The following is a 57,671-nucleotide window of genomic DNA, read 5'->3' on the forward strand; positions in this document are numbered from 1 at the left end:
TCGCTCGCGAGTCACCGTGCGGCCGCCTGCGGGCGGCCGTCTTCGTTGGGTCGCGCGCGGGCCCGAAAAATCGACGCCGTGGTGTGAACCTCGCCGGGGCTCGCGCGAATCATGACGCGCACGACCATGACGGACGACGAACCCCGGGCGCGGTTTTTGGCGCTGCTGCGCGAGCACCAGAAGATCGTGCTCAAGGTCGCCAGCGTGTACGCGCGCGGCGCCCAGGACCGCAACGACCTCGCGCAGGAGATCGCCGTCCAGCTGTGGCGCTCGTTCCCCCGCTACGACCCGGAGCGGCGCTTCTCGACGTGGATGTACCGCGTCGCCCTCAACGTCGGCATCTCGTTCGCGCGGCGCGAGCGGGCCCGCGACGGCCGCTTCGAGCCGCTCGCCGACCCGGGCGACGTCGCCGCCGACAGCGACGAGCCCGACGAGCGGCTCAAGCAGCTTCACGCGGTGATCGCCGGGCTCGCCGAGCTCGACCGGGCGCTCATCGTCCTCTACCTCGAGGAGCGCCCGCACAGCGAGATCGCGGCGATCCTCGGCATCAGCGAGACCAACGTGGCGACCAAGCTCGGCCGCCTCAAACAGCGCCTGCGCGGGCGGATGACGTGACCATGGAACTCGACGACCTCAAGCAAGCCTGGCGAGCCCTCGACCGCAAGCTCGAGCTGCAGGGCGCGCTGCAGCTGCAACTCCTCCACGAACGCGCGATCGGCCGCGCCCGCTCGCGCCTGCGCCCACTGGTGTTCGGGCTGTGGTGCCAGACGCTGATCGGCGGCGCGTTCATCTTCGTGTTCGCGTCGTTCTGGGTGAACCACCGCGACAACCTGCCCCTCATGCTGTGTGGCATCGCCCTGCAGGTCTACATGATCGGCATGGTCGTCCTCGGCGCGCGCGAGCTGGCGATGGTCCGCGCGATCGATCCGGGCGACCCGGTGGTGCTCAATCAACGCCGCCTGGCCGAGCTGAGCGCCTGGCGGGTGCGCACCTCGCCGTGGCTGGGGCTGCCGTGGGCGCTGTTGTGGATCCCGCTGGTCATCTGCCTGGCCGCGAGCAACGGCGACGATCTGATCGCGCGCGCCCCGGAGTTCGTGATCCTGCAGTTCGTGATCGGCGGGGTCACCCTGGCGGCGATCTTGCTGTTCCTCCGCTGGGCGCGGTCGCGCCCGCAGCTGCAGGCCGCGCTCGATCGCAGCGCCAGCGGCAGCAGCGTCGAACGGGCCCGCGCCGCCCTCGACGCGATCGAGCGCTTCGCGCAGGAGTGATGCATCACTCGCGCTACGCGAGCACGCGCAGGCGCCTGCGCTCGACCAGCTCGAGCTGGACGCGCAGGTTGGCCTGGCCGGCGACGTGCCAGCGGTCGCCGGGCGTCGATGGTTGCACCTGCAACAGCGGCGTGCCGGGCAGCTCGGTCAGCGGCTCGCCGTCGTCGTCGCGCACGTGGTAGAGCGCGGCGTAGGGCGCGTTGGCGATCGAGCCGTGGATGATGAGCTGCACGTCGAGCAGGCCGCGGCGCGAGGCGACCCGCAGGACCTCGCTGCAGCGGCTGCGCGGCACGCGGTACAGCCGCGGGGCCGGCTCGAGGTCGCGGCGGTAGGCGATCGTCGGCCCGAGCACCGCGTTGCGGTTGAGCTGCAGCTCGACGCGGATCCCCTGCGCGGGCGGCTCCTCCGGCGACGGCGGCCGCTCGAGCGACACCCAGCGCAGCCAGACCGCGAACGCGTCGCGGTCGAGATCGAAGGACAGGCGCGGGTAGACCACCTCCACGGCGCGGGGAACATACCTCAGCTCGCGCCTCGGCCCAACGCGGCGGGCGCAGCGACCGGTCCTCCGTGAGGCCCCGCACCCGCCCGCCGCTGCCCCGGCCCGCGGGGCCTGTGGGATTTTCGCCGCGACTCATGCACGCGCCGATCGTCGTCCCGGATCGCCTGAACATGGCCGAGTGGTTCCTCGACGCCCGCGTCGCCGAGGGCCTCGGCGACAAGACCGCGATCTACTGCGGCGAGGCGCAGGTGACCTACCGCGAGCTGGTGGCTGCCTCGTGCCGCGTGACCAATCTGCTGCGCTCGCTCGGCCTGCGCATCGAGGACCGCGTGCAGCTGCTCCTGCTCGACACGCCGGAGTTCGCGGCGGCCTACTTCGGCATCCTGCGCGCCGGCTGCGTGGCGGTGCCGACCAACACCTGGCTGCTGCCGGCCGACTACGCCTACTACCTCGAGTACGCGCGGCCGCGGGCGGTGATCGTCGACGCCGAGGTCTACCCGCAGCTCGAGCCGGTGTGGCGCGACGCGCCCTACCCGCCGATCGTCATCGTCGTCGACCGCGGCGGCGCGCCTGTCCCGAAGGGCACCCTCGACTGGCACGCCGAGCTGGCCCGCCAGCCCGACAGCGCGCGCACCGAGCCGACCTACCGCGACGACTTCGCCACCTGGCTGTCGTCGTCGGGCTCGACCGGCAAGCCGAAGTGCGTCGTGCACATGCACCACGACTTCGTGTGGAACACGATCGCCTACGCCCAGCGGACCCTCGGCATCAAGCGCGAGGACGTCACGATCTCGGCGCCGAAGCTGTTCTTCGGCTACGCGCTCGCCAGCAACATGCTGTTCCCGTTCAGCGTCGGCGGCAGCTGCGTGCTGGTGCCCGAGCGGGTCGCGCCGGAGCGGTGGTACGGCCTGATCGAGAGGTACCGCGCGACCCAGTTCGTGACCGTGCCGACGACCATCGCCAAGATGCTCGACCACCTCGACGAGGCCGGGCGGCGCGACCTGTCGTCGCTGCACTCGCTGGTCAGCGCCGGCGAGGCGCTGCCGTCGCGGCTGTACCGCCTGTGGAAGCAGTCGACCGGGGTCGAGATCTACGACGGCATCGGCTCGGCCGAGATGTTCCACGTCTACATCACCAACCGCCCCGGCGACGTCAAGGACGGCAGCCTCGGCAAGATCGTCGACGGCTACACCTACCGCCTGATCGACGACGACGGCCGCGACGTGCCGCCCGGCGAGATCGGCACGCTCGTGATCACCGGGCCCTCGGCCGGCCAGGGCTACTGGCGCATGCGCGACCAGAGCCGCGCGACCTTCTGGGGCGACTCGGTCAAGGGCGCCGACAAGTTCCTCGTCGACCAGGACGGCTACTTCTGGTTCTGCGGCCGCGGCGACGACATGCTCAAGTGCTCGGGCGTGTACGTCTCGCCGGTCGAGGTCGAGAACTGTCTCCTGGGCCATCCGGCCGTGCACGAGGCCGGCGTGGTCGGCTACCGCGACGCCGACGGGCTCGAGCGCGCGGTCGCCTACGTCGAGCTGGCCGCCGGGCACAGCCCCGGCGAGGCGCTGGCCGCCGAGATCCTGGCCCACGCGCGCGCCAACATCGCCGCGTTCAAGGCCCCGCGCCGGGTCGAGTTCGTGGCCGCGCTGCCGCGCACCGAGACCGGAAAGATCAAGCGCGGCGAGCTGCGCAAGCTGGCGGCGGCGCTCGGCTGAGTCACGACATGACCCGAAGGACATGGCCCATTCACCATGGCTGAACAGACACCCGGCATCTTCGTCCGCTTCGCCGAGCTGAGCTACCCCGAGGTCGAGCGGCTGCTGACCGGGTCGGAGCGGAAGGTCGCGCTGCTGGCGGTCGGCAGCACGGAGGCCCACGGCCCGCACCTGCCGCTCTCGACCGACAGCCTGATCGGCGAGGCGGTGGTCGAGCGGGCGGCGGCCGAGCTGGCGGCGCGCGGCCACCTCGCGGCCGCGCTGCCGCCGATCCACTACGCGGTGACCGAGTGGGCGCGCGACTTCGCCGGCTCGACCTCGATCGACGCCGAGGTCGCGATCGGCATGGTCCTCGGGACATGTCGCGCGGCGCGGGCGACGGGCTTCGACCGCGTCGTCGTGTTCACGGCCCACCTCGAGCCCGACCACATCGCCTCGCTGCGCGAGGTGGCGAGGCGCTACGCCGAGGCCACGGGCGAGGCCCTGCTGTTCGTCGACACCACCCGGCGCGCGCTCGCGGCTCGCCTGACGCCGGAGTTCCAGAGCGGCTCGTGTCACGCCGGCCGCTACGAGACCAGCCTCGTGCTGGCGATCCGCCCCGACCTCGTGCGCATGGAGCTGGCCGCGGCGCTGCCCGAGCACGTCGTGCCGCTCGCCGAGCACATCCGCGCCGGCAAGCGCGGCTTCCTCGAGTGCGACATGCCGCGCGCCTACTGCGGCGCGCCGGCGCTGGCGACCGCCGAGGAGGGCCGCGAGATCCTCGCCACCCTCGCCACCCTCGTCGTCGAGGCCGTGGTCGCCTCGTTCGCGTGAGCGAGCAACTTGCCCTGCCCTCGCCGGCTCGACAGGTCGAAGCATCCTTCGTCTGCCGCGGCCGTGACGCCGGGCCCTCCACGAGCCCGCACGCAGCCGTCGCGCCGGTGTATCCTCGCCGCGATGACGCGCGCTGCCCTGTCCTGTCTCGTCCTCGTGCTGACCGCCTGCGACGGCGCCGCGAATTCCGGCGATCCGCCGGCCGAGCCGGCCAAGAAGGTCGAGGCGGCGGCGCCGGCCAAGCCCGAGGCGCCTGAAACCCCGCCGGCCCCGAAGTACCCGCAAGGCGAGGCCGACGAGGCGTGCGCGAAGATCCTCGTCGTCGCCTGGCAGGGGGCCGAGGGGGCCGAGCCGACCGTCACGCGCGACAAGGCCGCCGCGCAGGCCCGCGCCGCCGAGCTGCAGAAGAAGCTGTCCTCGGGGACAGCCTTCGCCGAGCTCGCCGGCGAGTCCGACGAGCCCAGGACGAAGGCCAAGGGCGGGGCGATGGGCACCTACGCGCAGGACAAGTGGCCCGAGAAGTACGCCCCCCTGAAGGACGTGGTGTTCGCGCTCGGGATCGGCGAGACCGCGGCGCCGGTCGAGCACCCGCACGGGTTCGTGGTCGCGCAGCGCTGCAAGGTCGAGAAGGTGCACACGCGGCACATCCTCGTCCGCTACGCCGGGGCCAAGAACGCCGAGGCCGAGATCAAGCGCAGCAAGGACGCGGCGCTGAAGCTGGCGACGGAGCTCCACGCCGAGGCGAGCGCGGCCGGGGCCGACTTCGAGGCGCTGGCGAAGAAGCGCAGCGAGGACAGCTCGGCCGAGCGCGGCGGCGACCTCGGCTCGGTCGGTCGCGGCATGTTCGCGCCGGCGTTCGAGGCCGCCGCGTTCGCGCTGAAGCCGGGCGAGCTCAGCGCGGTGGTGGAGACCGACTTCGGCTTCCACGTGATCCAGCGGGTCGACTGACCGACCGGACGAGTCGTAAGAAAGACATGTCTGTGGCGACATGCCTGAGCGGGCATGTCACTGCAGACATGTACAATCGATCATCCCGATCTCGGTCGCCAGCGCGTGCACGCCGACGTCGTGCGGCTCCTCCGGCAGGCTGTCGACCAGCTCGTCGGAGAAGCACACGCCGATCCGCACCGGGCGGAGGCTCGCGCGCAGCGGGCTGGTGGCGCCGTCGTAGTGGCCCTTGCCGTAGCCGAGGCGGACGCCGGTGCGGGTGAACGCGAGGCCGGGCATCAGCACCAGGTCGACGTCGGTGTCGGCGAGCGCGACGCCCGGGCCCTCGCGCGGCTCGAGCAGGCCGAACGGCGCCGGCGCGAGCGCGACGAGGTCGCTGACGGCCACGAACTCGATGTTCTGGCGGCGCGGGCCGCCCATCCGCGGCAGCCACAATTGTTTCCCGGCCGCCAGCGCGGCGATGAGGAGCGGTCGGGTGTCGGGCTCGCCCTTCACCCCGACGAACGCGGCCAGCGAGTTGGCCGCGCGCCAGCGGGGGTCGGCCAGCACGTGGGCGCAGAGTTCGGCCGAGCGGGCCGCCACGCCCTCGGAGCCCCGCTCTCGCCGCCGCGCCGCGCCCTGCGCCCGAATGTCCGCCTTCGAAAGCATCATTCGCGCACTTACCGCGGCTGGCGCCGCGCCGCAAGGATCCGCAGCGCCCGCGCTCCGGCCGAGACAAGGCGCCGCCGCGAAGCGAGCCCAGCAGCGGCCATCCGCGACGTACTTGCGGTTCGGCGCGCACTCTGGTAGAGATACCGGCCCCGCGGGAGTAACTCAGTTGGTAGAGTGTCAGCTTCCCAAGCTGAATGTCGCGGGTTCGATCCCCGTCTCCCGCTCTCTCAGGCAAGGCCCCCCGGGGCCTTGTTTGCTTTCGGGCTGCGATAGCCCGGCGCGCCCTGCTCCGTTGACGCTCGTCGCTCGCGTGTGAAACGCTGCCGGCGATGTCGCTGGCGTGGCTGCTGCTGCTGACGCTGCCAAACGCTCCCCGGCTCGATTGCCGCGGCGCGGCGCTCGAACGCTGCCCCCCCGGCCTGGCGGGGCCGGCCTGCGATCTGCCGTGCGACGACGCGGCCTGCGAGGTCGCGGTGACCTGCCACGCGAACGGCGACACCTACGGCCTCTCGAGCTTCGGCGCTCACCTGTTCGCGCTCGACCCGGGCGACCCCGACTGGCTGGTGCGCCTGCGGGTGCTGCGATTCATCCTCGACCATCCGACCGACCTCGGCCTGAAGCCCGACCTGCGCGCGCACGACCTCGGCCTCGCGTCTGCGCCGGCGCGGCGCGTCGCGGCCGGCGCGCTGCAGCTGCTGCGATTCGAGCAGCGCTGGCGCGACGTCCCGCTGTTCGGCGCCGACGCCACGCTCACGCTGGTGGCCGACCGCGCGGGGGTGATCGCGATCCGCGGCAGCGTCGTCGACGGCCGCGAGGACTACGCGTTCGCCGCGGCGCCGGCCGGGCGCGACGTCGCCGAGGCGAGCATCCGCGCCCACGCGGCCGCGCGCGCGGCCGTCGATCCCGCGGCGCTGCGGCTCGTCGACCTGCGCCTGGTCGCGTTCTCGCGGGCGCGCACGCTCGGCTGGGCGGCGGCGGTGTTCCGCGGCCCGGCGCGGGTCGCCGACGTGGTCGTCGCCGCCGACCCGCGCGCGCCGGTGCTGCCGCTCCTGTATCACGTCGACCCGGCCGGGGCCGGCCTCGGCGACACGCTGGCGATCGAGGTGCGCGCCGAAGATCTGGCCACCGACATCTTCACCGCGCCGATCGAGACCAAGACGGTCTCGACCGTCCCGGGCGGCCCGCTCACGGGCTCCGCGTCCGACGGCCCGGTGCGCCTCGCCGACGAGCACGTGGTGCTCCTCGACGCCGCGGGCGCCGCCTCGCGCGGGGAGGCGCTGGCGAGCCCGATCGTCAGCCAGCTCGGCGCGCACTTCGACGCCTACCCCGACACCCGCGAATACGCGCTGCAGAACTCCTATTATTTGCTGCGCAGCTTCTATGCGCATACCGACGCGATCCTGCGCGGCCGCTGGGACAGCGCGCTGCCGACGATCGGCCTCGCCAGCGCGCTGCCGCCGGAGCAGTTCTCGCCGCGGCTGGTGGTCGCCGCCGACCCGGCCGCGGGCCTGTGCGGTTCGGCGAGCTGGTGCGTGTCGTCGGCCTGGGGCGGCGGGACCGAGGACCCGCCGGAGGCGCTGCAGCACCCGACGAGCGCGGCCCCGTACGAGGTCGTCGGCGCGATGTACCTCAAGGGCTCGAGCTACGCGCCGGCGGTGCTGCCGCACGAGTTCGGCCACTTCGCCGATCTGTTCGCCGCGCCCGGCCTCATGTACGAGCCGTTCGTGTGCATGCCGTGCGCGGCCGACTGCTACCCCGGCACCACCGACGAGTCGCTGCCGCTGAGCGAGACGTTCGCCAGCCTGATCGCGCTGTGGCTGTACCGCTCGCTCTACCCCGCGGCCGGCCAGGCCGCCTCGTGCAAGACGTTCAGCACCCTGAGCCTCGGCGAGAACCGCAACCCGCACAACGAGGCCTGTCGCCCGGCCGGCGACGAGTTCTCGCGCTTCCTCGACAACTACGACCCGGCCTGCCCGAGTGACGAGTTCGACTACCCCGACCTGTGCGACCGACCCTCGCAGATCGACATCGACTTCGACGAGGGCACCGGTCTGTGCGACCGCCAGATCGGCTACATGGTGGACAGCTGGTTCCAGGCGTTCTGGGAGCTGCTGCACGGCGAGCGCTGCGCGACCACGCCGCCGTACACCTGCACGCCGCTGCCGGCCCTGACCGCCGCGCCGGCCGCGGACGCGATCGGGCGCGCGCTGCTCTACGCGGCGCAGGTCAGCAGCGGCACCTACCGCGGATTCGCCGACGACGTCGCCACCTACGTCGCCTGCAACCACGGCGAGGCGGCCTACCTCGAGCTGAACGAGGTGCTGTGCCACCACGCCATCCGCCCGTGCGACGCGCCGGCGCCGACGCTGTGCGAGTTCTGCGGCGACGGGGTCCGCACCGGCCGCGAGGCGTGCGACGGCGGCGACCTCGGCGGCCAGACCTGCGCGGGCCTGGGCTTCGAGGGCGGGACGCTGGCCTGCGACGCGACCTGCCGGCTGGCGCAGGATGGCTGCATGTCCCCGGGGACAGGCAGCGAGGCGACCGGCGAGGAGGCGACGGCGACCGGCGAGCCGCCGACGACCGGCGACTCGGCGAGCGGCGAGCCGCCGGCGACCTCCGGGGCGGGGAGCCACTTCATCGACCCGGGCGCGACCGGCGGCGATCAGGCCGAAGACGGCTGCGCCTGCGCGGCCGCGCCGGGCGGCTCGTGGTGGCTCGCCGCGCTCGCGCTGGCCCGCCGCCGCCGCCGCCGCGACCGGCGCTGAGGCGGCACCCCGATCGCGGCTGTCCTGCCGAGCATGCCGAAAAGGACATGGCACATTGGACATGCATGGAACGACATGTCTGAAAGCTCTTGTTCAATCGTGCTCGAAGCGGGGCCCGCCGCCTGAGACAAGCGAGCGACGGCGGGCACGGAGCGGCGGAGCGGTCCCTGCATGTTCCCCGCGGTCGGCGAAGCGGGCTCACCAGGCGTGGCCCTCCGGCCGCGCGCCACTGCGTCGCCAAGGTCTTCCAGGGCGGCGGCTTCGGTGAACTGCTGAAGCGCTTCCGCGCCACCACGCTCCACGAGCACCGAGCAGTACCTCGTCGCGGCCGGGACGCCCCCCGCACGGCATGCCCGCCGCGCACGGCGGTCGCGACTTCGACGCGGCTGCCGGGCGCCGCCGCATGTCCTGAGAGACCTGTCCCGACGACCAGGTCTCGCACCGCACCACGAACTCCGCTGCGTGCGACACTGTCGCTGGTCGACCTCGAACCAGCCGCGGATGGGTCCGACCGACGACTGCGCGAGCCTGTTCGCCCCGCCAACCGCGAGCGTCGAAATGCCGCGCTCGAACCTCTAGCCTGCGGCCATGCACGTCGCACTTCGTCCCCTCGTCCGTGGCCTCCCGCTCGTCGCGCTCGCGCTCGTCGCCTGCGGAGGCGGCGATCCCGCCGACACCGACGCCCCCACGACCGCCGCCGAGACCACCGCAGGCACGACCGCGGGCGCCCTCACCGACGCCCCGACGACCAGCCCGCCCGGCACCACCACCGCCGTCGATCCGGCCACGACCACGACCACCGGCACCGCGACCACGACCGCGACCACGACCACCGGTGACGACCCCGACACCACCACCGGCACGACCGGCGGTGAGGCCGGCTTTGACGAGGACCTGCCCTACGGCGGCCGCTTCTACGGCGTCGCCGCCAGCGGCCGCGGCCCCGGCAACACCCGCTTCGCCACCATGGCCGCGCACCGCCTGCGCGCCGAGAAGTCCGGCTACGTCACCGCCGTGCGCTGGAACAACCGCTTCGATCACCAGGGCGGCAACGTCGGCTACTCGATCGGCGACGGCGGCAACGTGCGCGTCGAGCTGCGCGCCGATGACGGCACCGACAAGCACTTCCCCGCCGACACGGTGCTGGCGCAGACGGCCGTGCTCGAGCACATGATCGACCAGCCGGAGTTCCCGCTGGTCGAGTTCGCCGAGCCCGCGTGGCTCGACGTCGACCAGCTCTACCACATCGTCTACGTCCAGCTCGGCGAGCCCGGCAACGAGGTCTCGATCAACGACCTGCACAACTTGACCTACGGCAGCCCCAAGAGCCCGTTCTTCGACGACGACTTCGCCACCCTGATCCACCGCGAGAACACCGGCTGGTCGCGACGCGCCCGCTACATCCCGCTGTTCGAGCTCCACTACGACGACGGCGTCGTCAAGGGCCAGGGCAACCTCGGCGGGCGCCCCGAGGTCGACTCGATCAAGGGCACCGTGAAGTCGATCTCCGGCGACCTCGGCGCGCGTGAGCGGATCGTCGTCGACGGCCCCAGCCGCGTCGCCCGGGCCCTGTGGGTGCGGCCCTGGCGGGTCGAGGGCGACGACCCGCTGCACGTGTGCCTGCGGAACGGCCGCGGCGAGGACCTCGAGTGCTTCGCCCTCGACCCCGCTCAGGTCTCGGCTCCGTACAACGACCAGAACTTCGACTGCAACGACTGCGGCGACTGCGACAGCTGCAACAACTGCGGCGGCAAGAACATCTGCAGCGCCTGCGACGCCTGCGACGCCGGCACCAACGTGGTCGAGTGGATCCGCCTCGAGTTCGCCGGGAGCCAGACCCTGGAGTCGGGCGCGACCTACTCGGTCGAGTTCGCCGGCGATGCCTCGAGCACCTACCGCGTCACCGCGATGTACGGGGCAGGCCACGCCAAGGACGAGAGCGAACGCTTCGGCGAGGACAAGCAGGTCCTCTCGTGGCGCGCCGAGTACACCGTCGACGGCGGCAACAAGTGGACCGGCTGGACCAACTGGGACGTCGACAACCGCTCCGACCACCACCTCGGCGTCCTCTTCGAGCTCGAGTGAGCTCCAACCACGCGGCCTCCGGGACAGGCGCCTAGCGGGACCGGCGGCGGCGCAGCGCGAGCAGGGCGAGCATGCCCCACGCGGCCCCGGCCGGCGCGCCGTCGCTCTTGCAGGCGCACGAGTCCTCGGCGTCGGTCTCGGACGGGCCGTCGCCGTCGCCGTCGCTGCTGCTGCTCGACGGGTCGGCGTCGTCGGTGTCGCCGTCGCTGGTGCCGTCGCCGGTGCCCTCGCTGTCGCTCTCGCCGGCGCTGGTGGTCGGCGCGGACGAGCCCTCGACGGTGACCGTGATCGTGTGCTCGCCGGTCTGTTCGGCCTGGTCCATCACCAGGGCGGTGAGCTCGTAGGTCCCCGCGGGCAGGTTGGCGAGGGTGAACTCGAGCGTGGCGTTGTAGTCGACCACGTCGGCGACCAGCTCGCCGTCGTGCTTGACCATCAGCTTCCAGCCGTAGCCGCCGAAGTCGTCCCACGGCTCGAACGCCACCACCATCTTGTCGCCCTCCTGGAACACCGCGCCGTCCTCGGGCGCGGTGATGGCGATCTCCGGCGGCACGACGTCGGGCCCGGGCGGGGCGTAGATCGCCGACAGCGTCAGCTTGTCGTGCTGCAGCTCGCCGTCGTTGCAATGGCACTTGTTGACCCCGATGCACGCGCCCGACTGGCCCTGGACGCTGATGATCGGCGTGCACTCGCCGCCGAAGCCCATGTCGATCGGCGCGTAGGTGTCGTAGCCGAACGCCATCACGCGGTCGTTGCCCTCCGTGTGGCCGAGCCCCATCGTGTGCCCGAGCTCCTGGCTGGCGATGTTGGCCTGGTTGCTCGTCGACTCGTCGTTGACGAACGCGAAGCACACGTTGCGCATGCCGAGGTCCTCGCAGTCGGCGCCCGGCGCCACGCCGCCCGAGGGCCCGGCGAGGGTGTCGCTGTAGTGGCCGCCCATCATGATCATCGCGAACGGCAGCACCTTCGGCGGGCGCTCGAGGTAGACCACGCGCAGCGCCCAGTCGGCGAAGTCGGCCTGCACCGCCTGCGCGACCGCGATCGCCCGCTCCTCGCCGCCCGTGTACACCGGGTAGGTCGAGCCGGTCTTGGCCAGCGACGACCAATTCTCGGCCGAGTTGTCGCCCATGCCGTTGACCAGCTTGCCGCCGGTGTAGTTCATGTAGATCGTGCCGCGGCGCGGGTACTCGGTGCCGCGGCGGAACGTGCCGGGGTAGACGCCGCCGGGCACCGCGTCGGGGTACGCACACAGCTCCTCGCTGCCGGGCCCGTCGACCTTGTCGGCCGCGACCGCGGGGCGCGCCGTCAGCGGCGAGATCACGGGCGCGCCCTGGGCGACGGCCTCGGGCACGACCATGCCGCCGATCTGCACCCACCCGGACGGCAGCGTGCCGGGCTCCTTCTCGATCACCGGCGAGCCCTCGTACGCGGCCAGATCGGCGAACGTCGGCCCGTGCTCGGGCGCCGGCAACAAGGGCACCTCGTTGTACGCCCCGGGCTTGAAGTCGAGCACCACCGGCCGCGCATCGGGGGCGTACGGATTCACCACCGCGGCGGCGGCGAACGTGAGGACCAGCGTCATGCTCGACATCCCGCGATCGTAGTCGCGGATTGACCCCGCTCTCCGGACCGCTACGATCGGACGCCGTGCGCGACCTCTCCCCGGCTGTCGGCCACGACGCGGCGCGTCACCCCGCTCGCGTCGCGGAGCCGCGCGGCGTCGCCGAGCCGCGAGCGTTCCGGCGCCGCGGTTCCGGTGTCCGCGGTCGCCTCGTCGTCCTCGCCGGTCTGCTCGCGGGGGCGTCGCTCGAAGCCCACGCCGCCGAACCGCCGCCGACCACCGCCGCGCCGTTCCGCCGCCGCGGCGGCGAGCTGGGGCTCTTCGCCGACAGCAGCATCGCCAGTCAGCTGACCCTGGTCGGCTTCGGCGTGCGCGGCGGATGGTTCCTGCGCGAGAGCGTGGAGATCGGCGGCGAGCTGCAGGCGACGATGCTGCTGGCGTCGCCGACCGACCCGTCCCAGCGCCCGCGCGCCGGAGATCCAGCAGCGGCCTTCCGCGTGGCGCCGATGGTGCGGTGGATCCCGCTGCGCACCGAGACCTTCGCGGCGTACCTGCTCGCCGCCGTCGGCCCGCAGGTGCTCGGGGCCCGCGGCGGAGTGCTCGGCCACGCGGTCGCGGCCCCCGGCGCCACGGTCCACCTCGGCGGCCGCGTCTGGCTCGACCTGGCGATCCGCTTCTCGCTCAGCTTCCCCGCCGGCCGCTGCCGCGCCGCGTTCTCCGCCCCGGCCGCGCCCGGCTTCTGCGAGCTCCAGTTCGGCCCGCAGATCGGCCTGCTGGCAGCATTTTAATAAGGCGCGAAAGAGCATGTCCTGGAGGTCATGCTCTTTTCAGCATGCCCTCGAGGACATGTCCTTGAGGTCGTGGCTCGTGCGCTCCGCTCACAGCGGCATGTCCTTTGAGACATGCTCATCGCATCTCGCTCACGGCGGGGGCTGCTGATTCTGCGCCTTCTGCAGCTCCGCCTCGATCTTCTGCCGCTCGTCAGCCAGGGCGGCCTCCTCGTCCTTGCCCTTGATCCGCTGCCCCGCCGGCATCTTGAAATTCACGATGTCGCCGCGCTTCAACGCCTCCGCCATCTCATGGGGCGGGATGGTGGGTTCGGTATAGCCCTTCGACTGACACCTGCGCGTCGCCGCGCTGACGTCCTCGGCGACGAAGTTGCCACCCTTGCCGCACGTGCCCTCGGTGATGTTGACCGAGCAGAACATCTCCCCTTCGCGCCAGCAGCTGCCGGTGGGCGTGCTGCACCCCGAAAGAACGAATGTGAGGAGCACGGCGAAACGCGTCATGGCTTGGTGGCCGACAACTTATCCGGGCCCACCGCCGGCGTCCACCGCGGGCGGACGCCCGGCCCGGATCACGACCGATGACGCTGACCCCCGGCTCGCGCCTACCGAACCCGCGGCGCGAACCCCTCGAGGGCTTCGGAACGGCTGTGCTAGGCCCAGGCGGGGCTGGAGAGCAGGGCCAGGCTGGCGATGTAGCCGACGCCCCACACCAGCGAGCGGCCGACGTGGATGTCCTTCAGATAAAGCACCGGGTAGATCAGGCGCGCGGCGATGTAGGCCAGCGCGAGGGTGTCGATCGCCGCGACCTTCGGGGCGGCGACGGTGGCGACCAGCACGCCGGCGGCGAACAGCGGGAAGCTCTCGATCTGGTTGGCGTGGACGGCCCGGGCGCGCGCGCCCCAGCCGGTCAGGCGGTCCTGCTGCTCGCGCGGGTTGCGGTTGTCGTAGCCCTTGCCCTCGCGCGCCTGGGCAGCGGCGAGCGGGAACTTGCTGAGCGGGTGGAAGATCGCGGCGGCGAACAGACACCAGAGGGCGACGGTCATGGGCCGCGACGCTAGCACGAAGCGCCGCGGAAGCCGCCTGCGCACGCGCGATCGCGGCGGAGCACGAGGCCCCGCCGCCCGCTACATCCGCCGCGGCACCGCGATCCCGAGCACGTTCAGCGCCTCGCGCAGCGCGTGCACGAACGCGTGCACGAGCAGCAGGCGGGCCTGCAGCAGCGGGCCCTCGGCCGGCTTCACCCGGCAGTTGTCGGCGTTGTAGAAGCGGTTGAAGGCGCGGCACAGCTCGAACGCGTAGGTGCAGACGATCGAGGGGCGCAGCTGCTCGGCGGCGGCCTGCAGGGCCTGCGGCAGGCGGTCGAGGGCGAGCACGACCTCGCGCTCCTGCGGCTCCTGCAAGCTCGCGGCGACGGCCCGCGCGGCCGCCTCGCTGGCGAGGACGTCGGGGTCGAGGGTCTTGCCGACCTCGCCGCACTCGCGGAGGATCGAGCCGGCCCGAGTGCCGGTGTACTGCAGGTAAGGTCCGGTGTTGCCCTCGAGGTTGAGCCAGGCCGCGAGGTCGAACACGATCTTCTGGTTCACGTCGCGGTTGAGCATCCCGTACTTGATCGCCCCGAGCGCGACGATGTGCTCGGTGGCGTCGATCTCCTCGGCCGGCCACGCGCCCTCGTAGACGTGGAACCGCGTCTTGCGCAGGTGCGAGGTCATCTGCTGGCGCAGGCTGCGGAACAGCACGACGTTGCCCTTGCGCCCGGCCATCGGCCCGTCGGGCAGCTCGACCATCTCGTAGGGCACGTGCTGGCAGCGCTCGGCCTGATAGAAGCCCATCTTCTTGAGGGTGAGGAAGACGTGGCGGAAGTGGTCGCTCTGGCGCACGTCGACGACGTAGATCGAGCGGTCGATGCGGTACTCCTCGAACTTGAGGCGGGCGAGCGCGAGGTCCTTGGTCGAGTAGAGGCTGGTGCCGTCCTGCTTGCGCAGCATGAAGAACGGCATGTGCTTGACCTCGTCGTTGACGACGCCGACGGCCCCGTTCGAGACGACGAACACGCCCTTCTCGAGGAACTCCTCGACCAGCTTGAGCCCCGGCTCGTCGACCTCGCTCTCGAAGAACACGCGGTCGAAGCCGACGTCGCACCACTTGTAGATCTCGGCGAACTCCTCGAGCGACCACTCGCGGGTCTCTCGCCACACCGCCATGATCTCCGGCTCGCGCGCCTCGAGGCGGTGGAGGATCTCCGACGTGCGCGCCTTGGCCTGCTGCAGCGCCGCCGCGGCCGCGACGTCGCCGCCCTGGGCCTGGTCCTCCCACGCCTCGAGCTGGTTGCTGGCCGCGGCGTAGAGCTCGCCCAGCCACTCGCCGCGGCGGTCCGGCGGCGGCGTGCGGTCGTGCAGGCGATCGAGGTACCACCACAGGCACTTGGCGATGTGCGCGCCGACGTCGCCGAGGTAGTTGGCCGCGACGACGTCGTCGCCGGCGCCGCGCAGCAGGCGGACCAGCGAGTCGCCGAGGCACAGGTTGCGCATGTGGCCGACGTGGAACGCCTTGTGGGTGTTGGGCTGCGAGAACTCGACCATCACGCGCACGCCGGTGCTGGCGCGGCGGAGCGGCTCGCCGCGGCCGAGGCGGGGCAGCACGAGCGCGGCGGCGTCGCCGAGGCGGAGCGTGAGGTTGACGTAAGGACCTGTCGCAACGGCCCTGGCGAACAGGCCAGCCGGCTCGGCGAGCCCGGCGGCGATCTCGGCGGCGATCTGCGGCGGGCCCTTGCGCAGGGCCTTGGCCAGCTTGAAACACGGGAACGCGAAGTCGCCGAGCGCGGGGTCGGGCGGGGCGGTGAGGCTGGCGGCGACCTCGTCCTCGGTGAGGCCGGCGGCGGCGGGGAGGACCGGGTGCAAGGCGCGGGCGACCGCGGCGGCGAGCGAGCCTGGGTGCATGGCCGGCGAGGGTAATCGCGCGCCCTGGGCCCTGCAACCGGGGCGCGCGCCGCGGCCGCACGGACGTGGTAGAAGCGGCCCGTGGGCAACATCTACGCGCTCGTCGCTTTCGGGCTCCTGTGGCTGGTGCTGGCCACGTTCTTCGTGCTGCTGATCCGCACCCTCGTGATCCAGGCCCGCCGCCGCCGCAGCGGCGACCCGCGCGTGTGGGAACACGGCCTGTGAGCGGCGACGCGGCCGATCTCGCCGCGCTCACGCGCCGGCGCGAGCCCCGGTGCGCTGCTCACGGCTCGCCGCTCACTCCCAGTGGATCTCGACCAGCTGCCGGACGCCCGGCTCGAGCGGAGAGTCCCGCGGCCCCGCGAAGAACGTGAGGTAGTCGACCGCGCCGGCTTCGCGCGCGAGCTCGGGGTGCAGCATGGCGTCGCGCACCCGCAGCGGGGCCGCCGGCGCGTCCGGCCGGTAGAGCTCCGCCGCGTCCGACCACGGGCCCTGCAGGCGCGGCGCGGTGCGCAGCACCACCGCCGACTGCTCGCTGTCGGCGTAGACCGCGACGTAGGCGTCGGCGTGCGGGCTGTGGTGCACGCTCATCGCCGCGGCGCCCGCGAACAGCTCGGCGGCGCCGCGCGACGAGGTCATCCACTCGCCCTCGGCCCCGAGGAAGCGCCAGCTGTCGCGCGCGAGCGCCGTCGCCAGCGGGGACCGCAGCAGCATGCAGGCGCCGCGCTGGCCGTCGCAGGCGAAGGCGTAGACGAACTCGTCCTCGGTGAGCGCGGCCGCGGCGAGGCGCGGTCCGTCGGCGCCGAACAACAGCGTCGGCTCGGCGCCCTCCCCCAGCTCGGGCCGCACCGGCCGGCCGGCGAGGTCGTCGCGCCACACGGCGATCGAGCTGCCGACGTGCTGGTTGGCGGCGCTGTCCTCGAACTGGACGACCTTGCGGTAGAAGATCAGGACCCGCTCGCGCCGCGGGTCGTGGACCATCGGACCTGGCCAGAGGGACAGCCGCGGGCAGTCGTCGACGGCGACGCAGCCGGCGTACCCGTGCTCGTCGCCGCGTTCGCGGTCGTCGAGCGGCAGCAGCTCGTCGGCGTCGTGCTTTTCCGGGCTCTCCCAGGCGGCGAACGGGGACAGGCCGTCGCGCGCGTCGAGGTCGGCGGTCACCGCAGCGGCCGAAGCCGGCATCCCGGAGCGGAGGTCGGTGTCGGCGCGGAACGCCCACAGCGCGCGCTCGCCGACGCGGACGCTGTGGCCGCCCTGGACGACCTCGAGCTCGAGCGGCAGCGCCCCGAGCGGGACCGCCTCGGCCGCGGCCATGGCCGGCGGATCCTCCGTGCAGCCGGCGAGAGGCGCCACGAGACATGCCCCGACGAGCATGCTCCTGAAGACAGGTCCATTTCGCCATGCCCTATCGAACATGCCCTCGAGGGCATGTTGCTCGGACGGGTGGCCGGCGATGAGCATCACCGCGCCCTGGGCCCTGGGCCGGACCGGAGGCATGTCGGCAGGATAGTCGCCCTCGCGGGGGCTGTCGAAGTCGCGGCCGATCTTTCGCGGCGTGCCGGCTGCGCGCGTCGCTCCCTGCGGCACGGCGCGCGATCGGGCGCTCGGTGCTCACCCGGCGCGTCGGCGATACAGCCGCTCGCGGGCGTCGATCGCCTCGTAGTCGCGCTCGTGCGGGCTGCCGATCAGCGACTCCTTGCGACCGAGCGCGAGCAGGCCGTGGTCCTCGAGGCTGGCGTGGAGCAGCCGGTGCACGCGGCCCTGCAGCTCGGCGTTGAAATAGATGAGCACGTTGCGACACACGATCAGGTCGAAGCGGCCGAGGCCGACCCCGGCGACCAGGTCGTGGCGCTCGAACGCGATGTTGCGGCGCAGCGCCTGCTTGACGATCGCGCGGTCGTAGCGGGCGGTGTAGTAGTCGGAGAACTGGCCGTGCGCGCCCGACTGCAGGTAATTGGCGGTGTACTCCTGCATCACCTCGATCGGGAAGATGCCGGCCCGGGCGGCGCGCACCAGCTCCTCGTTGATGTCGGTCGCGTACAGCCGCGTGCGCTCGTACAGGCCCTCCTCCTCGAGCAGGATCGCCATGCTGTAGGCCTCCTCGCCCGTCGAGCAGCCGGCGTGCCAGATCCGCAGCCGAGGCCGCTCGCGCAGCAGCGGCACCACCTGCTCGCGCAGGGCGCGGTAGAAGCTGGGGTCGCGGAACATCGCCGTGACCCGCACCGACAGCGCGAGTCGCAGCCGCTCCATGGCGGCGACGTCGTGCAAGATGCGCTCCTGCAGGGCGGTGACGGTGGGGAGCCGCTCGGCGCGGATCTGGTTCCAGATCCGCCGGCGCAGCGAGGCGCGGGCGTAGTCGCGGAAGTCGAGGCCGTAGCGGCGGTGGATGGCGAGGAGCAGGAGGTCGAGCTCGAGCTGCTCGAGCTCGGACGGGGGGCGCAGCGCGGCGACCGAGAGCACGTGGATCGGCTCTTCAGCCATACAGCCACACGCGCAGCAGCGACAGCAGCCGGTCGGGCTCGACGGGCTTGGTGATGTAGTCGGAGGCGCCGGCGCCGAGGCACTTCTCGCGATCGCCGCGCATGGCCTTGGCGGTGAGGGCGATGATCGGCAGCGCGGCGAACCGCGGGTCCTTGCGGATCTCCTTCATCGCCTCGTAACCGTCCATCTCCGGCATCATGACGTCGAGCAGGACGGCGTGGATGTCGGGGTTGTCGCGCAAGATCTCCAGGCCGCGGCGGCCGTCCTCGGCGTAGAGGACGCGCATCTTGTGCCGCTCGAGCACGCTGGTGATGGCGAAGATGTTGCGCACGTCGTCGTCGACGACGAGCACGCGCTTGCCGTGGAACACGGGGTCGACGTCGACGTGCAGCGCGAGCTGGCGGCGCGACGACGGCAGGTCGGACTCGACGCGGTGGAGGAACAGCGCGGTCTCGTCGAGCAGGTGCTCCTGCGACTGCGGGCTCTTGACGATGATCGCCTCGGTCATGCGCCCGAGCTCGGCCTCCTCGTCGGCGCTCAGGGTCTGGCCGGTGTGGACGACGATCGGCAGCTCGCGCAGGCGGTCGTCGCTGCGGATCGCGCGGATCATCTCGAGGCCGGTCATGGCCGGCAGGCCGAGGTCGAGCACGGCGCAGTCGAAGTGGCGCTCGCGCAGCAGCGCGAGGCCCTCCTCGGCGGTGGCGACCGCGGTGGCCTCGACGTCGTCGTCTCCGATGAGGTCGACGAGTGCCTCGCGCTGCTCGGCGTCGTCCTCGACGATGAGGAGGCTGCGGACGCGGCGCTCGACGAAGCCCTTGACGTCGGCGAGCGCGGCGGCCAGCGCCTCGCGCGAGACCGGCTTGGGCAGGAAGGCCAGCGCGCCCCGCTTGAGCGCGCGCGGGCGGGCGTCGACCTCGGCGCCGGAGATCAGGTGGACGGGGATGTGGCGGGTGCGGGGGTCGTGCTTGAGGCGGTCGAGGACGGTCCAGCCGTCGAGGCCCGGGAGGTTGAGGTCGAGGGTGATCGCGTCGGGCCGGACGTCGCGGGCGAGCGCGAGGCCGTCGTCGCCGCGGAGGGCGACGAGGCCCTTGAAGCCCTTCTCGCGCGCGAGGTCGAGGATCAGGCGGGCGAAGGTGGTGTCGTCCTCGATGATGAGGAGGGTGCGGTCGCCGGGGACGATGCGCTCGCGGTCGTCGCGGAGGGGCATCGGCGCGGCGCCGTCGGTCCCGCCCTCCTGCTCGTGCAGGTTGACGCTGGTCGCGGTGCCGAGCACGGCCTCGGGCGTCTGCGGGATCAGCAGGGTGAAGGTGCTGCCGGCCCCGGGGGCCGAGCGGACCACGATCTCGCCGCCGAGCAGGCGGGCGATCTCGCGGCTGATCGAGAGGCCGAGGCCGGTCCCGCCGTAGCGCCGGCTGGTGGTGCCGTCGGCCTGCTGGAACGCCTCGAAGATGATGCGCTGCTTGTGCGGCGGGATGCCGATGCCGGTGTCGGTGACCGAGAACGAGATGACCTCGCCGGCGCGGCCCTGCCGGTCCGGCACGGCCTCGATGCGCAGGTCGACCTTGCCCTTGTCGGTGAACTTGAAGGCGTTCGACAGCAGGTTCTTCAGCACCTGCAGCAGCCGGCGCGGGTCGGTGTAGATGACCGGCGGGACGTCGGCGCCGACCTCGATCTCGAAGGCGAGCCGGCGGGTCTCGGCGACCGGGCGGAAGCTGCGCTCGACCTGGTCGCGCAGGCTCTCGATCATCAGCTCGTCGATGTCGATGCCCATCGTGCCGGACTCGATCTTCGACAGGTCGAGGATGTCGTTGATGAGCGCGAGCAGCTCGGAGCCGGCGCTGTGGATCGTGCGCGCGAACTCGACCTGCTTGGCCTCGAGGTTGCCCTCGGGGTTGTCGGCGAGCAGCTGGGCCAGGATCAGCAGGCTGTTCAGCGGCGTGCGCAGCTCGTGCGACATGTTGGCGAGGAACTCGGACTTGTACTTCGAGCTCAGGATGAGCTGCTGCGCCCGCTCCTCGAGGTCGAGCTTGGCCCGCTCGATCTCCCGGTTGTTGCGCTCGACCTCGAGGTTCTGCTGCTGGAGCAGCTCGGAGCGCTCCTCGAGCTCGCGGTTGGTCTGCTGCAGCTCCTCCTGCTGCAGGCGCAGCCGCTCCTCGCTGGCCTGCAGCGCGAGCGCCTGCTGCTCGAGCCGGCGGTTGGTGGCGGTGAGCTCGCGCTGCTGCTCGCGCAGCTCCTCGGCGAGCGACTGCGACTGGGCGAGCAGCTCCTCGGTGCGGATGCTGGCGGCGAGGGTGTGGAGGACGATGCCGATCGACTCGGTGAGCTGGTCGAGGAACGCGAGGTGGATGTCGCCGAAGGCGTGGAAGGAGGCGAGCTCGACGACCGCCTTGAGCTCGCCCTCGAACACGACCGGCAGGACGACGACGCTGCGCGGGCTGGCCTCGCCGAGGCCGGAGCCGATCTTGAGGTAGCCGTCGGGGACGTCGGTCAGCAAGATCCGCCGCCGCTCGAGCGCGCACTGGCCGACCAATCCCTCGCCGAACCGCACGACCTGGCGCGCCTGCTCGGACGCGACGGCCCAGCTCGAGAGCAGGCGCAGGCGCGGCGGCTCGGGGTCGCCGGGCTCGCCGCCCTCGACCAGGTAGAAGAGGCCGAGCTGGGCCCGCACCAGCGGGGTCAGCTCGCGCAGCACGAGCGCGGCCAGCTGCGCGCGGTCGCGGTGGCCCTGCAGCAGCCGGGTGATGCGCGCGAGGTTGGTCTTGAGCCAGTCCTGCTCGTTGTTCTTGCGCGTGGTGTCGCGCAAGTTGGCGATCATGAGGCCGATGCTGTGGGCGAGCGCGCCGAACTGACCGCGGGCGTCGCTCGGGATGGCGCGGGTGAGGTCGCCCTCGGTGACGGCGACGACGACGTCGGCGAGCGCGCGCAGCTGGGCGCCGAGGGCGATGACCATGCTGTCGACGCGGTCGGCCGGGGTGATGCCGCCGACGCGGGCGACCTCGGCGCGGACGCGGTCGAGGTCGCGGACGAGCCGGCGGTTCTGGTCGAGCAGGTCGTTGCAGGCGGCGTACAGCTCGCCGATGAGGCCCGGCTCGCCGGCCGGCAGGCGGCGCGAGGGATCGAGCGAGCGCAGGGTGTCGAGCAGGGGTCGGAGCAGTTCGGGGGCTTCGACGACGCTGCGCGGCAGGCTGACTCGCGGCATGGCGGCGGATCCTACGTGGCGAGCAGGCGGAACAGATCGTCGAGATCGATCGGCTTGACGAGGTGGGCCATGAAGCCGGCCTCGAGCGAGCGCCGGCGGTCCTCGGGCTGCCCGTAGCCGGTCATGGCCACGAGGCGCGTGCGCAGGTCGGGCTCGGACTGGAGGATCTGCGCGACGCGGTAGCCGTCGAGGCCGGGCAGGCTGATGTCGATGAGCGCGAGCTCGGGGTGGGCGGCGCGGATCCGCTCGAGGCCCTCGTGACCGCTCTCGGCGACCTCGACGCGGTGCCCGAGCAGCTCGAGCTGGTCGGCGAGCGTGGCCCGGATGTCGGGGTTGTCGTCGACGATGAGGATGTGACGCGAGAGGTCGGTGGCCACCGCGGCGGCGCGCGGGGCCGGAGCCTCGACCGGGGCGCCGGCGAGCAGCGGCAGGCGGACGATGAACTCGGCCCCCTGCCCCTCGCCGCGGCTGTGCGCCGTGACGCTGCCGCCGTGGAGCTCGGCGAGCCGCTTGACCATGGCCAGGCCGACGGCGAAGCCGCCCTCGGCGCGGTCGCGGGCGCGGTCGGAGTGGACGAAGAGCTCGAAGATCCGCGGCAGCAGCTCGGGGCGGATCCCGCGGCCGTGGTCGCGCACCCGCAGCTCGAGGGTGTCGCCGTCCCGGGCGGCGATCAGGTGGATCGTGCCGCCGGCGTCGGTGCAGCGCGCGGCGTTGTTGAGCAGGTTGACGAGCATCTGCGCGACGCGGTCGGGGTCGGCGACCAGCTCGACGCGGTGGTCGGGCAGCTGGATCTCGAGGCGGTGCCGGCGATCGCTGAGCAGCGGCTGGCTCATCTGCGCCGCCTGCTGCACGACGCCGGCGAGATCGACGTTCTGGTGGTGCAGCTCGATGGTGCCGGCGGTGTAGCGCGAGGCCTCGAGCAGGCCGTCGACGAGGCGCACGAGGTGCTGGACCTGCCGCTCCATGGCCTGGCGCGCCCGCTCGAGCTGCAAGGTGCCGGGCTGGGCGCGGCGCAGGGTCTCGAGGGCGGTGGCGATCGGCGTCAGCGGGTTGCGCAGCTCGTGCGCCATGACGGCCATGAATTCGTCCTTGCGCCGGTCGGCCTCGGCGAGCACCTGCGCGCGCGCCTCGAGCTCGGCGACGGCGAGTCTCCGCTCGTGGGCCTGTCGCTCGGCGATCCGCAGCTGCTCGGCCTGGCGCCGGACCTCCTCGGTCTTGCGGTACAGGTCGGCGAACACGGCGACCTTGGAGCGCAGGATCTCGGGGACGATCGGCTTGAACAGGAAGTCGACCGCGCCGAGGGCGTAACCGCGGTGGACCTGGGTGTCGCTGCGGTTGAACGCGGTGAGGAAGATGATCGGGATCCGCCGCGAGCGCTCGCGGCCGCGGATCATGGCGGCCGTCTCGAAGCCGTCCATGTCGGGCATCTGGATGTCGAGGATGATGAGCGCGAAGTCCTGCTCCAGCAGGCACTTGAGGGCGTCGACGCCGGACCGGGCCTTGACGAAGCGCGCGCCGATGTCCGACAGCAGCGCCTCGAGGGCGAGGAGGTTGTTCGGGTTGTCGTCGACCAGCAGGATGTCTACGGGCGCTTCCACCAGGTGTGCTCCCCTCCTGAGACGAGCGTATCGATGATCGTTCCAACTTGGCGGGCACGCCGAGGCTGATGAAAGATCATGTCCTCACGCTGGCCGCTCGGTCAGCTCGCGCGACAGGGCTCGAGTGCGGGGTCAGCGCACATCGCGCACCCGCCTGTTTGCCCGCCGAACGCGGCGATGACGGTGTTCGGAAGACCGGTGGGCGCAACCCGAGGGGTCCGGCGGCGCGGCCGCTCGGGGTTCGCCCCGGGGTCGACCGCACGCGCTGAAACGGATCGGCCTGACCCCCAACCTCGACTCAGGCGGCCCTGGTTGTGCCGCGATTGACGAGGTAACCGAACGCGGCCGCGGTGAAGAACATGATGAGGCTGTAGACGGCCGGCGGCACCGCCATGGCGCTGTTGTTGAGCAAGGTCGGGGCGCTGGCGATCGCGATCGCCAGGGTGCCGTTGTGGATCCCGATCTCCATGCCGATGGCGACGGCCTGGCGCCTGGGCAGGCGCACGACCAGCGGCACGAGGTAGCCGACGGCCATGCTGACGAGGTTGAAGGCCAGGGCGGCGAGGCCGACCTGCTGGAAGTACTCGACGACGTGGGCGCGCTCCTTGGCGACCGTGGCGGCGATGACGAGCAGGAGGAACACGGCCGAGAGGATCTTGACCGGCTTCTCCAGGCGGGCGGCGCCGGCCGGCTTCTTGCTGCGCACGAACATGCCGATGGCCACCGGCACGAGCACGATGGCGAACACCTGGATGACCTTGTCGAACTGCAGCGGGATGACCTTGCCCTCGCCCATGAAGTGCACGAGCGAGTAGTTGACGATGAACGGCAAGGTCAGCAGCGAGAGCACGCTGTTGACGGCGGTCAGGGTGACGTTCAGCGCCACGTCGCCCTTGGCGAGGTGGCTGAACAGGTTGGCCGTGGCGCCGCCCGGCGAGGCCGACAACAACATCAAGCCGACGGCCAGCGCGGGCGGGAGGTCGAAGCCGGTGGCGATCGCGAAGCAGACGACCGGCAAGACGAGCATCTGACAGAAGAGCCCGACGAACACCGGCTTCGGCATCAAGACGACGCGCTTGAAGTCCTCGAGCGTGAGGCTGAGGCCGAGGCCCAACATGATGACGCCGAGCGCGATGGGCATCAGGACCGCAGTAAGAACGTTCGACTCCACGCGAGACCTCCGACGTTCGCACGATACCCCGACGCCCCGGCTCGTCGCCATTGGCGGTGAGCATGCGGGCGCGCGAGTCCGCGCCGAATGGGAGGTGGGTCAGTCGAGACCCAGGCGCTGCATGTCGTCCTCGTCGAGGCCGAAGTAGTGGCCGATCTCGTGGAGGATGGTGACCTCCACCTGCTCGCGCAGCTCGTCCTCGTCGGCGAACATGGCCAGCAGGTTGGCGTAATAGAGGACGATCCGGCTGGGGGCCGCAGCCGCCTCGATGCCGCGCTGATGGAAGTGGTCGGGGCCCTCGAACAGGCCGAGGGCCCGCGGGTCGAAGCCGTCCTGCACGAGGTACTTGGCCGGCCGGGCCTCGAGCACCACGGGGACGTTGCCGAGGCGCTGCTTGAACTCTTCGGGCAGGTCCTCGAGGACAGACTCGGCGACGCCGGCGATGAAGCGCTGGTCCGCTTTGGTGCCGATGCCGGCGCCGATGTCGTCGTGGGCGTCGAGCCGCAGGACCTCGAGGTAATGGCGGATCATCGCCGGGCGCTGGTCCATGGCCTCGTAGACCTGGGCGAGCGCGTGGTGGGCGTCGGCGAACCGGGCGTCGCGCTCGAGCGCGCGGCGGAAGTGGGGCCCGGCGGCCTCGGGGCCCTCGACGGCCCACACGAGGTCGCCGCGGAAGTAGTGGATCTCGGGGTGATCCTGCCAGTCGGGGCTGGCCTCGTCGAGCAGCTCCAGCGCCTCGGCAGGGTCGTCGTTGGCGACGTCGGCGACGTCGTCGAGGAAGGCGTGGAGGGCGGGGTCTTCCGGGGGCCGGTTCTTCACGGGCGGGGCTCCGTTGCAGCGGGCGGGGCGAGGACGGTGATCCTGGAGATCCGCTGGATGAAGGCGGTGCGCGAGGTGCCGCGCCCGAGCTCGAGGTCGCTGACGTGGACGCCGTCGACCCGCAGCAGGGTCTCGCGCTCGCCCGCGGGGGCGCCGTCGGTCCGCCCGGGGCACGGGACCAGGTACTCGGCGAACGAGTGGATCGCCATCGGCGCGCCGGCGTCGTCGCGGCCGAGGTAGAGCATGATGTGACCGGGGAAGTGCAGCAGGACGACGCCCCGCCGGTGCGCGGCGTCGATCCGGCGCAGCCGCTCGGGCTCGGGCAGGTCGGGCGGGAGCTCCTCGACCTGCCCGGCCAGCGCCTGGTCGCTGGTGTGGCGCGGCAGGACCAGACCGAGCCCGCCGAACATGTCCATGAGGTAGCGCGAGCAGTCGCGGCCGCCGGCGTAGTCGCCCCAGCCATAGGGGCGGTGGAGGTACGAGAAGGCGTCGGTGAGCACGGCGCGGCGGGTCAGCGGCCGCTCGGGCGCCGAGACCCGCGCGGGGTCGACGAAGCGCACGGCGACGCCGCCGGGGCCGGCCACCAGCGCCTCGCGCCGGCCCGAGGCGGTCGGCATGAGGCTGGCGAATGGGACATGAATGTCGGTACCTTGCCCATCGGACAGGTCGAAGTCCTGGCCGGCGCGGACGAACGGACCGTCGATGAAGCGGCGGGCGATCTTGGGCTCGAGCGGCGGCGAGAGGCGGGCGTCGGCGAGGTCGATCCAGCCCATGACGTAGGTGGTGCGGGCGAGCGCGAGGCCGCCGTCCCAGGGGCGGAGGATCTGCAGCGGCTCCTGGGCGCGGGCCATGCTGCACAGGTTGCGGTCGAAGGCGGGGTCGCGGCTCGGGGTGTAGTACGGCTCGCGCTGCGGGGCGCAGTGGATCGGGACCAGGTCGAGGGCGACGCGGACCTCGGTGGGCAGGTCGGTGAAGGCGCGCGCGTCGAGGGTCGGCGTGAGCGCGGCGATCTGCTCCGGCGGCAGCGGGGTGCCGTCGCCGCGCACGTAGGCGGCCGACTCGAACTTGCCGCGCAGGTAGCCGAGGCGGGTGTTGAGGTCGTCGGCGAGGCGCGCCGGATCGACGGGCGCGAGCAGGTCGGCGCGGGCGCTGGCGCCGAAGACGTCGCGGCGACCGATCCGCGCGTTGAAGGCGGCCAGCTCGGCAGGGGTGAAGAGCGGACGGTCGAGGTCGGCGACCGCGGCGGTGCGCGTGAGCCAGTAGTCGAGCTGCTCGTGCTCGGGCCGGGTGCGCGGGAGCGGGTCGACGGCCACGCCGGTGGCCGGACAGTCGGTCGCCGACTCGCCGGCCGCTGCCGCCCGCGCCACGGGGGCCGGCGGCGGGGCCTGCGGGGCCGGCTCGGGCGGTGGGGTGCCGCAGGCGAACACGAACAGGCCGCCGAGCAGGACACCGTGGGTGCGAGAGGAATTCACGGGCCGCTCGCAGTGTACGCGAGTCGGCTGGACGAGGAGAAATTCGCGGCCGAGCGGGCACAGACGCGCGGGGAGTGGGCGGCCGCGAAGGCGCGGCGCTGGCGGAGAGCACGGCCGGCGCGAAAGCTGGTATGAGGTCGCTCGTGCGCTCTCCCGGGCGATCCGGCGCGAGACCGAACCGGCGCCTCGGCGTGACGGCGTGGGCGGCGTTGACGCTGGCGTGCGCGGGGCGGCCGCCGGAGGAGGGCGGGCGCGCGGCGGAAGCTGGCGCGAGGGACAGGTCGGACGACGACGCGGGCCCGCCGGCGCAGGCGACCGCGGGGCTGACCGACGCGGGGCCGGCTGCGAGCGCGAAACCAGGCGACGCGGGGGCGATCGCGACGACGGGCGCCGGGGGGGCGCGTCCGGAGAGTGTCTCTTCGGACATGCTCGCTTCGACAGGTGCTTCGGGGCATGTCGTAAAGGACCTACCCGCGACCGCCGGCGCTCCCCTGCCCGCTCCGCGGCCGATGCCGGCCGGGTACCTCGGCTTCGCGCGGGCGTGCGAGCCGGGCGAGCGGATCGTGGTGGCGGCGGTGGGCGACCTGCTGCTGCACCACGAGCTGCAGATCCAGGCGACGGCGGCGAAGCAGCGGTTCCGCGTGCTGTGGGCCGGGGTCGAGGACCTGCTGGGCGCGGCCGACCTGACCTACGCGAACCTCGAGGTGCCGCTGGCGGCCGGGGTGCTGCGCTCGGGCGAGGAGGTCGCGGACCCGGGGCTGGTGTTCGACCGCAAGGTCTACACCGCCTACCCGCGCTTCAACGTCCACCCGTCGCTGGCGCTCGACCTGGTGGCCAGCGGCGTCGACGTGGTGTCGACCGCGAACAACCACGCGCTCGACCGCGGGCCGCTCGGGGTCGACAAGACGCTGGCGGCGCTGGCCGCGGCCAAGCTGCCGCACACCGGGACGCGCGCGCGCACCAAGCCGGGGCCGTGGCACGCGGTGACGAGGGCGGGGAATTTCACGGTGGCGTGGCTGGCGTGCACCCTGCACACCAACCGGATCGCCGACGAGGCGGGTCAGGTGCTGCGCTGCTTCGACTCGCCCACGGCGGTGGCCGACCGCGTGCGCGAGCTGGCGCGGACGCCGGGGATCGACGCGGTGATCGTGACGCCGCACTGGGGCAAGGAGTACGCGCCGACGGCGACGCCGCAGCAGACCGAGTTCGCCCGCCGCTGGGCCGAGGCCGGAGCGACGGCGATCGTCGGCAGCCACCCGCACGTGCTGCAGCCGTGGGAGTTGCTGACGACCAGCGACGGGCGCGAGGTGCTGGTCGCCTACTCGCTCGGCAACTTCGTCAGCCACCAGCCGGAGCTGCCCAAGCGCTCGACGGCGATCGTGTACTTCGGGCTCGGCAAGGCCGAGGCGGGCCCGGCGTTCGTCACCGGGGCCGGCTACGTGCCGGTCCACGTGCGCCAGACCGGCGACGAGTTCTTCGCCGAGGCGATCGACCGCGTCGGCGGTCCAGCCGACAGCCGCGCGCACGTCGTCGCCAACTTCGGCGCGGCCAACCTGCTGGCCGCCGACGCGCCGATCGAGGTGACGCCGCAGTGCCGGCCGCCGCGCCAGTGAGGGCGCATCGGATGGATATGTCCTTCGGGACATGTTTATGTCCGCAAAGGACATGTTAGACATGTCTCGGAGGGGCGGCGGTCGTCAGACGATCTTCACGCCCTCGAGGCCGGGCGGGCTCGCGGGGTACTGCAGGTCCATGCGCTCGAGGGCGCGGATGATGATGCGGGCGACCAGCCAGTTGCGGAACCACTTGCGGTCGGCGGGGATGATGTACCAGGGCGCGTCCTCGGTCGCGGTGCGGGCGAAGATCTGCTGGTAGCAGGCGGTGAACTCGTCCCAGGCGGCGCGGGCCTCGAGGTCGTGCGGGTCGAACTTCCACCGCTTCTCGGGGCTGTCGAGCCGCTCCTGCAGGCGCTCGCGCTGCTCGTCCTTGCTGATGTGGAGGAAGAACTTGAGGACGCAGGTGCCCGAGTCGTGCAGCAGCTCCTCGAAGCGGCGGATGTGGTCGTAGCGCGGCTCGATGACGTGCTTCGGTTGCAGCTTCTCGACCGTCGGGACCAGGATGTCCTCGTAGTGCGAGCGGTTGAAGATGGCGACGTGGCCGGCGGGCGGGACGTGGTGGTGGATCCGCCACAGGAAGTCGTGCGCCCGCTCGAGCTCGTTCGGCGCCTTGAACGCGATCACGTGGGTGCCGAGCGGGTTGAAGCCGCCCGCCACGTGCTTGATCGTGCCGTCCTTGCCGCTGGCGTCGCGGCCCTGGAGGACCAGCAGCAGCGAGCGCTTGTTCTCGGCGTAGAGGCACTGCTGCAGGTCCTGCATGCGCCGCAGCAGGGCGGGCAGCTCGGCCTCGGCCTCGGCCCGCTCGAGCCCGCCGTTGTCGCCGGGCTCGCACTCGCTGAGCTTGACCCTCCCGGCCCCGCGCACCCGGTAGTCGTCGAGATCCATGCGCTGTTCTTGCGCGATCGCCGGCGAAAGTCCAACGGCCGCTCGCCGACGCGCCGGGCGCTGGCGAGCGCGCGAGGACAGGCTGTCCCTTCGGGCATGGCCGATCGGACATGCCCGAAAGTTTCAGCGACGACCGCCGCGGGTCGGGCGGGGCGGCGCCGAGGGGCGCGGGTTGGAGGGCCGCGGGGCCGGCCGGGCGCCGCCGCCGGGGCGCGAGCCGCCGCTGGGGCGCGACTCCGGCTGCGGCCGCGGGCGCGGCTGCGGCTGCGGCCGCGACTCCGGCTGCGGACGCGGCCGCGACTCCGGCTGCGGACGCGGGCGCGACTCCGGCTGCGGCCGCGGGCGCGACTCCGGCTGCGGACGCGGGCGCGACTCCGGCTGCGGCCGCGGGCGCGACTCCGGCTGCGGACGCGGGCGCGACTCCGGCTGCGGCCGCGGGCGCGACTCCGGCTGCGGACGCGGGCGCGACTCCGGCTGCGGCCGCGCGCCCGGCTGGGCGGGGTCGGGCCGCGGGCGCGACTCGGGCTGCGGGCGCGGCTCGGGGCGCGGCGTGGGCCGTGGGCCCGGATCGGGCCGGGTGGACGGATCGGGCCGCTCGGGGCGCGGGCGCGGGATCGGCACCGGACGGTCGCCGGGATCGGGCCGCGTGCCGGGGTTCGGCCGCGGGATCGGGACCGGTCGGTCCGGGTCGGGTCGCGTGCCGGGATCGGGGCGCGGGATCGGGACCGGCCGGTCGGGACGCGCGGGGTCGGGGCGGTCGGGGTCGGGGCGCGGGATCGGGGTCGGCCGCTCGCCGGGCTGCGCCGGGTCGGGCCTGTCCGGACGGTCAGGTAGCGGCTGGCCGCCGGGGCCGGGCACCGGCCGCGTGCCCGGAGGAGGCACCGGGATCGGCCGGCCGCCGGGGCCGGGCACGGGGCGCGTGCCCGGAGGGACAGGTTGGGGCAGCGGCTGACCGCCGGGACCGGGCACCGGCCGCGTGCCCGGAGGGACAGGCTCGGGCAGCGGCTGGCCGCCGGGGCCGGGCGTCGGCCGCGTGCCCGGACGCTCGGGCTCGTAGCCGGGGTACGGGCGGCTGCCCGGCGGGATCGGGACCGGTCGACCGCCGGGCTGCGGGTACGGGCGCATGCCGGGTCGACCGTGGCCGGTCGGAACGACGGGGCGGTAGCTGGTGTCGGCGTAGCTGTGGAAGCCGTCGGTGCGGGCGCCGCCCCAGTACCAGCCGGCGCCGTAGCAGCCGTCGGCCCAGCTGTACTGGCGCGCCGGATAGGCGCCGTTCCACACGTAGATCAGGGCGGTGGGCGGGGTCCAGTAGTAGACCCAGGTGTGCATCTCGGGGCTGAAGAAGACGAGGTGCCCCTCGATGTTGTAGTAGGGCCGCCCGGCCCAGGTGACGCGCGGATAGGAGTCGATCGGCATCGACGACAGGTGCGTGTACTCGACCAGCTCGAGCTGCTGGTTGTCGTACAACTCGTAGCCGACGACCGCCGTCGTGCGGGTGCCGCATACCGACTCGCATGTGCCAGTGGTGCTGTGGTACCCGCCTATGCCGGTGACCCGGGTCTCCCGCGCTGCCGGATAGACGCTGTAATAGGTGCAGCCGGAGCTGCCGAGGAGCGCCGCAACGGCAATTGCGGCGAGCGAGAGGAACCGAAACCGAGAACCACTCATGCGATCACCGACTCCTGAAGATGAAAAACTGTTCATGATCGCATTCACTTCCCGGTCGGAACTCATTCTTCGGACGCAGACCAGCCTCGCTGGTCGCTCGCGCGCGGTCCCCAGGCCCTCGCGGCGATCGGGACACCGAGTTCGCCGGCGATGAATTCGAGGAATTCCTCGCTCTCGCGGGTCTGCGGGCCGTTCCAGCCGGCCAGCCGGCGCCAGGCGGGACGGGCCTCGGCGAGCCGGCGAGTGGCCTCGGTGCGGTCGGCCAGACTGCCCGTGACGGGCGCGGCATCGCGCATGAGGGCGCCGTCGGGGGCCAGCCACCCCTCACAGACGGAGATCTGCTCGCGGCCGGCGAGGCGGTCGAGGTGCGTGACGACGAGGCCGTCGACGCGACCGGCGATCGTGAGCCCGAGGCGCGCGGCGACGAGGTCGAACCAGCCGACGCGCATCGGGCCCTGCCAGGGACCGGGGCGGTTGTGCGGCTCGGGGAGGTCGAGGTCGGGGTCCTCGGCGACGAAGGGGCCGGGGCCGTGGCGGGTGGCATAGGCCCGCAGGACGCCGAGACGGCGCAGCGGCGCGGCGGTGGGGACCTCGGCGCACAGCGCCTCGGCCTGGGCGAACGAGACCGGCGACGGGGTGACGAAGGGGAAGAAGCCGCGGTCGGCGTCGAGCAGCGCGCCGTGGGCGCCCTCGAAGATCACGGCGTCGGGCGAGTCGGCCAGCGCGGCGCGCAGCTGCTCGCCCTCGTCGACGCCGAGGCGCGCGGCGATCGCGAGGTAGGCGTCGGCGACGTCTTCGGCGAGCTCGGGGTGCGCGAGCTCGGCGAGCAGCGGGGCGATCGCGGGCGCGGGCGCGGCCTCGGCGAGCTGCTCGGCGCGGTCGAGCTTGAGCAGCTGGAGCTGCCGCAGCAGGCGGACCAGGCCGGGGCGGTCGCCGGTCAGCGCGCCGACGCGGAGGCAGGGGGCGTGCGGGTTGTGAGCGTCGCGCCAGGCCGGGCCGACGCCGAGGCCGCAGCTGCCGTGACGAGCTGTCCCCCGGGACAGCTCCTCGATGCGCCCGAGCAGGCGGTGGAACGGGGTGACGACGGCGCAGCGGCGGTCGACGACGAGGTCGGCCCAGGGGTCGGCGAGGCCGGCCGCGCGCAGGACGGCGGCCTCGCGGGCCAGCGCGAGCGGCTCGACGAGCATGAAGCGCGACAGGCAGGTGCGCCCGCCCGCGAGCGCGCCGGCGCCGAACTGGGCGAAGCAGTGCACCCGCCCGTCGGCAGTGACGACGTGGTGGGCCGCCTGCGGGCCGCCGTTGAAGCGCACCACCAGCGGCCGGCCGCCGCGGCCGCGCCGGCGCGCGAGGGCGTCGACGGCGGCGCCCTTGCCCTCGTCGCCGAAGCCGCAGCCGAGGACTGCGACAGGTCCTTCGGGACAGGTTCGAAGTGCCAGGTCGCCGGACACGGACGCGCCCGGCAGGCTGGCACGAGGCGCGCGCCGCGGTCAAGCGCGCCGGCGGGGCGGTCGAGCCGGGCGTCCGCGCGCGGGGCCGGGGCGACGGCGGGTCATCCGCGCCGGATGCGAGGCGCGAGCGATGGGCGAGCGGAGACGGGCCGCGGCGGCGTCGGGGATGAAGCCGGGTTCACGAAGCGCTCCGCCCACGCGGGGTGCATGTCTCTTGAGACAGGTCGTCACGGCGTCGGCTCAGGCGCCGTACTTGAGCGCGCCGCCGGCCACCAGAGCCGCATGTCTCTTCAGCCAGGTGGTGATCGTGTCGCGGTGGCGCAGCTCGTGGGCCAGCGGCTCGCGCAGCTTGTGGGCCAGGGACGACTCGCCGAAGTCGTCGGCGAGGTCGACGAGCAGCTCCCACGAGGCGCTGTCGACCAGCTCGGCGACGAGGTGGGCGTGGAGCGCCTGCGGCAAGGTCGTGCGCGGGTCGGACACGACCTGGACGATGCCGGCCAGCTCGACGCCGGCGAGGTCGGCCGAGGGGGTGACGGCGGTGGGGTCGGCGCCGAGGTTGATCAGGACGTCCTGCAGGAGCGCGAAGTGATGCGCCTCCTCGGCGCGGAACTGGGCCAGGGTGGCGAGCGAGGGCCCGCGGTCCCAGCTGCCCTGGGCCTCGAGCTTGGCGATGAGCGCGTCGAACAGGCGCACGCCGGTGCGCTCGAACGCGAGGCGCTCGCCGAGCTTGTCGAGCAGGAGGTGGACCCGGTGGCGCCGCAGCACCGCGGCGCCGGCGTTCTCGACGACCTGCAGGCTGGCCGGCGCGGGCATGTGGCCGATCACGCCGACCTCGCCGGCGTACTGCCGCCGCACCTCGGCGAGCGCGCGGGTGCAGCCGGGCGAGCTCGGGGCCTCGCGGGCCCCCTCGACCATCGCGGGGCCGTCGGTCGGCGAGAGGTAGATGCCGGTGCGGTTGAGGGCGAGGTCGGTGGGTCGTGGCGCGCGGTTCATGTTCCGGTCGCTTTCAGCGGAGGGGGCAGGATCGAGGCGTCGCGGATCCGCGGATCGGCGAGCTCGGTGCCGGGCGACCAGCGATAGTCGGCGGCGACGGTCTCGGACGGCGAGCCGTCGCGCGCCAGCTGGGCGCGGTAGCTCTGGGTGGCGCGCGACTCGGCGTCGCGCGGGACGAACTCGGTGCCGGCGGCCCCGAGCTCGACCTCGCTGGCCAGCACCTCGCGGATGAACGCGCGCTCGCCGGCGAACGCGAGCGGCTCGCTCAGCACCGCGGGCACGACCTCGGAGGCGTCGCGCATCTCTGTCTTCTCGAACAGCTCACGCACGATCCGCAGGTGCTCGAGCTCGTAGGCGAGGAAGCGGTCCCACACCGCCCGCACGCGCGGGTTGGACTCGGAGCACAGGCAGCCCCAGTAGACGTGGACCTCGGCGGCCTCGTGCAGCAACCACTTCTCGAGCCAGGTCTCGTTGGGATCGACGAGCGACTCGCACTGGGTGACGTGCTGCTCCTTGACCGAGGCGAGCTCGGCGTAGAGCTGGCGCGCGACCGGGTCGGCGAAGGTCGGGCCGACGTCGAGGTAGTGGTCGCGGGCCTGGTAGGCGAGCGCGCCGGCGATCCGCGCGTGCAGCTTGGTGGCCGGGGCGGTGGCGCTGCGGTCGTACCAGCGCCGCAGGTCGTCCTCGGGCGCGCGGTGCTGGGCCGCCGTCGGGCGCCCCGGGCGGATGTCGGTGTAGGACTGGAGGATCGCGTTGGCGTCGCGACCCTCGAGGCGGTCCATCAGCGCGGCGAGGCGGTAGAGGTGGTCGAAGTCCTCGAGCAGGCCGAGGCGCAGCGCCTGGGCGACGTACGGGTCGGGCTCGCAGCGGGCGACCTGGGCCCCGACCTCGACCGCGGCCTGGGCCACGGCGATCGAGCTCTCGAGCGGCGACTGGTCGGCGGGCTGAAGCCAGCGCAGGAGCGTGGCCTGGTGGTGTTCGACGCGGCGGAGGTCGGCGAGGAGGATCCGGTGCTCGGCGCCGAAGCTGACGGCGGCGTGCTGGAAGCGGACCGCCGCCTGCTCGACGGCGCCGGCGACGATCAGGCGCACGCGCGTGAAGGCCTCGTCGTCGAGCTTGCTGATCGGCTCGCGCACCAGGTCCTTCCATGTGAACACCTGACGCTCGAGCGGGGTGCCGTGCTCTCGCAGCAGATCGAGGGTCATGCGAGAGGTGTGACCGGGTCGGTCGCCCAGGCAAGCTCAGGCGCGGCGCCGACCGCGAGGTCCGGCGCGGACGCCGGAGCGACGCCTCGCGGCTGAGTCGGCCGGTCGCGGCGAGGCCGACGCCGCGGTCACTGCGCCCGGCGGTCGAGCAGCTCGCCGTTATAGCCCGCGGCCGCGTCGCTGGCGAGGAACACGAGGTCGCCGGCCGTGAGGTCGTGGTCGTCGCCGGGCGCGACGGCGTTGACGCGGATCTTCACGCGCACGAGGTTTTGGGCCAGTGAGCGCGTGCAGGTGCCGATCGCGGCCCGGATCGCCTCGGCGTCGCGCACCGGGTCGTCGGGGGCCCGCGGCGAGGCGGTGTTGATGATGTTCGCACCTGGCCGATCGCGCAGGTGCGGCAAGAGCCGGCGCGTCAGGAAGAACAGCGAGAAGAAGCTCGGCGGGGTCCGGCGCGCGACCAGGTTGTTGACCAGCACGTCGACGCCGCCGAACCGCTCGATCACCGCGGCGACCAGAGCCTCGCAGAAGCCCGGATCGTCGACGTCGCCGCACACCGCCAGGCAGCCGCGGCCCTCGCGCTCGACGGCGCGCACCAGCGCGTGGGCGTCGCCATGCCCGGCCAGGTGGGTGAACGCGACATCGGCGCCCTCGCGGGCGAAGCGGATCGCGGTCGCGCGGCCGATGTCCGTGTCCCCGCTCGTGATCAGCGCTACCTTGCCCGCCAGCGCCCCGGCCCTCCGGGGCGCCGGCGACGAGGGCTCGCGCGCGACGACCCGGCGCGGTAGGTCGGCTGCTGAAATTTCGGCGGGATCGTCCATAACCCGGGTCTTTGGGCGGGTTCCGCCGACCCCGCAAGGAAAAGCGCAGAGCCCTGTGATCCGTTCCGTACCCTCGTGACACTACCCCTGTGCGACGACCGAGCCGGGCGCGGTCGTGCGCCACCCGGTGGTATCTCGGGTGCTTATCCCGGCCCTCGTCGAAACAGCCGCCCTATCCTAATCGCAGCGGCTCCGATCGGCGCTATTCGTATGGGACATGTCCTTCGGGACAGGTTGAACAGATCTAGCGGCGTATGAGCTCGCGGCCGCTGAGAGACGGAACTAAACTCACGGATCTCAGCGTCCGAGGCGGACCAGCCTCCACGATGGCCCCGGTATGGCGGTATCGTGCGGGCATGACTTCCTTCCCGAGGCTTGTCGCAGCGATCACGATCATCGCCGGATGCGGCGATTCGACGGCAAACACCGGCGCGAGCGAGGGGACGAGCTCGACCGGTGAGTCGACGTCTTCGACCGACACCGCGCCGACGACCACGACCCCGCCGGCCGAGTGCGGCCCCGGCGAGATCGAGTGCGTCGGCGAGGCCGAGGTCGCGGTGTGCGGCGACGACGGCCTGCTCGCGGCGCCGACGACCTGCCCCGACGCGGGCGTCTGCGTCGACGGGGTCGGCTGCGTCGGCTGCAGCCCCGGCGCGGTCCGCTGCGACGGCGAGGCGCTGCAGCAGTGCAGCGACGCCAGCGAGTGGGAGGTCGTGCAGACGTGCAGCGCCGCCCAGGGCCTGGCCTGCGACGACGCCGCGATGGCCTGCACGGGCGTGTGCGCGCCGGACTCGCTGCCGATGACGGCCTCCGGCTGCGAGTTCTACGCGGTGACCACGGTGAACGTGTACGACCCCGCCGGGCGCTTCGCGGTCGTGGTCGAGAACCCGGGCGACAGCGACGCCACGGTCACCGTCGCGCGGAACGAGGACTTCGCGCAGTTGGTCGAGACGGTGCCGGCCGGCACCGCCCGGGCGATCGAGCTGCCGTTCGTCGCGGGCCTGTCGGACGCGGTCGTCGGCAAGCTGATCTACGACGGCGCGTATCACATCGAGAGCGACCGGCCGGTGCGGGTGGTCCAGTACAACACCTTCAACGTCTCGGCCTCGACCGACAGCTCGCTGCTGTGGCCGCGGCACACCTGGGGCAGCGACTACTTCGTGGCGTCGTACCCGTCCACCTCGATCGAGACCACGTTCAACCGCGGCTTCTGGGCGGCGGTCGCGGGCGCCGACGAGACCACGCTCGAGGCGACGGCGCTGCCGGGCACCAAGTCCAAGGCCGGCCCGGGCGTCGGCGTCGACGGCAGCGGCAAGGCCCCGCTCGGCAGCGGCGACGTGCTCGAGATCCTCAGCGGCGACCCCGGCGACATCACCGGGACCCGGCTGGTCAGCGACAAGCCGATCCAGGTCCTCGGCGGCCACCAGTGCAGCTTCGTGCCGGCGAGCGTGGGGTACTGCGACCACCTCGAGGAGGCGATGCTGCCGATCTCGCAGCTCGGCACCGAGTACGTGGTCGCGGCCCCGACCATGGCCGAACCGGCCACGTCGCGCCGCGCCCAGATCGTCCGCGTGATCGCCACCGAGGCCGACACGGCGCTGACCTACGACCCGCCGCTGCCCGGCGCGCCGACGACGATCGCCGGCCCCGGCGAGTTCGTCGAGCTCGCGCCGTCGCCGTTGAACTTCGTGCTCGTCAGCGACAAGCCGGTGCTGGTGGCGCAGTACATGGTCGGTGCCCAATTCGACGACAGCGAGACCGACCCGTCCATGCTCGCCACGCTGCCGGTGGCGCGCTGGCACACCCGCCACCACGTGCACGCGCTGCCCGGGTGGCTGCCGCCCGACATCGACATCCTGGCGCCGACCGGGGCGACGGTGACGCTCGACGGCGTGGCGGTGACCGACTTCGAGGACGTCGGCGACTCGCCGTACCAGGTCGCCCACGTCCGCCTCGAGGGCGACCCCGGCCTGGTGGCGATCGAGTCCGACCAGCCGATCGCCGTGAACGTGTACGCGTTTACAGTCTTCAACTGGAGCACGAGCTACTGGCACGGCACCGGCGGCTCGCTGGCGCGCTGACCGGGCGGCGCTGTGCGTTCGGGCATGTCCGGACGAGCATGCTCTTACACACATGTCCGTATGAGCATGCTCTTCGGGACATTCAGCGCCCGAGCCGCAGCGGCGGGGCCACGTCCTCGCCGGCGAGGGCGCGCTCGACCAGGCCGGCGACCTGGACGCCGTCCCACGCCAGCCGGCCGGCGGCCACGAACTCGTCGCCGGCGCCGCGGACCCGCGCGATCAGGTGCTCGGGCGCGTCGGCGCTGCCGTCCATCGCGCCGGTGCGGGCGAGCGCCAGCCAGCCGCCCGACAGCAGCGCGGCGACGGTGAGGCGGGGCGTCAGCGCGGCGTCGTCGGCGTGCACGTGCACGCTCCCGTACCGGGTCAGGAACAGGTGCTTGCCGTCCTCGGCGACGGCGACCTCGAGCTGCCCGGCCAGCGCGTCGTGCTTCACGTCGACGCGCGCGCCGGTGCCCGGTCGCCAGCGCGTCAGCGTCGTGTCCTGCCGCAGCACCAGCACCTCGTCGCCGGCGACGGTGAGCCAGGAGGTCCAGCCGTCGAGATCGATCTCCTGGATGTCGGCGGGCTCCGCCCCGTCGAGCCGCCGGGCCCGCAGCTTCGCGCCCGGCCGCGAGCGATCGAGCTGCTGCACCCAGGCCACGAACGCGCCGTCGGGCGCGAACGCGACGCTCTCGACCCGGTCGTCGAGGCTGGCCACCCACGCGCCGTCGGCGACGCGCAGGAGCTTCAACGGGAGGTCCTGCCTCCACGCGGCGACGTGGCGCCCGTCGCCGGCCAGCTGCACGGAGACGTGGCCCTCGATGGCGAGCGGACGATGGGTGCCCGCCGGCAGCTCGACGAGCTCGAAGCTGCGGCCGCGCTCGGCCTCCATGGCGAGGAGGACATGTCCCGAAGTACCGGAGAACTGCGCCTGGCTGCCGAACGGCGAGGCGCGGGTCGGCACGCGCGCGAGCGTGGTGCCCGCGGCGACGTCGCGCAGCTCGACGGCGTCGCCGGTGTGCACGGCGACCCGCGCGGCCGTCGGCGACAGCGCGAGCACCTGCTCCTTGTCGCCGCGCGTCAGCGCGAGCGGACGGCGGGCGACGAGGTCCCAGGCGGCCACCGGCTCGTTGACGGAGAACTGCGCGAACACCCGGCCGTCGCGGGAGATCCACGGGCGCACCGGGCCCGAGCGGCTCTTCGACGTCAATGCTCGAGGGGCGCCGCCGGGCGACAGCAGGCTGACCGCGCCGTAGATGTCGGCCATCGCCACCGCGCCGCCGCTCGCCGCGGCGAAGGACCCGTCGGGCAGATCGATGCCGAGGTGCAGCGCGAGCGGCTTGCCGGTCGTCGCCTCGCGCAGGCGGATCCCCGTCAGCCCGCCGCCGGTGGCCGCCAGCGTCGCGTCGGGCGAGAGCGCCGCGGTGACGGCTCGCCCGCACGCCTCGCGCTCCTCGGCCGTGGCCGCGCGCTCCGGCTCGTCGGGCCCGGCGTAGCGGTTGGCCCAGCGGCGCCCCTCCTCGGCGCCGCAGGTCGGCGGGATGTGCTTGAGCATCGCGCCGGTGCGCGCGTCCCAGATCAGCAGGTCGCCGTGGGCGTGGACGGCGACGAGCCGCGCGCCGTCGGGGCTGAAGCGCAGCGTGAGCGGGCCGTTGAGATCGGGGTTGCCACCGCGGTGGCGGCGCTCGACGTAATTCCAGGCGAACGCGAGCTCGCGCGGCCTGTCGCTCTTGCCGTCGAACAGGCGCACCTTGCCGTCGGAGCCGCCGATGGCGATCCGCCCGGCCCCGGGCGTGAGCGCCAGCGAGACCGGCCAGGTCGGCGAGTCGCGCAGGATGTTCTCGTGGTGGGTGCCCTCGCCGGTGTAGACGCGGGTGATCGTCGGCGTCGTGCCGGCCAAGCTGAACCGCCGCAGCGCCTCGCCGGTCGCGCTCCACAGCACCGTCTCGCCGCCGTGGGCGGCCAGCACCCGCAGGGCGGCGCCCGAGCCGACCACCGCGAGCCCGTGCACGCGCTCGGCCTGCGGCGGGGTCCGCACCAGCACTGTCTCCGAGGACATGTCCTGAAAGACAAGGGCGTTGCCCTCGTCGCGCACCAGCGTGAGGCCGTCGCCGGACAGGCCGACGACCTCGGGCGGGCCCGCGAAGTGGAGCCGGCGCGCGAGCGGGGCCCCGACAGCCGCGGCCACCAGATCGAGCACACCGGCGGGCTGGGCCTCGTAGTCGAACGCCGGGGTGAAGCGGCGCACCAGCGCGAGCCCGTTCGGCTGCCACAGCACCTGACTGGTGAACCACGTCTCGACGGCGACGACGTCGATGCTCGCGCCGAGGTCGCGGAGCCGCGCCCGCGCCCGCGACCACCACCGACGCGCGCCGGCCGGGTCGCCGCGCCGCTGCTGCAGGTCGGCGGCGTGGGCGAGGTGCCGCGGCTCACCGCCGGCCTGCAGCGCCTGCGCGAACTCGTGGGCGGCGTCCTCGAGCCGACCGGCGCGCTCGCTGTCATAGGCGCGCCGCAGCGGCCCGGGCAGCTCGTTCGTGTGCGCTGCTATCGGCGGCAGCGCGGCGATCCGCGCGTCGATGCGGGCGACCAAACCCCCGTCACCACGCTGCGCCGCCGCGGCCCTGCCCTCGTCGAGGGCAGCGCGAGCAGCCCGCGAGCCCCCGCCGTCGACCAGCGCGTCGACCCACGCGAACAGGTCCGCCTCGCCCCGATCGCGCGCGTAGGCCCGGCCGAGGTGCGCGGCGGCGACGTCGACGGCGCCGAGCCGCGCGGCCTGCCCGGCCTGCTCGCGCCAGCACGCCGCCGAGGCACAGCCCGCGCGCGTCGCCGCGATCGCGTCGGTGGCGACGGCCGACTCCGGCGCGACCGCGATCGCCCCGCCCTCCTCCGCCGCCGGCGCCTCGCCGGGCCGCGGGCCGCAGGTGCCGAGTGAACCGAGGAGGAACGCGAGGGCGATCGATCGCATCAGTGCCGCTTGCACGCCCGGAGGTGGCGACCGATCTTACTCGACCCGCGCGCCGACAAAGACGTGCCCGCGCAGGTCGCTGGCGCGCGCATCGCCGGACGCGAACACGAAGGTGAAGCTGCCCAGATCTGGCCGCCCGGCCGCGCGAAAGCGGTGATCGCCGGCGTGCTCGAGCGGGTGGTCGTGCAGCTGCAGCAGCGGCGCCGACAACCGCAGGCCCGCCCCCCGCGCCGAGATCGCCACGTCCTCGCCCCACCGCGCGGCGCGGTAGCTGCCGGTATAGCGGTCCGCCGGACCCATGGCCTCGGCCCGCTCGGGCGCGACGCCCAGCAGCTCGTGCAGCACCGCGGCGAGGGTCGAGCGCAGCGGGTCGGCGTTGTTCGTCAACACGACGACGGCGAACTTTTCATCTGGCACAAAGGCCAGGTCGGCCGAGAAATCGCCGGTCGCGCCGCTGTGGCCGTAGATCGCCGGCCCGCCGCTCACCGCGCGCGCGCGCACGCCGAGCCCGTAGCGCTCCCCCGGCCGCTCGAAGGTCGGCACCTCGGCGGCGAGCAGCTCGCGCCGGGCCGCGGGCGACAGCGGCGAGCGCCCCGGATCGACGAGGTCGCGCGCGAGCCCGGCCAGCTCGGCGGCCGAGACGATCGCGCCGCCGGCCGGCAGGGTCCAGCGGGCATTGCCTGTCCCGAGGGCCAGGTCATCGACGACGCTGAAGGCCCGCGCGGCCGCACCGCGGCCGAGGTGGCCGCAGGCCGCGCCTGTCTTCAGGGCCATCTCCGGCTCGACCGCCTCGGGGCCGAGACCGAGCGGCGCGAGCAATTCCCCGGCGAGCAATTGCGCGTACTCGGCCCCGCGCAGCTCCGCGAGCGCGGCGCCGACGAGCGCGTAGCCGTCGCTCGAGTAGCTCCACAGCTCCCCGGGCGCGCGCCACAGCGGCCGCTCGCCGAGCGCGAGCAGCCAGTCCGCCCCGAGCAGCAGCGGCGGCGGATCGGGCACCCCGGCCGTGTGCGCCAGCAGCTGTCGCCAGGTGATCGCCCCCGCCCGCTCGTCGACGCCCGCGGCCAGCTCGGGCAAGACACGCGCGACCTCGTCGTCGAGCCCGAGGCGGCCGGCGTCGACCTGGCGCAGCACCAGCGCCGCCGTCAACAGTTTTGTGATCGATCCGACGCGGAAGCGCGTGGCCGCGGTGACCTCCAGTCCGCCGAGACAGGCCTCGCCGGCGGTCGCCACGAACGGCGGGTCGTCGCCGGCGACGATCGCAAGGCTCGCGCCGACCCCCGCCAAATTGTGGTGCTCGGCGCAGAACACGTCGACGACGCGAGCGTAGCGCGCCGGCGCCCCCGCGTTGCGGCGCAGGCACGCGGCCCGGCGATCGCCCCGACCGACGCTCGCCCCCGCCGCGGATCCGCCCGGCGCCGCCCCCTCGCTCGCGCTCCCGGACATGTCCTTCGCAGCAGGTCCCGCCGCCGCCGCAGCGCCGTCATGAGACCGTTCGGACATGTCCTCATGAACATCTCGCTCCGGTGCCCTGACCGCACGGGACATGTCCGCAGGGACAGCATCTCCGCTCCTCGCGCCCGCCGCGCGCCGATCGGCGAGCGCCGCGACCCCGCAGGTCAGCGCCAGCGCGCACCACCCGGCGAGCGCGCGTCGCATCGCCGCGCCTCGCTACTCCGCCTCGCCGCGGATCGTCCGCAGGCGCACCGGCGCGGGGGCGCGCTGGCGGAAGCGGCGCTCGGCGTAGGCGACGTCTTCGACCCACAGCCGGGCCGCGCGGCGCTCGATCAGCGGGCGCAGCAGCCGACCTGCCCCGAGGGCCAGCTTGAAGCCCGGCCGCTCGGACGTCGCCAGCGTCGCCTCGAGCACCGCGCAGCGGCCAGGGCCGAGCGGCGTCGCGTGGGTCTCGACGACCGAGCCGACGCCCTCGCCGCCGACGATCGTCATCACGATCGTGCGCGGGTCGGGGCAGTGGAACGTCGCGTCGACCTCGACCACCACCGGCCCGAGCACGCGGTAGGCGACGCGGACCAGCAGGTGGTCGGGCTCGTCGGCCAGGACCTTGAGGCGGGCGAACGAGTGCGGGTGGTAGTGGGCGCCGTGCCACGGGTCGAGGCGGTTGGCGAGGATGTCCGAAGGGTCACATTCGGCCTCCATCCGCACCACCCCGGCGAGGAACCGGTCGGGCCGCGGGGCCAGGATCGGCGCCGGGCTGGCGGCCTCGCTGCAGCCTGTCTCTTCGGACATCTGCACCCACACCAGCACGCCGTCGTCGTGGGCGGGCAGCGGGCGCCAACGGCCGTGCGGCTCGTCGCCGAGCTCGAGCCCGTGCCACGGGCAGACCAGGTTGTCGCCGCGGACGCGGGCGCAGGCCAGCGACGCGCCCATGTGCGGGCACGCCTCCGGGGCCGCGCGCACGCTGCCGTCGCCGGCGCGCCACAGCACCAGCTCGTGGCCGTCGACCGCGTAGGCGCGGGGCGTGCGGCCGATCCGCTCGCGCGCGTCGACGGCGAACCACCCGCCCCCCGGCAGCGCCAGCGCCCGCCGCAACGCCCGATCGATGCGCCCCGGGTTGGCCTGCACCCAGTCCGGCGCCTCGCTGTGCGCCTCGCCCGGGGCCGCGGGGGGGTTGCCGAAGGTGAAGAGGCGCGTCATCGCAGGTCCCGGGTCAGCTGGCCGCGCGCAGCCACAGCGCCCGCGAGCGTAGCACCGCCGCCGTCATCTCCGCCATCGGCGTCGCCAGCATCACCCGCGGATAGTCGAGCGGCCCCGCGTGGTCGCTGAGGAAGCGGCACAGCAGATCGGGCGGCAGGCGCTCGAACAGGTCGACGAACAGCGGCGGCCCGCGGCCGGGGTTCCGCTGCAGGTGGGACAGCAGCACCCGGTCCATCGCCACCGCCGCGGCCGGCCGCGGCGCGGGCACCGGCGGCGGCACACCTGGCCTTTCGAGCAGCTCGTGCGCGAGCCCGGCGGAGCACTTTTGGATCGCCTGGAACGCGTAGCCGGTCGAGCCCTTGGCCAGCCCGCCGCGCAGCCCGAGGTGGATCACCCGCGGCCCCGCGCGCAGCGGCGCCGGCCGGCTCGTCATGGCGATCGAGCCGCGCTCGCGCCAGCGGACCGCCGGCTCGACCAGACCGTACGCCGTGCGCAGATAACCGCGCAGGTCGGCCTCGTAGACCGCGTCGGGCAGGGTCGCCGGCGAGATGTAGGTCGTCTCGACGAGCGCGCGGGTCGGCGTGAACGGCAGGACGTACATGAAGTGGATCCCGCGCGCCTGGTCGACGGCGAAGTCCATCAGCGTCGGCGTCTCGGGGTCGAACACCGGCGACGCGGCCTCGACCTCCCAGCCGACGAAGTGCTGCAGCAGGTCGACCTCGTCGGGCGTCGGCGCCGGCGCCGGCGCCGGCCGGCTGTCGAACACCAGCGCCGCGCGCACGCTGCCGGCGTCGGTCACCACCTCAACCTCGCCCGGGCGCTCGCGGATCGCCTCGACCCGGCAGCCGCGGCGCAGCTCGATCTCCGGGAACTCCGCGAGTGTCCGCAAGGACATGTCGTAAAAGTTATCCGCGGGGATGTGCTCGTACGGGTGGCGCGCGCTGCCGCGGACCAGCGAGCGGTCGGCGTCCGCGACGCGCCAGCGGGTCCAGCGGCGGCTGACGGCCGCGGCGAACGGGTGGTCGACGAAGCGCCAGTAGCACCACGTGCGGTCGCGGGCGTGCCGCGCGCGCGGCTCGACCAGCACCACCCGGGGGCAGCTCCGGCCGCGGCGACGGGCCTGGAGGGCGAGCTGCACCGCGAGGCTGAGGCCTGCACAGCCGGCGCCGGCGATCACGTAGTCCGCGCGCACCGCCGCATCTATGGCCCAGGCGGCGCGAGATCTCAAGCCGCGGAAGGGCGCCGGAAGGGGGGATTCCCGTGGCCGCCGCGCGGGGACCTCGTGTAACGTCGGCCGCATGCGCGACCTCCGGCTGCTCCGCCGACGCCTGCACACCGCCCTCACCTCGGGGCTCCTGCTCGCCGCCTGCGGCCCGACCGCGACGCCTGCCCCGGCCGAGGCCGCCAAGGCCGCGCCGGCCAAGGCGGGAGCGCCCGCGCCCGCCGGGGCCGAGACGCCCGCGCCCGTCGTCGCCGACCCGCCGCCGGTCCCGGCCGGTCCGCAGTACCCCGCGCGCACGGGCATGGACCCGTTCGACCCCGACGGCCTCGAGGAGGAGGGCTGCCCCAACGGCGACTGGTGCGGCTCGCCGCAGGCCGCCAACAAGTTCCGCGCCCCGCAGGCGACCGACGAGATCGGCTGTCCGACGCGCCTCATCGGCCGGCCCGACCCCGGCGTGAACCCCAACGACAAGGCCTACAAGGGCCTGTCGATGAACCCGATGATGATGGGCCGCCTGCGCAAGATCGCCACCGACGACAAGCGCAAGGCCAGCGGCGACGGCGAGATCTGCTGCTACCACTGGTTCGACTACTGCAGCGGCCGCCCGCTGCTGGCCGGCGACGACGACGCCGTGGTCGCGCCCGTGCGGTCCGGAAAGACATGGCTCTCGGAGCATGTCCCCGAGAACATGCTCGGAGAGCCAGACGCGGACGAGCGCCGGCTGCTCGCCGAGGCCTGGCTGGGCGACGCGTTGATGGAGCACGCCTCGGTGGCCGCGTTCGCCCGGGCCGCGCTCGAGCTGATGGCCGTCGGCGCCCCGGCCGAGCTGCTGGCCGGCTGCGCCGAGGCGGGCGCCGACGAGGTCCGGCACGCCAGGATGTGCTTCGACCTGGCGGCGGCCTACGGCGGGGGGGCGTGCGAGCCGGGCCCGCTGCCGCCGGTGCAGCCGCGCGCGGGCGGCCTGGTCGCGCTCGCGCGCGACACCTTCCGCGAGGGTTGCGTCGGCGAGACCATCGCCGCCCTCACCGCGCTGCGCGGCCGACGCGGCTGCACGGCTGCGGCCGCCGACGCCGCCCTGAGCGCGATCGCCGAAGATGAGACGCGTCACGCCGAGCTCGCCTGGGCGACGGTCGCGTGGGCGATCGACGTCGGCGGCTCCGAGGTCGCCGAGGCCGTGCGGGCCGTCGCCGCCGAGCTGCGGGCGGCCGCCTTCGTCGACGAGCCGTCGCCCGTCGAGGCCGAGCTGCGGCGCTTCGGCCGGCTGGGGCCGCCGGAGCGGGTCGACACGCGGCGGGCCGGGTGGACGCAGATCCTCGACGGCATGCTGGCGATGATCCTCGGCGACGCGGCCGAGGCGCGTCCCTCCGCCGTCGCGGACCACGCGAGCGCCGACGCGCGCGCGTGACCGGCCGGCCGATTGCAGCGCGGCGCCGCGCCCGCCTATGATGCGGCGATGGTTCTGCGCACTTTCTGCCTTGCGATCGTCGCCCTCGCCGCGTGCGCGGGCGGTGAAAACCTGCCCGAAAGTTCAGGCTTCAGCGGCGGCGCGTGGACAGCCTCGCAAACGATGCCTGCGAGCGCGTCGCAGGTGTCGGGCGCCTCCGAGCCGACCACCGGCGACGGCGACAGCGGCGCCACCACCGACATGATCCGACCCGACTTCGGCTCGGGCGAGTCGAGCACGGGCGCGCCCGACGTCACCACCGGCGTCGATCCGACCAACGTCACCGCCACGACCGATCCGGGCACCACCACCGTCATGGGCCCCGAGTGCGGCGACGGGCTCGTCGAGGCGCCGGAGGAGTGCGAGGCCGTCGACCTCAAGGGTCAGAGCTGCATGACGCTCGGCTTCACCGGCGGCACCCTGACCTGCGCCGCCAACTGCGTGTTCGACAAGTCGCAGTGCGTCAGCGAGTCGTGCGGCGACGGCACGCTGAACGGCGGCGAGGAGTGCGATTGCGGCCAGCAGGGCGCCAATTGCACCGCGCCGCAGCTCGGCGACATGGCGTGCGCCAACCTGCTCGCGCCGGCCAACGGCAACTACCACGGGGGCACGCTGGCCTGCGGCAGCCCGCAGAGCTGCCTGTTCAACAAGGCCGGCTGCATCTACTGCGGCGACGGCGTGCGCAACGGGCCCGAGGCGTGCGAGGGCGGCGACCTCGGCGGCCAGACCTGCAACGGCCTCGGCTTCAGCGGCGGCGGGACGCTGTCGTGCAACGCCAACTGCACCCACAACACCGGCGGCTGCGTCAACGTGGCCTGCGGCGACGGCGTGTGCAACGGCGGCGAGGACGACTGCAGCTGCCCGCAGGATTGCCCCGAGGACCCGAACTCGTGCTCGAGCTGCGAGTGCGGCGGCTTCAGCACCAATTGCGCCTGCGACGCCGAGTGCATCTTCTTCGGCGACTGCTGCTTCAACGGCCCCTGCTGACGAACTCGCGTTCGTTTCGACGCCCCTGTCGCCGTCGCAAGACGCGGCCCGGAGCCGGCGTTCGCCGGCGAATGGGGCGAGCAATCGCAGCTGCGATCCCGGGCGCATCGTCTCCGGCGAATGCTGCATGGACGCTTCTGTCGCGGCTGCAAGACCACGGCCCGAACTCGCGTTCGCCCTGCGAGTGCGGCGAGCAATCGCGGCTGTGACGCGAAACGCATCTCCTTCGCCACGGCCCCGAACTCGCGTTCTCGCCGCGAATGGGGCGACTTCGGCGGCAGGCCGGCGCCAGGCCGCGAATGTTTGCCCGCAGGCCCACGTCCTCACCCCGCACGATTCTTGCCGGCGGTCGCGCCAATGCTATCGTCGGCTCGCGTACCGGGGGACCTGCACATGCGTCCAATCGCTCTGTTCAGCCTGACCTTCGCGGCCGCCGCCCTGCTCGGCCTCGGCCCGGCCCGCGCCGCCGCGCCGGCCGGGTCCTGCCTCGCCGGCTGCGACGCGCCCGGCCTGTCTGCCGACGACCAGGCCACCTGCCGCCTCCAGTGCGCCCGCCTGGCCCAACCGCCCGCCACGCCCCCGGCCACCACCTCGTCGCCGCCCGCGGCCAAATCTGCGCCGCCCACGAATCCGCCGTCGTCCACGCCCGCGCAGCCGCGTCCGGCTCAGCCCGCTGCCCAGCCGGCCCCCGACCTCGCGCACCAGAAGTTCCTGTGCGAGTCGCAGTGCGACACCGAGCCCAACCCGGGCGACCGCGCCACCTGCCGCCTCCAGTGCGGGCAGCTGGCCCGCGTCAGCGCCCCCCAGCCGAGCGCCGCACCGGTCACGAGCACGACACTCGGCGGCACCACGACCTACAGCTTCGCCCCCGGCGGCGGCTACGTGCCCGCCAGCCCCGCCACCGCTGCGCCGACCACCGCGGCCCCGTACAACCCCTACGCGCAGCAGCAACAGCAGCAGCAGCAGATCGCCGCGTGCCAGGCCACCTGCGACCGCGAGGCCTCGGCCACCGACCGCGCCACCTGCCGCAACAACTGCGGCGCCGTCGGCACGGTGCTCGGCCCCGCGGCCCCCAGCCAGTGGGTCCTCGGCCCGGCCCCCACCATGACCGAGGCCGAGCAGCGCGCGGCCGTCATCCGCTCCTCCGGCGGCGTGGTCCAGGGCGGCGCCCCGGCCGGGGCCGCGCGCCCGGTCACCGTGCCGACCAGCCAGCCCACCGCCGCGCCGACCCAAACCACGATCGCCGCCCCGCCGGCCGGCCAGCAGCCGCAGAACCCCCAGTGCGCCGCGCATGCCCAGAGCTGCAAGGTCGGCTGCGCCTCCGAGCAGACCTCGTGCAGCGCCCAGTGCGACCAGGCCAGGCTGTCCGAGACCGACCGCGCCACCTGCAAGCTGACCTGCACCAGCAGCGGCGACCTGTGCCGCGACGACTGCCGCATGAAAGAGGCCGCCTGCAAGCCGGCCGTCTACCGCTGACATGACCGCACGGACATGCCCATGAGGGCCTGTCCTTCGAGACATTCTCCAAGGGACATGCTCCGAACAGCATGTCCCTTGTCGTCTTTCTTTTTTTAAAAGAATCCTTACCCGGGGATCGGCACGTCGCAGCCGAACACCACGTCGACGTCGACCACCCCGCCGCTCTTGAGCGACTCGCAGGCGGTCCCGTGGAACGAGATCGTGTTGGTGTTCGGGTCGTAGGTCCAGCCGTTCTGCGGGTCGTTGGCGATCCCCGGGACCATGTCTTCGAAGAACACGTAGATCTCGTTCGGGTCCTCGGGCACGAAGTCGAGCTCGAACGTGCACGAGACCACCGCGCCGGCGATCGCGTCGAGCGCCAGCTCGAGCGACGCCGGGTTGTTGGCGTTGTAGGGCGTCATCGTCCCGCCGCTGGTGGCGATCTCGGCCAGCGAGCCGAGGATCCCGTCGGCGAACCCGACCGCGTAGGTGCGGACCGAGATCGCCTGGGCGAACAGCTCGGCGGCCGCCGCCGCGCCGTTGGTGGTGTCCTGGCACTCGCCGCTCTCGTCGCCGTCGGTGATCAGCAGCACCGCGTTGGCGCGCGTCGGGTCCTGGAGCTGCGGCTCGCCGACCAGCGCCTTGAGCGTGTTGCCGGTGCTCGTCTCCGGGTCGCCGGAGTCGCACAGGTAGCCGTTGCCCTTGTCGGCGAGGAACTGCTGGATCGGCCCGCCGTTGAATTCGGCGATCGGCACCACGATCGTGCCGGCCGAGCAGCCGTTGCCGACGCACGCCGAGTAGGTCACGAGGCCGAACCGGATCTCCTCGTTGAAGCTCGTCACCAGCTTGTTGATCGCGTCCTTGGCGACCTCCCAGCGGTTCTTGTCCGAGTCCTGGACGTCCCCCTCCATGCTGCCGCTGCGGTCGAGCACGATCATCACGTTGGGCACGACCTGGGTCAGCTCGAACTCCTGCGCGCCGCACTCGCCGCCGATCACGCACATGCCGCCCTGGCACACCTGGCCGCCCTCGCAGTCCTCCGAGACGACGCAGCCGCCCTCGGGCACGCACTCGCCCGACCACGAGCCGCAGTGCTGTCCCGTGGGACAGTCGGCGTCGCCGCTGCAACCGATCGCGCCCGTGGTGGTCGGCGTGCCGGACGGGTCGGGGTTCGTCGTCGGGTCGGTGGCCTCGCCGGACGTCTCCTCGGAGGTCGTCGCGCCGGTCACGCCGGTCACGCTCGCGCCGGTGGCCCCCGTCGCTCCGGTCGGGGCGGTCGCGCCCGCGCCGGTGTCGCCGCGGCCGTCGTCGCCGCAGCCGAGCACCACCGTCCCTGCCACCAGCCAGCTCGAGAATCGCAACTGCCCGCGCATGCCTCCGACGCTCCTTTGGCGCAGCTCGCGCCGCGGTGGGCTGTACCGAAGCGGGCCGAGAGCGTCAATCGGCCGGTCCCCGGACGCCGCGACGGGGTGACGCCCACCAGCGGGCTCGACCGCCGAGCCGCAGCATCACGATCTTCGCGACCTCGCCTGAGAATCTTCGCGACCCTCGCTCGCGTCGGCCGCGCGATCGCATGAAAACCTTGATATTTCCGCCCTGACGCGCGCTGTGCATATAGAGGCGCGTGGTCCTCGCGCGCCTCGTCTGCCTCGTCCTCGCCCTGTCCGCGGCCAGCGTGCGCGCGGCGCCGGCCGAGTCGGCGCTGAGCGGCCCGTTCGACATCGAGACCGCGGTCGCCGTGGCCCTCGAGCGCAGCCCCGGCCTGCAGGCGGCCGCCCACCGGATCCGCGCCGCCGAGCACCTCGCCGACGCCGAGCGCCGGCCCGAGCCCACGCGCCTCACCTTCGACATCTGGCAGGTCCCGCTGGCGCGGCCGTGGGCGTGGAACGAGTCGCCGATGGTCATGCTCGGCCTGCGCCAGCCGGTGCCCGCGGCCGGCAGCCTCAAGGCCCGCGCCGCGGCCCGGCGCAAGGACGCCGCCGCCGACGCGGCGACCCGCGACGTCGTCGCCCAGGACCTCGCCAGCGCGGTGCGCCACGCCTTCATCGACTACGCCGCCGCGACCGCGCGCCACGGCGTGCACCTCGAGCACCAGCGGGTCAGCGAGCACGTGCTCGGGCTGGCGAAGGCCCGCCAGGTCGTCGGCGGCACGCTCCTCGAGATCGCCCGCGCAGAGACCGAGGTCGCCCGCGCCCGCGCCGACGTCGCCACCGACGCGACCGCGACCCAGGCCGCGCGCACCCGCCTGAACACCCTCATGGCCCGCGACGCCCACGCCCCGCTCGGCGCGCCGAAGGACCCGTCGCCGGCGACCGTCCGCGCCGACGCGAGCGGCCTCATCGCCGACGCCCAGGGCGGGCGCCCCGAGACCCGGGCCGCCGACGCCCGCCGCGAGGCCGCCGCGCTCGACCTGCGGGCCGCGCGGCGCGAGGCCAACCTGCCGAGCGCGATGCTCGGCGTCGCCTACTTCCCCGCCACCAGGCCGATGCCGATGCACGGCTACGGCCTGATGGTCGACCTCCAGCTGCCCTGGCTTTCAGGACAGGGTCGAAAGCGCAGGGACGCCCAGGCCGAGCTCAGCGCCGCGGCCGTCCGCGACGTCGCCCAGGTCAAGCTGAGCATCGCCGGCGAAGTCTCGGCCGCGCTGGCGACCGTGCAGAGCGCGTCCGAGCGCTACCAGGCGCTCACCCGCGAGGCCCGCCCGGCCAGCCTGCGCGCCCGCGAGGTCGCGCTGACCGGCTACGAGGCGGGCCGCGGCGACTTCACCGAGCTGCTGGCCGCCGAGGCCGTCCACGTCGAGGTGGCGATGGACGTCATCGCCGCCAAGTCCGACCTCGACCACGCCCTCATCGACCTCGACCGCGCCGTCGGCTCGCCGGTCGCCCGCCGACCCCTGGCCCAAGGACCCGCCGCGCCATGACGGACCCCCACGACGAGCACGAGACCATGCGCGAGGGCGCCGAGGCCCCGCCGCCCGGCGTCGCCGTGATGGCCGCCGTCCGCTGGCTCATCCTGCTCGGCACCCTCGCCGCCGCCTGCTTCTCCTGGTGGTCGTACGCCCGCGCCGAGCCGGTCGCCGAACAACATGCCCCGAAGTACAGGTGCCCGATGCACCCGCAGATCACCGCGCACGAGCCCGGCGAGTGCCCGATCTGCCACATGGCGCTCGAGCCGATCCCCGAGGAGGAGGCCGCCGCCGCGGTGTACCGCTGCCCGATGCACCCGCAGATCCAGCAAGGCGAACCCGGCTCGTGCCCGATCTGCGGCATGGACCTCGAGCGCGTCGCCGCCGACGATGCGGCTGTCTCTGCGGACATGCCCCCGGGGACAGCCGCGATCACCCTCGGCCTCGACCGCCTGCAGGCGATCGGCGCCCGCGTCGTCGTCGCCGGCGAGCGCGAGTTCGCGGCCGAGCTGCGCAGCGCCGCCCTGACCGAGTTCTCCGAGGACGGCGCGGCGCGGGTGCACGTGCGCGCGGCCGGCTTCATCGAGAAGATCGCCGTCGCCGAGACCGGGGTGCGGGTGCGCAAGGGCCAGGTGCTGGCCGAGTACTACAGCCCGGAGATCTACCAGGCCCAGGCCGAGCTGCTGGCCGCGAGCGGCTGGTCCGGCCAGGTGGTCGGGGCGGCCCGCCAGCGGCTCGAGCTGCTCGGCCTGTCGCGCGCGAGCGTCGACCGGATCGTCAAGTCCGGCAAGCCCGACCGCACCACCCCGATCGTCGCCCCGGCCAGCGGCGTCGTCGTCGCCCGCACCGCCGTCCTCGGCGCCTACGTCCGCCCCGAGGAGCCGCTCTACGAGCTGCGCGAGGACCACGCGCTCTACCTCGTCGCCGAGCTGCCGGCCGCGCGCGCCTCGTCCATCAAGACAGGTACCAAGGGACATGTCCGATTCACCAGCCGGCCCGACCTCGACCAGGAGGTCGCCGTCGACCTGGTCTACCCCGCCGTGTCCGCCGACAGCCGCAGCGTGCGCGTGCGCCTGCCGCTCGACAACGACAAGCGCGAGCTGGTGGCCGGGATGCCGGCGGTCGTCACGTTCACGCTGCCCGGCGAGACCGGCGTGGCCGTCCCGCGCGACGCGGTCGTCGACGCCGGCAGGCAGCCCTACGTGTTCGTCGACGCCAGCGGCGGCCGCCTGGTCCCGCGCCCGGTCGTGCTCGGCGTCAAGGACGACGAGTTCGTGCGCGTGCGCGAGGGCGTCAGCGCCGGCGAGCGCGTCGTCGCCGGCGCGACCTTCCTCGTCGACGCCGAGAGCCGCCTGCGCGCCGCCCTCATCCCTCCCTCCGACCACGCGGCGCACTGACGCCGGCCCTCGCGCATGCTCACCGCCATCGGCAAGCTCATCGACGCCTGCGCGCACCACCGCGGCCTGGTGATCATGGCCTACGTCGTGCTCGGCTGGCTGGCCCTGCGCGCGCTCGAGCGGGTCCCGCTCGACGCCGTGCCCGACCTGTCCGACCCGCAGGTCATCGTCTTCACCGAGTGGCGCGGCCGCTCGCCGACCCTGGTCGAGGACCAGGTCACCTACCCGCTGACCGCCTCGCTGCTGGCGGCCCCCGGCGTCGAGGCCGTGCGCGGCTACTCGATGTTCGGCATGTCGTTCGTGCACGTCCTGTTCGCCGAGGACGTCGACGTCTACTGGGCCCGCTCGCGCGTGCAGGAGTACCTGGCCGGGATCGGCCCGCGCCTGCCCGAAGGGGCAGCCGTGACCCTCGGCCCCGACGCCACCGGGATCGGCTGGGTGTTCGAGTACGCCCTGGTCGATCGGACAGGTCAGCACGACCTCGCCGAGCTGCGCGCGCTGCAGGACTTCGAGCTGCGCTACGCGCTCGAGAGCGTCCAGGGCGTCGCCCAGGTCGCCAGCGTCGGCGGCTACGAGCGCCAGTTCCAGGTCCAGCTCGACCTCGAGCGCCTGCGGGCCCACGGCCTCACCGTCGCCGACGTCGCCGACGCCGTGCGCAAGACCTCCGGCGAGTCGTCGGGGCGGATCCTCGAGCTCGGCGGGCGCGAGGCGTTCGTGCGCGGCCGCGGCTACCTCCAGGACCTCGCGGGCCTCGAACAAGCTGTCCTCAAGGCCAGCCCCGAGCTCGGCGCGCCGCTGCGCCTCGGCGACGTCGCCGAGGTCCGGTTCGGCCCCGACATCCGCCGCGGCCTCGCCGAGCTCGACGGCCAGGGCGAGGTCGTCGGCGCCATCGTCGTCGCCCGCTACGGCACCAACGCCCGCGACGTCATCGAGCGCGTCAAGGCCCGCCTCGACGAGGTCGCCGCCGGCCTGCCGCCGGGCGTCGAGGTCGTCACCACCTACGACCGCAGCGACCTCATCGACCGCGCGATCGCCACCTTGAAGGCGGCGCTGGTCGAGGAGGGCGCCGTCGTCGCCCTCGTCATCCTGATCTTCCTCCTGCACGTGCGCAGCGCCCTGCTGCCGATCGTCGGCCTGCCGCTGGCGGTGCTGCTCGCGTTCCTGCCGATGGCCTGGCTCGGGATCCCCGCCACCATCATGAGCCTCGGCGGGATCGCCATCGCCATCGGCGCCACCGTCGACGCCGAGATCGTGATGGTCGAGGCCTGTCACAAGCGGCTCGAACATGCCCCGAAGGACATGTCCGAAGAGCAAAGGCGCAACCTGCTCGCCGAGGCCGCGCGCGAGGTCACCCCGGCGATCTTCTTCTCGCTGCTGATCATCGCCGTCGCCTTCATCCCGGTGTTCGGGCTCGAGGGCCAGGCCGGGCGCCTGTTCAAGCCGCTCGCCTACACCAAGACCTTCGTCATGCTGGCGGCCGCGCTGCTCAGCGTCACGCTCGCGCCGGCGCTGCGCGACCTGCTGGTGCGCGGCAAGATCTACAGCGAGGAGCGCCACCCGATCTCTCGCGCCATCCGCGCGGTGTACGAGCCGTTCGTCTACGTGGCCCTCCGCAAGCCGCGGACCACCCTGGCGATCGGCCTGTTCGCGGTGCTGTCGGCGATCCCGGTGTTCATGCGGCTGGGCAGCGAATTCATGCCGGCGCTGAACGAGGGCGACATCCTCTACATGCCGACCACTTTCCCCGGCCTGTCGATCGAGGAGGCCAAGCGGCAGCTCGCGCGCCAGGACGCGCTGCTCGCCGGGCACCCCGAGGTCGAGCGCGTGTTCGGCAAGGTCGGGCGGGCCGAGACGGCGACCGACCCGGCGCCGCTCAGCATGGTCGAGACGGTGGTGATGTTGCGGCCGCCGGAGGAGTGGCCGACCGTGACGCGCGAGCGCTGGTGGAGCGGCTGGGCGCCGGCGTTCATGCGCGGGCCGCTGACGCGGATCTGGCCCGAGGAGACGCCGGAGACGTGGGACGAGCTGGTCGCCAAGCTGTCGGCGAGCGTGCAGATGCCGGGCTGGACCCAGGCCTTCACGATGCCGATCCGGGCCCGCGTCGACATGCTCACCACCGGCGTGCGCACGCCCGTGGGCGTCAAGGTGTTCGGGCGCGACCTGGCCGCGATCGAGGCCGCCGGCGCGCGCGTCGAGGCGGTCCTGCGCGACGTCCCCGGCACCCGCAGCATCCTCTACGAGCGCTCGCTGGGCGGCGTGTACGTCGACATCGTCCCGCGCCGCGACGACCTCGCGCGCCATGGTCTGCAGGTCGCCGATCTCGGTGAGTTCGTCGACCTCGCGATCGGCGGCGAGCCGATCGCCGCGACCATCGACGGCCGGCGCAGATACACCGTCCAGCTGCGCGTCGCCGGCGACCTGCGCGACGACCTCGAGCGCCTGCGCGAGCTCCCGGTCGCCGTGCCCGGACCCGCGTCCGCGGTCACGCGCACCGTCCCCCTGTCCGAGGTCGCGGACGTCGCGCTCGCCGAGGGTCCGCCGATGTTGCGCAGCGAGGCCGGCCTGCTCGTCGGCTACGTGTACGTCGACATCGAGCCGTGGCGCGACCTCGGCGGCTACGTCACCGACGCTCGCGCCCGCGTCGACGCCGCTCTCGCCGCGGGCGAGCTGGTCCTCGGCCCCGGGATGTACCTGAAGTGGACCGGCCAGTACGAGCAGATGCAGGCCATGGAGGCGCGGATGCGGGTGCTCGTCCCCCTCGCCCTCGCGCTGGTGGCCCTGCTGTTGTGGCTGCAGTTCCGCGACCTGACCGAGGTCCTCATCGTCCTGCTGTCGATCCCGTTCGCCCTGGTCGGCAGCGCCTGGCTGCTCTACCTGCTCGACTATCGCCTGTCGACCGCGGTGTGGGTCGGCATCATCGCCCTCGTCGGTCTCGCCGCGCAGACCGGCGTGGTGATGATCGTCTACATCGACCAGGCCTTCTTTCGCCGCCTGCGGGCCGGCAAGATCCGCGACCTCGACGACATCATCTGGGCCCACATGGAGGGCACTGTCCTGCGAGTGCGCCCCAAGTTGATGACGGTGTCCTCCATGATGCTGGGGCTCGTCCCGCTGCTGTGGGCCACCGGCAGCGGCGCCGACGTGATGAAGCGGATCGCCGCGCCGATGGTCGGCGGGCTGGTGTCCAGCGCCTTCTTGACCCTGGAGCTCATCCCCGTCGTGTACACCTACTGGCGTTACGCGCAGCTTCGCCGGTCCCAACGGACAGGTCGTCCGTTGGCCGAGATCTGCGGCCTGGATCGCTGAGCGCGCCGCCTGGTTCGCATGCGCAGGCGCGCAGAATTGCCCGCGCGGGCACGCGCCGGGGCCGGCGGCTGGAGCGCGAAGCAGGCCTACAGGTGGGCGTGATCCGCCGGTGGCGATTTTTCGCTACAGTCGGTGAAGTGTCGACGGCCATCACGGACGGAGCAAACTCCGCTCCTGTGGCGAGGCGTTCGCCAGCGTCCGCCTCGCTCGGCGACGCACGGATCCGCCAGATCCGCTTCGCCATCATGGCCTTCGTCGGGCTGACCACGACGCTGGTGGGGACCGCGATCTTGAGCACCGCGGGGCCCGAGCAGGACTGGGACCGGCTGTCCGGCGTGGTCTACGTCGTCATCGCCGCGTTTTGCTTCGCCACCTGCTCGCTGACGCGGACCCGGCTGACCCGCACCTCCGAGCTGATGATGCTCGGCACCGCCTACGGCGGCACGGCCGGGGTCGTCATCACCAGCAAGCCCGACACCGCGCTGCTGGCGGGTGTCGCCGCCCTCACCCTCGTCGTCTTCCTGCCCGGCATCGCCATCCGTACCCGCGGCCGCTCGGGCATCGCCCACATCGTCACCATCAGCACCGTCTACGTCGCCAGCGTGGTCGCCCGCCTGCTCCTGCGCGAGGACGAGGCCGGGACCCAGTTCGGCGACATCGCCATCAAGCTGCTGGTCCCGCCGACGGCGTTCTGGCTGCAGTGGTTGATGGCGCGCGCGCTCAACCAGCGGATCATGGAGGCGCTCGAGGAGAGCGAGCGCTCGCGCAACGCCCTCGCGGTGTCGAACCAGCTGCTCGAGCTGACCAACCGCAGCCTCGAGGCCGCGCGCATCGACGCCGTGCGCGCCCGCGACGGCGCCGAGACGGCCAACAAGGCCAAGAGCATGTTCCTGGCCAACATGAGCCACGAGCTGCGGACCCCGCTCAACTCCGTCATCGGCTACACCGAGATGATCATCGACGAGGCCCGCGAGGACCGCCAGCGCCCGATCAGCGACGTGCTGCCCGACCTGCGCAACGTCGTGCTGTCGGCCAAGCACCTGCTCGGCCTCATCGGCGGCGTGCTCGACCTGTCGAAGATCGAGGCCGGCCGCATGGAGGTGGTCAACGAGCAGTTCGCGCTGGCCGAGTTCGTCCGCGAGGTCGAGCAGACCATCTTGCCGGCCGTGCGCCGGCGCAACAACCAGCTGCACGTCAAGTGCGACGGCGACATCGGCACGATCGTCACCGACCGCGGCAAGCTCAAGCAGGTCCTGCTCAACCTGCTCGGCAACTCCGCCAAGTTCACCAGCGAGGGCCAGATCTTCCTCCGCGCCCGTCGCGAGCCGAGCTCGCTGGTGTTCGAGGTCCGCGACACCGGCATCGGCATCGACCCGGCCAAGCTCGGCCTCATCTTCGAGAAGTTCACCCAGATCGACGCCACCTCGACCCGCCGCTACGAGGGCGCCGGCCTCGGCCTGGCGATCACCCGCGAGCTGTGCGCCATGATGGGCGCCACCATCGACGTCTCGAGCGCGATCGGCAACGGCACCACCTTCGTCGTCGTCCTGCCGCTCACCCCGACCGTGCCCGAGCGCGCCGCCGCGGCCTGACGCGTGGCCCTTGCGACATGCCCCGAAGGGCATGTTATAAAGGCCAGCCTTTCGCGTCGAATCGGCTCGCGCCGGCAGGCCGCGCGCGCCTGTCCCTCGGGACATCCCCTCGCCCCGCCCACCCGTGAACTCCTCCGCAGCGTCGCAGCGGGCGGGGCAGCCTCGGGCGCGGCCCTGCGACGAGGCTCACACCGGCGCGCCTCGCGTGCGGCACCCCGCCGCACGCCGCGATCGCCGTGCGAACCCGGCCCCACTTCCGGCTACACCATCGGCATGCCGTCGCG

Annotated in this window: 43 protein-coding genes and 1 tRNA gene (1 of these 44 only partly in view); 20 read left to right on the forward strand and 24 right to left on the reverse strand. The window is 73.3% G+C overall.

Going from position 1 to position 57,671, the window contains the following annotated elements; genetic code table 11:
- Window positions 1-126 precede the first annotated feature (126 nt).
- Window positions 127-615, forward strand: a complete 489-nt coding sequence (locus K7C98_RS36285) for an RNA polymerase sigma factor (RefSeq protein WP_346660330.1) — start codon at window positions 127-129, stop codon at window positions 613-615.
- Between the two features lie 2 nt (window positions 616-617).
- Window positions 618-1,268, forward strand: a complete 651-nt coding sequence (locus K7C98_RS36290; protein ID WP_224196459.1) for a hypothetical protein — start codon at window positions 618-620, stop codon at window positions 1,266-1,268.
- Between the two features lie 13 nt (window positions 1,269-1,281).
- On the opposite strand, the gene K7C98_RS36295 is transcribed toward K7C98_RS36290, so the two are convergent.
- The gene (locus K7C98_RS36295; protein ID WP_224196460.1) at window positions 1,282-1,770 is read right to left on the reverse strand and encodes a hypothetical protein; all 489 of its coding nucleotides are present in this window, start codon (window positions 1,768-1,770) and stop codon (window positions 1,282-1,284) included.
- A 131-nt stretch (window positions 1,771-1,901) separates the two neighbouring features.
- Between K7C98_RS36295 and K7C98_RS36300 the strand changes: the two genes are divergently transcribed.
- The 3 genes from K7C98_RS36300 (at window position 1,902) to K7C98_RS36310 (ending at window position 5,243) form a co-directional block, all read left to right on the forward strand.
- Window positions 1,902-3,482 carry a benzoate-CoA ligase family protein gene (locus K7C98_RS36300; protein ID WP_224196461.1) on the forward strand — a complete coding sequence of 527 codons (1,581 nt, stop codon included), beginning with the start codon at window positions 1,902-1,904 and terminating at the stop codon, window positions 3,480-3,482.
- A 36-nt stretch (window positions 3,483-3,518) separates the two neighbouring features.
- A complete protein-coding gene (locus K7C98_RS36305) occupies window positions 3,519-4,295 on the forward strand; it encodes a creatininase family protein (protein WP_224196462.1) in 777 nt (258 codons plus the stop codon).
- Between the two features lie 123 nt (window positions 4,296-4,418).
- Window positions 4,419-5,243, forward strand: a complete 825-nt coding sequence (locus K7C98_RS36310; RefSeq protein WP_224196463.1) for a peptidylprolyl isomerase — start codon at window positions 4,419-4,421, stop codon at window positions 5,241-5,243.
- 57 nt (window positions 5,244-5,300) lie between these two features.
- Here the strand turns inward: K7C98_RS36310 and K7C98_RS36315 are convergent, their stop codons facing one another.
- The gene (locus tag K7C98_RS36315; RefSeq protein ID WP_224196464.1) at window positions 5,301-5,891 is read right to left on the reverse strand and encodes a 5-formyltetrahydrofolate cyclo-ligase; all 591 of its coding nucleotides are present in this window, start codon (window positions 5,889-5,891) and stop codon (window positions 5,301-5,303) included.
- Between the two features lie 154 nt (window positions 5,892-6,045).
- Between K7C98_RS36315 and K7C98_RS36320 the strand changes: the two genes are divergently transcribed.
- The 3 genes from K7C98_RS36320 to K7C98_RS36330 all read left to right on the forward strand — a co-directional run bounded on the left by K7C98_RS36320 (window position 6,046) and on the right by K7C98_RS36330 (window position 10,744).
- Window positions 6,046-6,118 (forward strand) — tRNA-Gly (locus K7C98_RS36320).
- A gap of 105 nt (window positions 6,119-6,223) precedes the next feature.
- The gene (locus K7C98_RS36325) at window positions 6,224-8,659 is read left to right on the forward strand and encodes a hypothetical protein (protein ID WP_224196465.1); all 2,436 of its coding nucleotides are present in this window, start codon (window positions 6,224-6,226) and stop codon (window positions 8,657-8,659) included.
- Window positions 8,660-9,247: 588 nt separating this feature from the next.
- Window positions 9,248-10,744 carry a hypothetical protein gene (locus tag K7C98_RS36330; RefSeq protein ID WP_224196466.1) on the forward strand — a complete coding sequence of 499 codons (1,497 nt, stop codon included), beginning with the start codon at window positions 9,248-9,250 and terminating at the stop codon, window positions 10,742-10,744.
- Between the two features lie 31 nt (window positions 10,745-10,775).
- Here the strand turns inward: K7C98_RS36330 and K7C98_RS36335 are convergent, their stop codons facing one another.
- Window positions 10,776-12,332 (reverse strand): MYXO-CTERM sorting domain-containing protein, encoded by a 1,557-nt coding sequence (locus K7C98_RS36335; protein ID WP_224196467.1) that lies wholly within the window; start codon window positions 12,330-12,332, stop codon window positions 10,776-10,778.
- Between the two features lie 56 nt (window positions 12,333-12,388).
- On the opposite strand from K7C98_RS36335, the gene K7C98_RS36340 reads away from it, so the two are divergent.
- Entirely contained in the window at window positions 12,389-13,090 is a 702-nt protein-coding gene (locus K7C98_RS36340; protein ID WP_224196468.1) for a hypothetical protein, read from the forward strand.
- 132 nt (window positions 13,091-13,222) lie between these two features.
- Here the strand turns inward: K7C98_RS36340 and K7C98_RS36345 are convergent, their stop codons facing one another.
- The 3 genes from K7C98_RS36345 to argS form a co-directional block, all read right to left on the reverse strand.
- On the reverse strand, window positions 13,223-13,591 hold the full coding sequence (locus K7C98_RS36345) for a hypothetical protein (RefSeq protein WP_224196469.1): 369 nt from the start codon (window positions 13,589-13,591) through the stop codon (window positions 13,223-13,225).
- Window positions 13,592-13,740: 149 nt separating this feature from the next.
- The gene (locus tag K7C98_RS36350; RefSeq protein ID WP_224196470.1) at window positions 13,741-14,133 is read right to left on the reverse strand and encodes an MAPEG family protein; all 393 of its coding nucleotides are present in this window, start codon (window positions 14,131-14,133) and stop codon (window positions 13,741-13,743) included.
- 81 nt (window positions 14,134-14,214) lie between these two features.
- Window positions 14,215-16,026 (reverse strand): arginine--tRNA ligase, encoded by a 1,812-nt coding sequence (argS, locus tag K7C98_RS36355; RefSeq protein ID WP_224196471.1) that lies wholly within the window; start codon window positions 16,024-16,026, stop codon window positions 14,215-14,217.
- 81 nt (window positions 16,027-16,107) lie between these two features.
- Between argS and K7C98_RS36360 the strand changes: the two genes are divergently transcribed.
- Window positions 16,108-16,251, forward strand: a complete 144-nt coding sequence (locus tag K7C98_RS36360) for a hypothetical protein (RefSeq protein ID WP_224196472.1) — start codon at window positions 16,108-16,110, stop codon at window positions 16,249-16,251.
- Window positions 16,252-16,323: 72 nt separating this feature from the next.
- Here the strand turns inward: K7C98_RS36360 and K7C98_RS36365 are convergent, their stop codons facing one another.
- From K7C98_RS36365 to K7C98_RS45230, 7 genes are all read right to left on the reverse strand, one after another.
- Window positions 16,324-17,523: a DUF4185 domain-containing protein gene (locus K7C98_RS36365; protein WP_224196473.1), complete on the reverse strand. Its 1,200-nt coding sequence runs from the start codon at window positions 17,521-17,523 to the stop codon at window positions 16,324-16,326.
- A 114-nt stretch (window positions 17,524-17,637) separates the two neighbouring features.
- Window positions 17,638-18,507: a CheR family methyltransferase gene (locus K7C98_RS36370; protein ID WP_224196474.1), complete on the reverse strand. Its 870-nt coding sequence runs from the start codon at window positions 18,505-18,507 to the stop codon at window positions 17,638-17,640.
- Window positions 18,500-21,706 (reverse strand): response regulator, encoded by a 3,207-nt coding sequence (locus tag K7C98_RS36375; RefSeq protein ID WP_224196475.1) that lies wholly within the window; start codon window positions 21,704-21,706, stop codon window positions 18,500-18,502. The genes K7C98_RS36370 and K7C98_RS36375 overlap by 8 nt, the downstream gene beginning before the upstream one ends.
- Window positions 21,707-21,717: 11 nt before the next feature.
- On the reverse strand, window positions 21,718-23,304 hold the full coding sequence (locus tag K7C98_RS36380; protein WP_224196476.1) for a response regulator: 1,587 nt from the start codon (window positions 23,302-23,304) through the stop codon (window positions 21,718-21,720).
- 298 nt (window positions 23,305-23,602) lie between these two features.
- Window positions 23,603-24,445, reverse strand: a complete 843-nt coding sequence (locus tag K7C98_RS36385) for a bile acid:sodium symporter family protein (RefSeq protein ID WP_224196477.1) — start codon at window positions 24,443-24,445, stop codon at window positions 23,603-23,605.
- Between the two features lie 129 nt (window positions 24,446-24,574).
- Window positions 24,575-25,294, reverse strand: a complete 720-nt coding sequence (locus K7C98_RS45225; RefSeq protein WP_224196478.1) for a metallopeptidase family protein — start codon at window positions 25,292-25,294, stop codon at window positions 24,575-24,577.
- Window positions 25,291-26,766, reverse strand: a complete 1,476-nt coding sequence (locus K7C98_RS45230) for an NlpC/P60 family protein (protein ID WP_224196479.1) — start codon at window positions 26,764-26,766, stop codon at window positions 25,291-25,293. Before K7C98_RS45230 ends, K7C98_RS45225 begins: the two co-directional genes overlap by 4 nt.
- A gap of 509 nt (window positions 26,767-27,275) precedes the next feature.
- On the opposite strand from K7C98_RS45230, the gene K7C98_RS36400 reads away from it, so the two are divergent.
- A complete protein-coding gene (locus K7C98_RS36400; protein WP_224196480.1) occupies window positions 27,276-28,379 on the forward strand; it encodes a CapA family protein in 1,104 nt (367 codons plus the stop codon).
- Window positions 28,380-28,463: 84 nt separating this feature from the next.
- On the opposite strand, the gene K7C98_RS36405 is transcribed toward K7C98_RS36400, so the two are convergent.
- The 6 genes from K7C98_RS36405 to K7C98_RS36430 form a co-directional block, all read right to left on the reverse strand.
- Window positions 28,464-29,267, reverse strand: a complete 804-nt coding sequence (locus K7C98_RS36405; RefSeq protein WP_224196481.1) for a PPK2 family polyphosphate kinase — start codon at window positions 29,265-29,267, stop codon at window positions 28,464-28,466.
- 123 nt (window positions 29,268-29,390) lie between these two features.
- Window positions 29,391-30,935, reverse strand: a complete 1,545-nt coding sequence (locus tag K7C98_RS36410; RefSeq protein ID WP_224196482.1) for a hypothetical protein — start codon at window positions 30,933-30,935, stop codon at window positions 29,391-29,393.
- Between the two features lie 62 nt (window positions 30,936-30,997).
- Complete coding sequence (locus K7C98_RS36415) at window positions 30,998-32,383, reverse strand: adenylosuccinate synthetase (RefSeq protein WP_224196483.1); 1,386 nt, start codon at window positions 32,381-32,383, stop codon at window positions 30,998-31,000.
- Window positions 32,384-32,623: 240 nt separating this feature from the next.
- Window positions 32,624-33,376 carry a ferritin-like domain-containing protein gene (locus K7C98_RS36420; protein ID WP_224196484.1) on the reverse strand — a complete coding sequence of 251 codons (753 nt, stop codon included), beginning with the start codon at window positions 33,374-33,376 and terminating at the stop codon, window positions 32,624-32,626.
- Window positions 33,373-34,581: a hypothetical protein gene (locus K7C98_RS36425; protein WP_224196485.1), complete on the reverse strand. Its 1,209-nt coding sequence runs from the start codon at window positions 34,579-34,581 to the stop codon at window positions 33,373-33,375. Before K7C98_RS36425 ends, K7C98_RS36420 begins: the two co-directional genes overlap by 4 nt.
- 128 nt (window positions 34,582-34,709) lie before the next feature.
- Entirely contained in the window at window positions 34,710-35,399 is a 690-nt protein-coding gene (locus K7C98_RS36430) for an SDR family NAD(P)-dependent oxidoreductase (RefSeq protein WP_224196486.1), read from the reverse strand.
- Between the two features lie 356 nt (window positions 35,400-35,755).
- Here K7C98_RS36430 and K7C98_RS36435 point away from each other — a divergent pair, with 356 nt between their 5' ends.
- A complete protein-coding gene (locus K7C98_RS36435) occupies window positions 35,756-37,480 on the forward strand; it encodes an IgGFc-binding protein (protein ID WP_224196487.1) in 1,725 nt (574 codons plus the stop codon).
- An 82-nt stretch (window positions 37,481-37,562) separates the two neighbouring features.
- On the opposite strand, the gene K7C98_RS36440 is transcribed toward K7C98_RS36435, so the two are convergent.
- From K7C98_RS36440 to K7C98_RS36455, 4 genes are all read right to left on the reverse strand, one after another.
- Window positions 37,563-40,439, reverse strand: a complete 2,877-nt coding sequence (locus K7C98_RS36440; RefSeq protein ID WP_224196488.1) for a WD40 repeat domain-containing protein — start codon at window positions 40,437-40,439, stop codon at window positions 37,563-37,565.
- 21 nt (window positions 40,440-40,460) lie between these two features.
- Window positions 40,461-41,924: a serine hydrolase domain-containing protein gene (locus K7C98_RS36445; RefSeq protein WP_224196489.1), complete on the reverse strand. Its 1,464-nt coding sequence runs from the start codon at window positions 41,922-41,924 to the stop codon at window positions 40,461-40,463.
- 168 nt (window positions 41,925-42,092) lie between these two features.
- On the reverse strand, window positions 42,093-43,076 hold the full coding sequence (locus K7C98_RS36450) for a DUF5914 domain-containing protein (protein WP_224196490.1): 984 nt from the start codon (window positions 43,074-43,076) through the stop codon (window positions 42,093-42,095).
- Window positions 43,077-43,089: 13 nt separating this feature from the next.
- Window positions 43,090-44,268, reverse strand: coding sequence for a lycopene cyclase family protein (locus K7C98_RS36455; RefSeq protein WP_224196491.1), 1,179 nt, complete (start codon window positions 44,266-44,268; stop codon window positions 43,090-43,092).
- A gap of 106 nt (window positions 44,269-44,374) precedes the next feature.
- On the opposite strand from K7C98_RS36455, the gene K7C98_RS36460 reads away from it, so the two are divergent.
- From K7C98_RS36460 to K7C98_RS36470, 3 genes are all read left to right on the forward strand, one after another.
- Entirely contained in the window at window positions 44,375-45,703 is a 1,329-nt protein-coding gene (locus tag K7C98_RS36460; protein WP_224196492.1) for a hypothetical protein, read from the forward strand.
- Between the two features lie 48 nt (window positions 45,704-45,751).
- Window positions 45,752-46,729 (forward strand): hypothetical protein, encoded by a 978-nt coding sequence (locus tag K7C98_RS36465; protein ID WP_224196493.1) that lies wholly within the window; start codon window positions 45,752-45,754, stop codon window positions 46,727-46,729.
- Window positions 46,730-47,122: 393 nt separating this feature from the next.
- Window positions 47,123-48,205: a hypothetical protein gene (locus K7C98_RS36470; RefSeq protein WP_224196494.1), complete on the forward strand. Its 1,083-nt coding sequence runs from the start codon at window positions 47,123-47,125 to the stop codon at window positions 48,203-48,205.
- Window positions 48,206-48,312: 107 nt separating this feature from the next.
- On the opposite strand, the gene K7C98_RS36475 is transcribed toward K7C98_RS36470, so the two are convergent.
- Window positions 48,313-49,560, reverse strand: a complete 1,248-nt coding sequence (locus K7C98_RS36475; RefSeq protein WP_263430143.1) for a vWA domain-containing protein — start codon at window positions 49,558-49,560, stop codon at window positions 48,313-48,315.
- A 251-nt stretch (window positions 49,561-49,811) separates the two neighbouring features.
- Here K7C98_RS36475 and K7C98_RS36480 point away from each other — a divergent pair, with 251 nt between their 5' ends.
- The 5 genes from K7C98_RS36480 to K7C98_RS36500 form a co-directional block, all read left to right on the forward strand.
- Window positions 49,812-51,107, forward strand: coding sequence for a TolC family protein (locus K7C98_RS36480; RefSeq protein ID WP_224196495.1), 1,296 nt, complete (start codon window positions 49,812-49,814; stop codon window positions 51,105-51,107).
- Entirely contained in the window at window positions 51,104-52,489 is a 1,386-nt protein-coding gene (locus tag K7C98_RS36485; RefSeq protein ID WP_224196496.1) for an efflux RND transporter periplasmic adaptor subunit, read from the forward strand. Before K7C98_RS36480 ends, K7C98_RS36485 begins: the two co-directional genes overlap by 4 nt.
- 15 nt (window positions 52,490-52,504) lie before the next feature.
- Window positions 52,505-55,795: an efflux RND transporter permease subunit gene (locus tag K7C98_RS36490; RefSeq protein ID WP_224196497.1), complete on the forward strand. Its 3,291-nt coding sequence runs from the start codon at window positions 52,505-52,507 to the stop codon at window positions 55,793-55,795.
- Between the two features lie 176 nt (window positions 55,796-55,971).
- Window positions 55,972-57,387, forward strand: coding sequence for a sensor histidine kinase (locus tag K7C98_RS45235; RefSeq protein WP_224196498.1), 1,416 nt, complete (start codon window positions 55,972-55,974; stop codon window positions 57,385-57,387).
- A 273-nt stretch (window positions 57,388-57,660) separates the two neighbouring features.
- On the forward strand, window positions 57,661-57,671 hold the 5' end (the start) of the coding sequence (locus K7C98_RS36500; RefSeq protein WP_224196499.1) for a glycosyltransferase family 87 protein. 1,630 nt of this gene lie beyond the right edge of the window; only the first 11 of its 1,641 coding nucleotides appear in the window; it begins with the start codon at window positions 57,661-57,663; its stop codon lies off the right edge, out of view.

The organism is Nannocystis pusilla, assembly GCF_020073745.1.
Classification (GTDB): Bacteria; Myxococcota_A; Polyangia; order Nannocystales; family Nannocystaceae; genus Nannocystis; species Nannocystis radixulma.

Bases quoted from the DNA above. Each gene is read 5' to 3' on its own strand.
- argS (WP_224196471.1), bottom strand. From the start codon at position 16,026: ATGCACCCAGGCTCGCTCGCCGCCGCGGTCGCCCGCGCCTTGCACCCG.
- K7C98_RS36430 (WP_224196486.1), bottom strand. From the start codon at position 35,399: ATGGACGATCCCGCCGAAATTTCAGCAGCCGACCTACCGCGCCGGGTC.
- K7C98_RS36420 (WP_224196484.1), bottom strand. From the start codon at position 33,376: ATGAACCGCGCGCCACGACCCACCGACCTCGCCCTCAACCGCACCGGC.
- K7C98_RS36285 (WP_346660330.1), top strand. From the start codon at position 127: ATGACGGACGACGAACCCCGGGCGCGGTTTTTGGCGCTGCTGCGCGAG.
- K7C98_RS36410 (WP_224196482.1), bottom strand. From the start codon at position 30,935: ATGAGTGGTTCTCGGTTTCGGTTCCTCTCGCTCGCCGCAATTGCCGTT.
- K7C98_RS36330 (WP_224196466.1), top strand. From the start codon at position 9,248: ATGCACGTCGCACTTCGTCCCCTCGTCCGTGGCCTCCCGCTCGTCGCG.
- K7C98_RS36310 (WP_224196463.1), top strand. From the start codon at position 4,419: ATGACGCGCGCTGCCCTGTCCTGTCTCGTCCTCGTGCTGACCGCCTGC.
- K7C98_RS36370 (WP_224196474.1), bottom strand. From the start codon at position 18,507: ATGGCTGAAGAGCCGATCCACGTGCTCTCGGTCGCCGCGCTGCGCCCC.
- K7C98_RS36365 (WP_224196473.1), bottom strand. From the start codon at position 17,523: ATGCCTCCGGTCCGGCCCAGGGCCCAGGGCGCGGTGATGCTCATCGCC.
- K7C98_RS36405 (WP_224196481.1), bottom strand. From the start codon at position 29,267: ATGGATCTCGACGACTACCGGGTGCGCGGGGCCGGGAGGGTCAAGCTC.
- K7C98_RS36345 (WP_224196469.1), bottom strand. From the start codon at position 13,591: ATGACGCGTTTCGCCGTGCTCCTCACATTCGTTCTTTCGGGGTGCAGC.
- K7C98_RS36470 (WP_224196494.1), top strand. From the start codon at position 47,123: ATGCGTCCAATCGCTCTGTTCAGCCTGACCTTCGCGGCCGCCGCCCTG.
- K7C98_RS36305 (WP_224196462.1), top strand. From the start codon at position 3,519: ATGGCTGAACAGACACCCGGCATCTTCGTCCGCTTCGCCGAGCTGAGC.
- K7C98_RS36445 (WP_224196489.1), bottom strand. From the start codon at position 41,924: ATGTCCGAACGGTCTCATGACGGCGCTGCGGCGGCGGCGGGACCTGCT.
- K7C98_RS36435 (WP_224196487.1), top strand. From the start codon at position 35,756: ATGACTTCCTTCCCGAGGCTTGTCGCAGCGATCACGATCATCGCCGGA.
- K7C98_RS36400 (WP_224196480.1), top strand. From the start codon at position 27,276: ATGCCGGCCGGGTACCTCGGCTTCGCGCGGGCGTGCGAGCCGGGCGAG.
- K7C98_RS36490 (WP_224196497.1), top strand. From the start codon at position 52,505: ATGCTCACCGCCATCGGCAAGCTCATCGACGCCTGCGCGCACCACCGC.
- K7C98_RS36485 (WP_224196496.1), top strand. From the start codon at position 51,104: ATGACGGACCCCCACGACGAGCACGAGACCATGCGCGAGGGCGCCGAG.
- K7C98_RS36460 (WP_224196492.1), top strand. From the start codon at position 44,375: ATGCGCGACCTCCGGCTGCTCCGCCGACGCCTGCACACCGCCCTCACC.
- K7C98_RS36315 (WP_224196464.1), bottom strand. From the start codon at position 5,891: ATGCTTTCGAAGGCGGACATTCGGGCGCAGGGCGCGGCGCGGCGGCGA.
- K7C98_RS36375 (WP_224196475.1), bottom strand. From the start codon at position 21,706: ATGCCGCGAGTCAGCCTGCCGCGCAGCGTCGTCGAAGCCCCCGAACTG.
- K7C98_RS36290 (WP_224196459.1), top strand. From the start codon at position 618: ATGGAACTCGACGACCTCAAGCAAGCCTGGCGAGCCCTCGACCGCAAG.
- K7C98_RS36350 (WP_224196470.1), bottom strand. From the start codon at position 14,133: ATGACCGTCGCCCTCTGGTGTCTGTTCGCCGCCGCGATCTTCCACCCG.
- K7C98_RS36300 (WP_224196461.1), top strand. From the start codon at position 1,902: ATGCACGCGCCGATCGTCGTCCCGGATCGCCTGAACATGGCCGAGTGG.
- K7C98_RS36425 (WP_224196485.1), bottom strand. From the start codon at position 34,581: ATGACCCTCGATCTGCTGCGAGAGCACGGCACCCCGCTCGAGCGTCAG.
- K7C98_RS36450 (WP_224196490.1), bottom strand. From the start codon at position 43,076: ATGACGCGCCTCTTCACCTTCGGCAACCCCCCCGCGGCCCCGGGCGAG.
- K7C98_RS36385 (WP_224196477.1), bottom strand. From the start codon at position 24,445: ATGCCCATCGCGCTCGGCGTCATCATGTTGGGCCTCGGCCTCAGCCTC.
- K7C98_RS36465 (WP_224196493.1), top strand. From the start codon at position 45,752: ATGGTTCTGCGCACTTTCTGCCTTGCGATCGTCGCCCTCGCCGCGTGC.
- K7C98_RS36475 (WP_263430143.1), bottom strand. From the start codon at position 49,560: ATGCGCGGGCAGTTGCGATTCTCGAGCTGGCTGGTGGCAGGGACGGTG.
- K7C98_RS36335 (WP_224196467.1), bottom strand. From the start codon at position 12,332: ATGTCGAGCATGACGCTGGTCCTCACGTTCGCCGCCGCCGCGGTGGTG.
- K7C98_RS36325 (WP_224196465.1), top strand. From the start codon at position 6,224: ATGTCGCTGGCGTGGCTGCTGCTGCTGACGCTGCCAAACGCTCCCCGG.